Raw genomic sequence first — 56869 nt, 5'->3', positions numbered from 1 at the left:
GCGGATCATCCGCGGCTCAAGCGCCGGCCGACACTCGCGCAGTTCTGTAAGCTCGACCATGTGATCGTGTCGCCGGTGGGCGGCGGCTTTGTCGGCGTCACCGACGAAGTGCTCGCGAAAGCGGGACTCACCCGCAAGGTGGCGCTGTCGGTGCCGCACTTCCTGTTCATGCTGTCGGTGCTGGCGAGCACCGACCTCGTCGGCATGCTGCCCGAGCGGCTCGCGCGCGACTGGGGCGCGGTGCGCATGGTCGAGCCGCCCGTCGACGTGCCGGGCTACGAGATGGCGATGCTCTGGCATGAGCGCTCACATCGCGACCCGGCACATCAATGGTTGCGGGAGCACATCGCCGGGTCGGTGTGACGACGCCCCGCCGTGATTCGACGCGCTCAGCCTAGCCACGCCAAAGCAATCGCACTTAGCCTTTTGCGCTGCCGATTGCGTTCAGCTGGTTGAGTACGTCACCGCTCAGGCTCAAATGCGCCGCCGCCAGGTTCTCGTGCAAATGTCCAGGCGAGGACGTACCGGGGATTAGCAGAATGTTAGGTGCCCGACGCAATAGCCACGCGAGCGCCACCTGCATCGGCGTCGCGCCGAGCGTCTGCGCGATATCCGATAGCGCCGACGACTGGATCGGCGTAAATCCGCCGAGCGGAAAGAACGGCACGTAGGCGATGCCCTTGTCGGCGAGGTCGTCGATCAAGGCGTCGTCCTCGCGATGCACGAGGTTGTAGTGGTTCTGCACGCAGACCACCTGCGCAATGCGCCGCGCCTCGTCGATTTGCGCGGCGGTCACATTGCTCAAGCCGATATGACGCACGAGCCCCCGCTGTTGAAGCCCGGCGAGCGCCGTCACCTGCTTTTCGATCGAGCCTTCGGAGGGCGCGTGCACGCTGCCCATGATGCGCATGTTGACGACTTCCAGCACGTCGAGGCCGAGGTTGCGCAGGTTGTCGTGCACGCCGCGTTCGATATCCGCCGGTTCAGGCGCCGGCAGCCACGCGCCATCGTCGCCACGCGTCGCGCCCACTTTCGTGACGATCACGAGATCGTCCGGGTACGGATGCAGCGCTTCGCGAATCAGCTGGTTGGTGATGTGCGGTCCGTAAAAGTCGCTCGTATCGATGTGGTTCACACCCGAGGCCACCGCCTCGCGCAGCACCGCGAGCGCCGCGGCGCGGTCTTTCGGCGGCCCGAACACGCCGGGGCCGGCAAGCTGCATCGCCCCATAGCCCATGCGCCGCACCGTGCGGCCGGCAAGCGAAAAGGTCTCCCTGAAACTGACATTCGACATGACACGCTCCTTGGTAAGTGGATAAGCGGCAGTATCGCCGGGATTGCGTTGTTGAATAAACGGGTCTAACGTGTACGGGTTGTTTAAAAAGATGAACAATCACGATGGAATTGAACGACCTTGCCGCCTTCGTCTCCGTCGCCCGCGCGGGCGGCTTTCGCGACGCGGCGCGCAGCGGCGGCGTGTCCGCATCGAGTCTGAGCATCGCCGTGCGGCGCCTGGAGAGCAAACTCGGGCTACGTCTGTTGAACCGCACCACGCGCAGCGTCGCGCCGACGGAGGCCGGGCTGCGTCTGATCGAAAAGCTGACGCCGCTGTTCGGCGAAATGGAAGCGGCGCTGGATGTCCTCAATGGCTTCAGGGACACGCCGACCGGCACGCTCAAACTGAACGTGCCGTCGAGCACGGCGCGCATCGTCCTGCCGAACGTCATCGCGTCCTTCCTCAAGCAGTACCCGGATATCCGCGTCGAAGTGGTGGTCGAGGACGGCTTCGTCGACGTGCTGTCGATCGGCTGCGACGCCGGCATTCGCTATGACGAGCGCCTCGAACAGGACATGGTCGCGATCCCGATCGGGCCACGCGTGCAGCGCTTCGCGACGGCCGCGGCCCCAGCCTATCTCGACGCCCACGGACGCCCCGAGCATCCGCGCGAACTACTGTCGCACGCATGCTTGCGCGGCCAATTCGCCGGCGGCGCCACACCGACCTGGTATTTCGAGCGCGATGGCGAAGTGCTGCAATTGAATCCTTCTGGACCATTGATCGTGCGGCCAGGCGCTGCGATCGACCTTGCGGTCAGTTGTGCGGCGGCAGGCGTCGGCGTGATCCATCTATTCGAAGACATGCTGCGTGCGCAACTCGACAGCGGCGCGCTGGAGCCCATTCTGGAGCCGTGGTGGCAACGCTTTTCGGGGCCCTTTCTCTACTATCCCGGCGGCCGCCACATGCCGGCGCCGTTGCGCGCGTTCGTCGATTTCGTGAAGGCGGCCAATGCCGGTGGCTCGGGGAATTGAGTCGCGCGCCCAGCATCTCAATGCGTGCGCTTGCACAGTTGCGCGACCATCGCCAGAAAGCGCTCCGCGCCGACCGGCTTGCGCACGCACACGTCCCAGTTCTTCCCATCGGCTTCGAGCGGCGGGACCGCGGTATGAACGACGATGGGTACATCGGCGAATCCCGGCAGCGCCCGCAGACGCCGGCACAATTCCGCACCGTCCATGATCGGCATCATCCAGTCGGTGATAATCAGGTCGGGAACGTGCGCTGCCGCGCGCGCCATCGCCTCGGCGCCGTTGCTCGCGCAACCCACCTCATAACCTTCACGTTCGAGAATCAGGCGCCACGCCGCAAGGATTTCCGGCTCGTCGTCCACCAACAGAATTGAGTGCATCAGGGTTCGCCGTTGATTGTCTTGCCCGTTTCTGGTGGCGCCGCAACAAATGTTCCACTCATGGAGAATGCGGTGATAATGAACGGGTTGATCGGCTTGAACGGCGCGTTTCAAATGCACGTGAGCGGAGCGCCTGCTGGTTGGGTCTCCCCATCACTGCCACAGACAGCTTGTTTCTCTCGAGTGCGGATAGGGCTTCGCGACCGATATGTGCACCGTGGTTGAGCCTTTGCACTTTGTTGAAACTTCACCCTGCGTCTCACTTATGACCGACACCCGTGTGAGCCCGCTGCGCAATTTCGCCGACTTCGTCCGCTCAGAGCGACTCCGGCTCACCGAACAATGGATGAACGCCGTCGCGAGCGACCTCGATCTCGTCGAAGCCGACAAGCTCACGTACCAGCAACTCGCCGATCATCTGCCGGAGATTCTGGAAGGACTCTGCGCGGCGCTCGATAGCGAAGATCTGGAGCGCGTCGAAACGTCGATCGAACGCAACGCGAAAAAGCACGGCAACGTGCGGTGGCGCCAGGGCTATCGGATCGAGGAACTCGTGCGCGAACTCGACCTCTTCCATCAGGTGCTCGGCGAAGCGCTCGACGCGTTCGCGCAGCAGGACAGCACCTTCACGCGCCGTCATGAAAGCCGCGCGCGGCGGCTGATCGCCGAAGCGTTCAGCATGGTGTCGTACACGTCGATCAAGGAAGTGGTCAGCGAGCGCGACCGCAAGATCGACGAGTACACCGGTCAACTCGAACGCGCGAACCACGAGTTGATCCTGAAACAGCGGCTGGTGAGCGAGCTGCACGAATCGCGCATGCAGATCACACGCAGCGTGGTGCACGACCTGCGTAATTTCCTCAATGCGTTTTCCATCGCACTGCAACTGATCGGGCGAGCGCCGTCGAAGGCCGATACCGCGTTGGCGCTTGCGAACCGGCAGACCGCCGACATGAAGCTGCTCGTCGACCAGATGGTCGAGTATGCGGTCATGCTCGGCGACGGCGCCCCGCTCGCACTCGAACAGGTTGAATTGCGCGAGCTTTATGACGAACTGGTCACGTCGACGCGTCCGTTGATCAACGCCAAAGGGCTGAGCTTGCGCGCATCGTGCGACCCGGCATTGAAGACGGTCACATCCAATCGTCTGAAGCTCAAACAGATCGCGGTCAATCTGCTGTCCAACGCGACCAAGTACACGAAGTCAGGCCAGGTCGAACTGCAGTTCGCCATGGCCGGCACAGAGCATTGGACGATACGCGTGTCCGATACCGGCGTGGGCATTTCGGCTTCGGACGCGGAGCGCGTGTTCGACGAGTTCGAGCGCGCCGCGGGCGAGGATATTCCGGGCACAGGTCTGGGTCTCTCGATCGTCAAGGAGTTGTGCCGCATTTTGAATGGGCACATCGATTTCATGTCCCGCGAGGGTGTGGGGACGACGTTCCACATCCGCTTCCCGGTAGTGCTCGAAGAAACGCAATAAGGCCTGCGCGGTGGCGACATCGCACTGCACACGTTCCGTTAAACTGCTCGCATTCAAAGCGCAGCAAGCCTGCGCCACGTCGAAACAGCCCACCACAACGCGCGAATGATCCACATCCAGACCGCCCGCTTCCCGGAACAGCTCGACGCCGTCCGGGCCATCTTTCGTGAATACGCCGAAAGTCTGGGCATCGATCTCGGCTTCCAGAATTTCGATTCCGAACTCGCCGACCTGCCCGGCAAATTCGCTGCGCCTCGCGGCCGTGTGCTGCTCGCTTATCACGAAGCGGATATCGTCGGCTGCGTCGCGGTGCGCCCGCTCGATGACACGACCTGCGAGATGAAACGTCTTTACGTCCGTCCATCGGGTCGCGGTTTGCAGGCCGGCAAGCAACTGGCGACGCGCATTTGCGCGGTAGCAAGAGAATCGGGCTATCACCGCATCCGCCTCGACACGCTGCCGACCATGCACGCGGCACTGCGGCTATATGCGTCGCTGGGTTTCGAAGCCATTCCGGCTTACGTGTTCAATCCGATCCCCGGCGCGATATTTCTGGAGTGCGATCTGACTCGCCATCGCCAGGAAGACCCGGTGGGTTAGTCGTGCCGCGCCGTGCGGCGAGCGCGGGCACACGGTGCTTTTATTGCGGCACGGGTTCGCTGCGGCTTGCCGGCAGACAGGCGCTCATCGCGCCGGCGTGCCCGCTCAGCCCCCGCACGACGATCTCAGACGATTTGCCGTCGCGCCGCGCCAGTTCGGCGAGGTCGAGCAATGCGGCGTATCGCGCGGAACAGTCTTGCGATGCTTCGGGCGGATCGTTCGCGCGAAGGCCGTGAGCGTCTGCGATGAACTCGCTCGCAGCCGCCGTCAGACCTAGCGCGACAATGAGCGCTGCGAGCAGGCCTTTGAAGACAGCCGGTGTCGATAACACTTCGGCACGCGAGCGGCGCGCCACACTCCTAGGCTGTTCATCGATCGCGTCATGACGGACTCGCATCGCCGCGCTCCTCACGCCCAATGCGCCGGCACCCAGACTCGCCCGACCCAGTGGCCCGGCACCCACACTGCCGGGCGCGGCGCCGGCGCGACGTACACGACGCGCGGCGCGACATACACGGCCGGCGGCGGCGGTGCATACACCACCGGCGGCGGCGCAACATAAGCAACTGGCGGCGCGACCACGACCGGCTTCGGCGCAATGTAGACGACCGGCGGCGGAGGCGGCGGCACGTACACCACCGGCTTCGGCGCGACCACGACCGTCGTACCGCCGGTCGCGACGACACCACTCGTCACCACCGTGCCGCTCGTCGTCACCGTGTTGCTGTGCGTGCCGGTCACGCTCGTCGACGTCGTTACGACGCCCGGCGCGACGCGCGTCGCCGTGCCGGAGTGATAGACGCTCCCGCCGTCCGAGCCCGTCACCGTGCCCGAGCGCGAGCAGGTCGACCCGGCGCAATGGGTCGATGCCGAATGATCGACCGTGTTGCCGTTCGAGCCGGTGATCGACCCCGACGACGAATATTGTCCCGGCGCGGTCTTCGTCACGTCGCCGGAGGTGGTGGCCGTTTTGCCGTCCGGGCCGGTCAGCGTGCCGGTGTGCGAACAACTGCCGCCAGCGCAACTGGTGTCGCCGGCATGCTGGACGGAGTTGCCGTAACGCCCGGTCGCCGTGCCCGAATTCGAGAACTGGCCCGGCGCATTGCGCGTCACGGTGCCGGTGTTGCTGGCAAAGCCGCCATAAGGGCCCGCGACGCCGCCAGCGTGCGAACAACTGCCGCCGCCACACGAGCCGTAGTGGGCGCCATTGTAGGTGCCGCGCGATGTGTACGCCGTGCCGTGCTGCGACCACGCGAACGCCGACGCGCTGCCAAGCGCGAGCACGGCGGCGGTGGCGCCGAGCACGAGCTTGCGCAACGCACTGCGTGAGAGTGAAGAGACTGCCGATGACGCAACACAAGCGGTGCTGACCGGAACGACGAACGAATGATTTTTCACGGTATGTCCTTGCTGGGTTCGGGCCACTTGTGTCACTGCGGTGTGGCGACAAACGGACTATAGAAGGACGAGCCGGGTAAATCAGCAACGCAGATATGTCGCCTCGTTTCACCGTGAAGGAAGCCTGCTGGGCAAGGGTTCGCGGGCGTTTTGCGGCCGTTGTGACATATCGCGACATAGAGTGTCACGGCGGACGGGCGCGGCGCCCGGAGCGTGGCCGCGCGCTCGCCGCATGCGCGATTGCGAATACAGATGCGAAATGCGAACTCAGAACGGTCCGCGGCTCGCGAGGCGCGCGTACTCGTCCTTCAGCGTACCGATGCGCCGACGATATGCGGCGAGCAGACACGCGTGATCGCGGCCACATGCCTGCCTCGACTTCAGCCATGCCTGTTGTTCGTCCTGCATGTTGCCGCGCGTGCCCATCGCGACAAGGCCGGTCAACATCTGATAGCGAACCGACATCTCGACATCCAGCTCGCTCAGTTGCCGGGAAGCGCAGATCGTCTTCTCGTCGGGCAAACGCGCCCGATTACAGTCGAAGCTCGCGGCGCAAGCGGGACCGGCAGAGAGGGCGGCCAGCATGAACAGCGCAGATTGCAGACGCCGTTTGATGCTGCGGTTACGGTTTCTCGTCATCGTCGTTCCGGAGTGGATGCGGTGAAATGAATCTGCCTGCATGGAAGCACGCATGTCAATCCGCGTGATGCGTGCATCAAGCAGCACATTTTGATTGACAAGCCCTGCGGCAAAACGGCACACTCGATTCCATGCTGACGCACCTCTCCATCGCCATTGCGATTAACCACCCGAAGCGAGCCATCACTGGCTGGCCATTGGGAGCATGTGTGCGCTAGTAGTCTGAATCTGCAAACAAGACCCCCAAGGCCCCGCCGGTAACGGAAGGGGCCTTTTGTTTTGTGGGCGCCTCCGTCAGCCGGCTCGATGACGGAGAACGAAGATGGATCAGGCAAGCCCGCAGTGCATGGACGATGACTCGAGTCTGGTGTCGTATCGACATCGGCCCGACGAGTGTCTGCCGAAAGTGGTAGTGCATTTTTCCGTGTTGCCCGGCGCGACGCTGACCTGGCGCGTCGATGCCAACAGCACGCTCGCGGTGCAAGGCGCGCGCGTCTGGCTCACACGCGTCAGTTCACCTTACGATCACTGGCTCGCGCCCGGCGACGAGTTCCGCCTGCAACGCGGCGAGCGCGTGTGGCTCAGCACGGAAGGCGAAGCTGCCGCGCGTGTGTCGTTGAGCAGCTTGCTGCCGGCCAGACGCGGGGTGATCGCGCGTTGGCTGGGAAGGCTTGCGTGGTTGAGCATCGGCACACCTACAGCGCGTTAGCGAAGCCGTTCGATGCGCAATGTAGCGATCGCGTGATGGCTGGACGGTGCACATGCGTTAGAAGAAATGTAGCGGCTCCCCCTGATGTGAGGGGGTATGTGCTTCGCCGGTATTGGTAGTCGTCAGCGCGCCACGTGCATCACGCTCACTGCCCCACCGGCGTGATCTGCACAGCCGCGGCCGATACGAATACCGCATGAATCGTATCGCCCGCCTTCACGTCTTTGAGATCGACGCCGGGACCGGCTTCGAGCGTTTGCGCCCGATATGGGCCACGCAGGGTGACGAGCCGCTTCTTGTGGTCGATCTTCTCGACGGTGGCAACCACTTCAGTCTGACGCGCCGATTCGAAACCACCGGAAGCCGGCGTGTATGTCTGCTTGTCGACGCGCTTGCGAATCCCCTTCTCCGCCCCGACGACCTTCTCGGCCTTCACGAGCAGCGCGTTTTTATAAAGCACGTCTACCCGATCGCCCACCTTCAGTTGATCGAAGGTAGCGACCTGTTGGCCTACCAGCACGAGCATTTCATTGCCGCCAGGCCCCTTCAGCGTGAGCGAGCGGCTGCCCGCATCGATGCCGACGATTTCCGCCTTCATGTGCACCGGCTGCACTGCGCCGATCACGCCTTGCGCAGCGCTCGCCATGTCGTCTTGCGCCCACGCCGGTTGCGCCGTGGCGAATGTCGCGACCATCAATGCTGTGCCAATCGTCATTGCCTTCATTTGCCCGCTCCTTGCGACAGTGTTCGATCCGGCCTGGCGGTAGTCCGAAGTACAGGACACACGCGTTCGACGCCAGACATAACCACATCTTCAGGACAACCGCTTCCAAACGATTCTACTTACCTGGTAGCACACAGCGGGCCCGCACACATCCACCGCGCATTAAGACAAGCTACGACGCACAAAACAAACAGCCCCATCGCACGAGCGATGGGGCTGTTCACGATGCCTTGCAAAGCGCAGACGCGTGCCGAAAACCGACACGCCCCACGTCAAACCATTACACGCGCTCGATCGCGATCGCGATGCCCTGGCCGACGCCGATACACATCGTGCACAACGCAAAGCGGCCTTGCGTGCGCTGCAGCTGATACATCGCGGTCGTCACCAGACGCGCGCCGCTCATGCCGAGCGGGTGGCCGAGCGCGATCGCGCCGCCGTTCGGATTCACGCGCGCGTCGTCGTCGGCAACACCGAGTGCGCGCAAGACCGCGATACCTTGCGAAGCAAACGCCTCGTTCAGTTCGATCACGTCGAACTGATCGATGGTCATGTTCAGACGCGCGAGCAGCTTTTGCGTGGCGGGCGCCGGGCCGATGCCCATCACACGCGGCGCGACACCGGCCGTGGCGATACCCAGCACGCGAGCACGCGGCGTGAGGCCGAAGCGCTTCGCCGTTGCTTCGTTGGCGAGCAGCAGAGCCGCCGCGCCGTCGTTCACGCCAGACGCGTTGCCCGCCGTGACCGTGCCGTCCGGACGCACCACGCCCTTGAGCTTGGCGAGCGTTTCGAGGCTGGTTTCACGCGGGTGTTCGTCTTGCGAGACCGTGATCGGATCGCCCTTCTTCTGCGCAATCGTCACGCCGACGATTTCCTGCGCCAGCGTGCCGTCGCGTTGCGCGCGAGCGGCTTTCTGCTGGCTGCGCAGCGCGAAAGCGTCCTGATCGGCGCGGCTGATGTTGTAGTCGGTCGCGACGTTTTCGCCGGTCTCCGGCATCGAGTCGACGCCGTACAGCTTCTTCATCAGCGGGTTGACGAAACGCCAGCCGATGGTCGTGTCGTAAATCTCGGCCTGGCGCGCAAACGCGCTGCTTGCCTTGGGCATCACGAACGGTGCGCGGCTCATGCTTTCGACGCCGCCCGCCACCATCAGCGCGGCCTCGCCCGACTTGATCGCGCGCGCCGCGATGCCGACCGCGTCCATGCCCGAGCCGCACAGACGGTTCACCGTCGAGCCCGGCACGCCTTGCGGCAAGCCTGCGAGCAGCAACGACATGCGCGCGACATTGCGGTTATCGTCACCGGCCTGGTTCGCGCAGCCGTAAATCACGTCGTCGATCGCGTCCCAGTCGACGCTCTTGTTGCGCTCCATCAGCGCCTTGAGCGGCACCGCGCCCAGATCGTCGGCGCGCACCGACGACAGCGAACCCGCATAGCGGCCAATGGGGGTGCGAATCGCGTCGCACAGGAATGCTTCGGTCATGTGATGTCTCCAGTTGATGTGCTGCGTGCGCTGTGCCGTAGTCGGCCGCGCTGGCGCTGGCGCCAATGTGGACGGGATGCGCTGAGGCATCGGCCCGGCGAGCGCAACGGGAAGCGGTGACGCGGCAGCCGCCACGTCAAGCCAGCTTAGCGCAGGATGGTGAACGACGGTTTCGAAATTGCCATTTGTTCTTTATACGAACACACGGTCATATGTCGAACAACGAGACTCGATAATAGGCGCGGGCGTGAAACCATGTCAAGCGCGACCAGGCCCGCACCAGGGAATACGTGCAGGCCAGGGGACTGATGGCGCAGTGCCCGTCATGCGTCGGAGGAATAGCGGTGAATCGCGAGGCCGTTGAGGGGCGCGGCCCCGCTGGGGTGCAACTCGTGGCTGTTGGCAAGGAACTGAAGCTGAGGGCGCAGCCAGCTCCGTGCACCCGCTCTGGCGAACGGGCCGTCGGCGTGCAACTGCTAGCCTGGCCCGGAGCTAAGGCTAAAACTGAAGCCGCAGCCGAACTGAAACTGAAATGAAGTCGAGCCCAAAGCCCCTCATCGAACCTCGATCCCCTCATCCGCGATATACGCGCGAATCACGTCCGCGAAGCTGCGATCGCCGCTCAGCCCCAGCCCTTCGGCGCGCGACGTGTTCCACTGCCCCGGCCAGCTGCCAACGATCTTCTCCACGCGCGCATCCGGCTCACGCACGATCCGCTGGGCGACCGCGTCGCCGGCGACCTCGCGCAGCGCGGCGATCATCTCGTCGACGCTCACCGAAATCCCGGGCAGATTCAACACGCGCTGGTTGCCGAGCGCGGCCGCGTCGATCTCAAGCCCGGCGATCAGACTCTCGATCGCCTTGCGGGGCGACAGCAGCCACAGGCGCGTCGAGCCCGCGACCGGGCACGTCGCCGATTCGCCGTTCAGCGGCTCGCGGATGATGCCGCTCGCGAACGATGACGCCGCCGCATTCGGCCGCCCCGGCCGCACGCTGATGGTAGGCAGCCGCAACACGCGGCCATCGACGAAACCGCGCCGCGCGTAATCGTTGAGCAACAATTCCGCGATCGCCTTCTGTGCGCCATACGACGACTGCGGATTCAACGCGGTGTCGTTCTGCACGATCTCGGGCAGATCGCCGCCATAGACCGCGACCGAACTCGTGAACACCACGCGCGGCCGATGCCCGCGCTGCCGGCAAACTTCCAGCAGCAAACGGGACGCATCCAGATTGATGCGCATGCCGAGATCGAAATCCGCCTCGGCTTGGCCGCTCACGATCGCGGCCAGATGGAAGATCGCCGAAGTTTCACCGTCGATCACGCGTTCCAGCACACTGCGCTCCGCGATATCGCCCACTTCCGTGCGCACGCGGCTGTCGCCGACATCGCCCGCACGCACCACGTCGAGCAGCACCAGTTCGGTAATCGCTTGCGGCGCGCCTTGCTGGTCTTTCAGGGAACCGCGCGAGAGCAGTTCACGCGCGAGACGCTGGCCGAGAAAACCCGCGCCGCCGGTAATCAGTACTTTCATGATGGGTCGTGTTTCGTTTGATGAGGGTTAGCGGGCGGCGGGCAGATAGGGCTTCAACCAGCCGAGGCCGGTGGAAGTGCCCGCGCGCGGCCGGTATTCGCAACCGATGTAGCCGTCGTAGCCGAGCGAATCGATCAGTTCCAGCAGATACGGATAGTTCAGTTCGCCGAGGTCGGGCTCGTGCCGCTCCGGCACGCCCGCGATCTGGATATGGCCGATGCCGGCCATATCGCGTTTGAGTTTCACTGCCAGATCGCCTTCGACGATCTGGCAGTGATAGCAGTCGAACTGCACCTTCAGATTCGGCGCGCCGACTTCCGCGCAAATCGCCTGGGCGTCGTCCTGACGGTTCAGGAAAAAGCCCGGCATGTCGCGCGTGTTGATCGGCTCGATCACGACCATGATGTTTTCGGCTTGCGCGGTCTGTGCAGCATGCGCGAGATTCTTCAGATACACCTCGCGATGTTTCGCGCGCGGCTGATCCGCGCCGATCAGGCCGGCCATCACGTGCACCTTGCGGTTGCCGAGCACGCGCGCGTACTCGAGCGCAGTGTCGAAGCCGCGCCGGAACTCGTCCTCGCGGCCCGGCAGCGAAGCGATGCCGCGCTCGCCGCCGGCCCAGTCGCCGGGCGGCGCATTGAAGAGCGCCTGCGTGAGTCCGTTCGCGTCGAGCCGCGCCTTTAGTTCGCCAGCGCGGAAATCATACGGAAACAGATACTCGACCGCTTCGAAGCCGTCTTTCGCGGCGGCGGCGAAGCGGTCTGGAAAAGCGTGCTCGTTGTACATCATCGTCAGGTTGGCGGCGAAACGAGGCATGGCGACAACTCCTGGAAAACGGTGTGAGCAAACGCGCGGCGCAAGCAATGAACGGGCGCGCCGCGCCCATGTCGATTTAGCGATTGACCAGCTTCGCCGGCGTGAGCCACGTGGCCACCGCGCCGATCACCAGCATGCCGGCCAGCACGTACATGCCGGTCTGCGTGCTGTGCGTGAGGTCTTTCAGATAGCCAATCATGTACGGACTCGCGAAGCCCGCGAGATTGCCGATCGAATTGATGATCGCGATGCCGGCAGCCGCACTGGCGCCCGACATGAACGCGGTCGGCAATGACCAGAAGAGCGGCGCGCAGGTCAGCACGCCGGCGGCGGCCAACGACAGGAACGCGATAGACACCACCGTGTTGTCCGCGAACGAAGCGGCCACCGCGAAGCCGACCGCGCCGAATAGCGCCGGCACGATCAGATGCCAGCGGCGCTCGCGGCGTTTGTCGGCGCTATGGCCCATCACGTTCATCACGACGATCGCGCAGAGAAACGGAATCGCGCTCAGCAAACCAATGTTGAACGCGCCGCTCACGCCCGTCGATTTGACGAGCGTCGGCATCCAGAACGTCAGGCCGTATTGACCGGTGACGAACGCGAAGTAGATCAGCGACATCCACCACGTGCGCGGATCGCGAAACACCGCGCCGAGCGAGTGCTTCTGGTTTGTCTCCTGCGGCTGCGCAGCGGCGATTTCGTCGGTGAGCAGGCGCTTTTCTCGCTCGCTCAGCCATTTCGCGCTGGCGATGCCGTTGTCGAGATAGAGGATCGTCGCAATACCGATCGCCACCGCGGGAATCGCTTCGATCAGGAACATCCACTGCCAGCCCGCGAAACCCGAGCTGTTATGGAACGCCTGCATGATCCAGCCGGACAGCGGGTTGCCGAAAATCCCCGACACCGGAATCGCCGACATGAACACCGCGATGATCTTCGCGCGCCGATGCGACGGAAACCAGTAGGTCAGATACAGGATCACGCCCGGATAGAAACCGGCCTCGGCGAGACCCAGCAGAAAGCGCAGCAGATAGAACTGCATCGGCGTCTTCACGAACACGAACAGCGCCGACAGCAAGCCCCACGTGATCATGATCCGCGCGATCCAGATCTTCGCGCCGATCCTGTGCATCAGGATGTTGCTCGGCAACTCGAACAGGAAGTACCCGATGAAAAACACACCGGCGCCGAGGCCGAACACCGTTTCGCTGAACGCGAGGTCCTGCGACATCTGCAGCTTCGCGAAGCCGACGTTCACGCGATCCAGATAAGCGACCACGTAGCACAGCATCAGAAACGGCACGATGCGCCAGAACACCTTCTTATAGGTGCGTTCAACTTCGGCAGCGCCGGGCTGTGCCGCGCTGGCGGCGATGGGACGGCTTGCTGCGGCCTGATACGAACTCATGCATTGTCTCCTTCCATGAATAGCCTCGTGCGCCGCTTTGGGCGGCAGGGCTTTGTTGTGCCGATTTTCTTTACCAGCTTGCGCCGAACACCGCACGCAGTTCTTCGAGTGCGGCTTCGTCGAGCGGCGCGGGCCGCGGATTCGTCATCAGCCACAGGCGCGCGGTCTCCTCGAGTTCTTCGAGCGCATACGACGCCTGCGCGACGGAGCGCTCCCACACCACCGGCCCGAGCCGCTCCAGCAGCACCGCGCGAACCGTACCGGCGAGCGCGGCGATTTGCGCGGCCACTTGCGGATCGCCGGGACGCTGATAGCGAATCAGCGGGACGTGGCCCACTTTCATCACGTAGTACGGTGTGAGCGGCGGCAGCACGTCCGCCTCGCTCCAAACACCCGCGAGCGTCAGCGCGACCAGGTGCGTCGAATGCGTATGGACGATGCCGCGCGCCGCGCTGTTACGCGCATAGATGCCGCGATGCAGCGCCAGCGTTTTCGAAGGCTTGCCGCCCGACACGGCGTTGCCGTCGAAATCGACCTTGGCGATATCGGCGGGATCGAGCCGGCCGAGGCACGCGTCGGTCGGCGTGATCAGCCAGCCGTCGTCGAGCCGCGCGCTGATGTTGCCGGCGGTGCCCACCGTATAGCCGCGTTGATAGAGACTCGCGCCGCTCACGCAGATTTCCTCGCGCATGCGCGCTTCGTTGCTCGTATGGAGTGCGGGTGTGCCGGTCATTGCGCGGCTCCGTCGAGATGATGCAGAGCCTTCTCGAAGAAATCAGTCGTGCCGAAGTTGCCGGATTTCAGCGCGAGCGCGAGCGGTTCGGCGCCGGTCGTCGCGGTAGCCGGCACGCCCGGATCGATCTGCGCGCCGATGCGCAGCGTGCGCACGTCGAGTGCCTGCACGACCGCGCCCGATGTTTCGCCGCCCGCCACCACGAACTTGCGCACGCCGCGTTCGTGCAAGCCGCGCGCGATCGACGCGAGCGTCGCTTCGACCAGATGCCCCGCTTCGTTGACGCCTAGCTCACGTTGTACGGCTTTGACTTCGTCGGGTGTGGCGCTCGCATAGATGAGCATGGGCTCGCCACGTTGGAGATGCGTCTGCGCGAAGGCCAGCGCCTGCTCGACGACGGCTTCGCCGCGCGCCGCCGCTAGTGGATCAATGCGAAACGCGGGCCGGTTCGCGCGCCATGCCGCCACCTGCGCGTTAGTCGCCTTCGACGCGCTGCCGGCCAGCACCGCGGACAGACCTTCGACACGCGGCAGTTGCGCAGCGTCGTTCTGCTCCGCGAGCAAGCCCGCGCGGCGGAAGTTCGCGGGCAGGCCCAGCGCAACGCCGGAGCCACCGGTGATCAGCGTCAGGTCCGCGCAGGCTTCGCCGAGCACGTGGAGATCGGCGTCGGACACCGCGTCCGCGATCGCCATGCGCACACCGTCCTCACGCAGCGCATCGAATGCCGCGCGCACGCTCGACACGCCTTTGGCCACCGCGTCGTAACGCACGAGGCCGACCTTCGATTGCGTCTGACGTTGCAGCACGCGCACGAGGTTCGCATCGCGCATTGGTGTCAGCGGATGGTTTTCCATCCCCGACTCGTTGAGCAGCACATCGCCGACGAACAGGTGGCCGCGAAAGATCGTGCGGCCGTTCTCGGGAAACGCCGGGCAAGCGATCGTCAACGCGCTCGCGCCGCCGTCGGCGCTCAGCGCATCGAGCAGCGCATCGGTCACCTGGCCGATGTTGCCCGCGTCGGTCGAATCGAACGTCGAGCAGTACTTGAAGAAAAATTGCCGGCAGCCTTGCGCGCGCAGCCAGTCGAGTGCGGCAAGCGATTGCGCAACCGCATCGGCGGCGGGAATGGTGCGCGACTTCAGCGCGACCACCAGCGCGTCGGCCTCGATCGTTTGGTTCGATGCGGGCACGCCGATCGTCTGCACCGTGCGCATGCCACCGCGCACCAGCATGTTGGCGAGATCGGTCGCGCCGGTGAAGTCGTCGGCGATGCAGCCGAGCAGCGCGCGTTTCGTAGTTGCCGTCATGGATAGCTCTCCTGCTTACTTCGCCGCCGGCACGTCGATGCCGGGGAAAATCTTGATCACCGCGGAATCGTCTTCACCACCGTGGCCGGCCGTGGACGCCATCATGAACATCTGATGCGCGGCCGCCGACAGCGGCAACGGGAATTTCGAGCGGCGCGCGGTATCGAGCACGAGGCCCAGGTCCTTGACGAAAATATCGACTGCCGACAACGGCGTGTAGTCGCCCGCGAGAATGTGCGGCACGCGGTTCTCGAACATCCACGAATTGCCCGCGCTGTGCGTGATCACCTCATACAGCGCGTCGGGATCGACGCCTTCGCGCAGGCCGAGCGCCATCGCCTCGGCGGCCACCGCGATATGCACGCCGGCCAGCAACTGGTTGATGACTTTCACCTTCGATCCCGCGCCGTGCGCCGCACCAAGGCGGTACACCTTGCCGGCCATCGCGGCCAGCACGTCCTCGCACGCGGCATAGGCGGTGGCCGGGCCGGACGTCATCATCGTCATCTCGCCGGATGCGGCGCGTGCCGCGCCCCCCGAAACCGGCGCATCGAGCATTTGCAATCCGGCGGCCTCGACCCGCTTGCCGAGTTCGATCGCGAAGTCCGGCGCGACGGTCGCACTCGCGATCACGACGCCGCCCAGCTTCATCGCGGCAACCGCGCCCTGCTCGCCGAACAGCACGGCTTCGGTCTGAGCCGCATTCACGACCAGCGTGACGACCACTTCGCACTGCGCACCGAGTTCGGCAGGCGCCGCGCAACCGACGCCGCCTTCGTCGACGAACGCCTGCAGCACCTCGCTGCGCAGATCGCACGCGTGGACCCGAAAGCCCGCGCGCAACAACGAGCGCGCGACACCCAGGCCCATTGCACCAAGACCGATGACACCGACATTTCTGGACATGCTTGACCTCTATGAATTCGTTCTGCGTCGTCGCGCCCGATGAGCGCATGCGTTCATCGGCGCGCTCGCTGCGCCATTGGCTGAAACCTCAGCAAATCCCCGCTTCCGCGAGCCGCCGTGCGGCGTTGTACATATGCGTGCGCGCCGCGTTGCGCGCCGCCATCGGATCACCCGCGCGAATCGCATCCGCAATCGCCGCATGCTCTTCGCGCACCTGGCGCGAAAAGTCCTCGCGCAAAGCCTCGTTGCGACGCGTGACTACGGTGCCCGCCTCCAGGTATTGATTCAGGAACGCGAGTGTCTTGAGGAAATAGGGATTGCCGGTGGCCGCCGCGATCGCACGATGGAACGCGACGTCTTCCGCGACACCCTCCTCGCCTTCGGCCACCGCCTGATCGATGCGGGCGAGCGCCGCGTCGATCGCCGCCATGTCGGCATCGCTGCGGCGCATCGCGGCTTCCGACGCGACTTCCGCTTCGATCGCACGACGCAGCGCGAGGATCTGCACGACCGAGCCGGGTTCGGCCGCTTCGGCCGAATCGATTCGCAACGGCCGGACCGAGCCGTGCGCTGCGACGAACACGCCGCTGCCCTGGCGCGGTTCGACCACCCCCTCGTTCTTCAGCCGCGAGATCGCCTCGCGGATCACCGTGCGGCTCACGCCGAATTGCTGTGCCAGCACGGCCTCGGTCGGCAGCTTGCCGCCGCGCTCGAAAGTGCCCTTGTCGATCTGCTTCAGAAGCTGCTGGGCGACCGTATCGCTCAACGCCCGCGCAGGAATCTTGTCGAACATCGATGCCTCGATTGATCATGTTATCGGGTCATCATACAAATTTAGACTGCAGCCTGCATCCGCGCAAACCCTGGTATTGTTGGGCAAATCAGTGTCCAGTTGGCGAATCACAAAGGCTTAAGCTATCGTCACGCCTTTGCGCCAGCGCGCGCCGCGTGAACCGGTGCGGCGTCGCGCGCACTTTCCTCGAACGCATTTCACAAGGCCCATGAGCAAAGCCCTGCCGCCGTCTTCCGCCGTGCCCGCCAGCGCCGAACCGGCCCCGGACAAACCGGGCGACTCGTATGTGCAGTCGTTCGCGCGGGGCCTCGCGGTCATCCGCGCGTTCGACGCGACGCGCCCCGAACAGACACTCACCGATGTGGCCGCCGCGACCGGCCTGACGCGCGCCGGCGCGCGCCGCATTCTGCTGACCCTGCAGACGCTCGGCTACGTGGAAGCCGAAGGCCGCCTGTTCCGCCTCACGCCGAAGATTCTCGACCTCGGGTTCGCGTACCTGACGTCGATGCCGTTCTGGAATCTCGCCGAGCCGGTGATGGAAAGCCTGTCGGCGCAGGTCCACGAGAGCTGCTCGGCGGCCGTGCTCGATCGCACCGAGATCGTCTACGTGCTGCGCGTGCCGACGCACAAGATCATGACCATCAATCTGTCGATCGGCAGCCGCTTGCCCGCCTATTGCACGTCGATGGGCCGCGTGCTGCTGTCCGCGCTCGACGACGAAACGCTCGACGCGACGCTCAGTTCGACGCCGCTCTATGCGCATACGCCGCGCACCGTGACCGACAAGGAAGAGCTGAAGAGACTGATCGCGCAGGTGCGCCGCCAGGGATGGGCGATCGTCGATCAGGAACTGGAAGGCGGCCTGATTTCGCTGTCCGCGCCGATCCGCAATCGCCAGGGGCGCGTAATCGCGGCGATGAACATCAGCGGTAACGCACAGCGCAATTCGGCGAAGCAGATGGTGAAGGCGTTTCTGGAGCCGTTGCAGCAGGCCGCGCAGACCGTGTCGGAGATGGTGGCGCGGCGCGGTTGAAGGCGGTTCGCCTGACTACGAAGTGAGCGCGGGCGGGTTGCCCGCGCGCTGCCTGCATGGCTACGGGAAAAGGCGCCATTGGAGGCGCCGCGATCACTCAATGCATCGGTTCGTTCGCGGTCTCTCTGAGCATCGAGACCGCGACCAGCGACACCACCACGCACGCCGCTACATAACCGGCCGGCGCCAGCTTGCTGCCGGTCACCCGGATCAGCCACGTCGCGACCAGTTGCGCGGTCCCGCCGAACACGCACACGCTCACCGCATACGCGATCGAAATGCCGGTAGCACGCACGCGCCGCGGAAACGACTCGCACATCAGCGCGAATTCCGACGCCGAGCCCATCGAATAGAACACCAGCATCAGCGCGGTCAGCGACATCACCACCGATAGCTGCGGAAAGCGGTTCATCAGCATGAAAGCCGGAAACAGCAGCACGACCAGCACGCCACGGCCAAACAGGATCGGCCGCTTGCGGCTGCCGATACGGTCGGACACGAGACCGAACAGCGGGCACGTGATCAGCATCACGAGGCCCGACGCGACGCCGACCAGCATCGACAGCGACATCGGCAGGCCGAGCGTATGGATCGCGTAGGTCGGCATGTAGAACGTGAGGATGTAGGTCGAGACCGTGCCACCCATCACCGTCAGCGTGATCAGCACGAGCGGACGCAGATGCGCGGTGAAGAGTTCATGCAGCACGCCGCGCTCGATCCCGTGGCCGTGCGCGCTGGACGTGTCGTCGGCGAGACGGCGGCGCAGGTAGATGCCGACCGGCGCGATCAGCACGCCGAGCAGAAACGGTACGCGCCAACCCCAGCTTTCCAGCGCTTCTTTCGACAACGCCGCCGATAGCGCGGCCGCAATGCCCGCGCCCATCAGCGCCGCGCCGCCTTGCGTCGCCAGTTGCCAGCTGGCGCGAAAACCGCGCCGCCTGCCGCCGCCCTGTTCGAGCAGCGTGGAGGTGGCCGCGCCGAACTCGCCGCCTTGCGAGAAGCCTTGCACGAGACGCGCGAACACGATCAGCAACGGCGCGGCAACACCGATCCGGGTGTAGGTTGGCGTGAGCGCGATCAGGCCGGTGCTCGCCGCCATCAGCATGATGGTCAGGTTGAGCGCGGCCTTGCGCCCCTTGCGGTCCGCGTATACGCCGAGCATCACGCTGCCGAGCGGCCGTGTGATGAAACCCGCGGCGAAGGTCGCCACTGACAGCAGCAACGAAGTAGTCGGGTCCGTCGACGGAAAAAACAGCCTGCCGATGATCACGGCGAAAAAGCCGTACACGGTGAAGTCGAAGAATTCGAGCCAGTTGCCGATCACCGCGGCGGCGACCGCGCCGCGGCTGGAGATCCGGTTCGTGCCTGCGGCGTCGAGGGTGCGCCTCGCGTCGGTGGTGGTGTTCATCGTGTGGTCTCTTTCGTCGTTATGTCGGCTGGTAGCGCAGCGTCAGGGTTCACTGCCCCAGATAGCGCTCCACCAGCCGCGTCCAGAATGCCGCGCCGACTGGCAGACTGCGATCGTTGAAATCATAGTGCGGGTTGTGCACCATGCAGGCGTCCTCGCCCACGCCGTTGCCGATTCGCAGGAACGTGCCCGGCCGTTTTTGCAGCATGAAGGCGAAGTCCTCGCTGCCCATCAGGATGTCGGTGTTCGCGACCACTTTGTCGTCGCCGACCAGTTCACGCGCGACCTGCACCGCGAAATCCGTTTCGGCATCCGAATTAACCACTACCGGATAGCCCTCGATGTACTCGACCACCGCCTTGCCGCCATAACTCGCCGCCTGGGTTTCGGCGAGTTCGGTAATGCGCTTCTTCAGCAGGGCGCGCACCTCGGGGCTGAACGAACGCACGCTCAGCTCCAGTTTCGCGCTGCTCGAAATCACGTTGTTGGCGGTGCCCGCATGCATCGAGCCGACTGTCACCACCGCCGGCTGCGACGGATCGACGTTGCGCGCGACGATCGTCTGCAACGCCATCACGATGCTCGCCGCAACCACGACCGGATCGACCGTCAGATGCGGACGCGCGGCATGCCCGCCGACGCCTTCGATCGTGATGATCGCCTTGTCGCCCGCCGACATGAACGGCCCCTTGCGAAACAGCAGCGTGCCGGGTTCCGCGCCCGGATGGTTGTGCACGCCGAACACGGCGTCGCACGGAAAGCGCTCGAACAGGCCGTCGTTGATCATCTTCAGCGCGCCGCTGTCGATGCCGCTCTCTTCCGCCGGTTGAAAATACAGATGCACCGTGCCCGAGAAATTGCGCGTGGCCGCAAGATGCTGCGCGGCGCCGAGCAGCATCGTCGTGTGACCGTCGTGGCCGCAGGCGTGCATCTTGCCGTGGGTGCCGCTCGCATACGGCAGGCCGGTTTGCTCGATGATCGGCAACGCGTCCATGTCCGCGCGAATGCCGATGCTGCGGTGGCCGTCGCCCACCTTCAGTGTGCCTACCACGCCGGTTTTGCCAACTCCGCGCGTCACCTGCCAGCCCCACTGCTCCAGCTTCTGCGCGACCAGCGCGCCGGTTTGCAGCTCCTCGTAGGCCAGTTCCGGGTGGTGATGGATGTGATGGCGAATCTCGCGCAGGCCCTGCGCAGCGGGCTCCAGATCGGACACTTCGGTAAAACGCACGGCTTCTTTCATCTCGATGGCTCCGTGAACACACGCCGCGCAAACACGCGGCAAACAGCTCGCCACTATAGCCACGCCGTTTTGTTCGAATAAGATGCTATTTTTTTCACCCTGATTAACAAGTCTTATATAGAGGATTACCCTCATGAAGCTGCAGCAGTTGCAGGCTTTCGTCGCGGCCGCGCATCACCGCAGCTTGCGCGCCGCCGCGCGTGAACTCGGCGTGACGCAACCGGCCGTCACCCATACGATCCGCGAGCTCGAAAGCGCGCTGAACGCGGAACTGATGGTGCGCAGCGTACGCGGCATCGAGCTGACGGCGTGCGGGCTCGCGCTGCTGCCGCGCGCCGAGCAATTGCTGGGCGACATGCGGCGCACGGTCGAAGCCGTCGAACAGGTGAAAGGAGAATTGGCTGGCAAGGTCAGCGTCGGGACCATGCCGTCGATCGCGCTCACGGCGCTGCCGCATGCGGTGTCGAGCTTTCGCCAGAAGATGCCGCTGGTGAATCTGCATCTGGAGGAAGTGACGATTCCCGACGCGCTCGCGCGTTTGCGTAATGGCGCGCTCGACATCGCGGCGCTTCATCATGTGCAGGCACTCGACAGCGATCTGGTGCAGGCGCCGCTCTACTCGACGCAGTTTGTGGTCGCGCTGCGCGCCGGGCATCCGCTTGCGAACGTTACCCGGCTGCACGAGTTGCTCGACGCGGAGTGGATCGCAACGGTCGGCGCCGATCACTTTCCGCACAGCGTGATGATGGCGATGTTCAACGCGCACGGCTTGCCGGTGCCGAAACGGCTGGTGCGGGCGCCATCGTCGTTTGCGGTGACGTTGGGGCTGGTGTCGCAAACCGACGTGATCGGCTGCTTCACGCGACCGCTCGCGCAGATGGTCGCGCCGCTCGGCATCCGCGTCGCGCAGATCGAAGACGCGCTGCCGAACTACGATCTCAGCATCATTTCGCGGCGCGATCTGCTGCCCACGCCGGCGGTTCAGCAGTTCGTCCTGTGTTTGCAGCAGGCGACGCGGGAGCGGATGGCGGCCGGTGATTAGTTCGCTTCAGTGAACGCCGGCGCGCGCCATGAGAATCTCGATCAACGCCTGCCCCGCGTCTTCGAGACGGCCGGAATTGTCGATCGTCGTACAGCGCACGCCCGCTGGCAATGAGAACGGCGCGCGCCGTGCGAGCCGGGCCGCGACCTGCTCCGCGGACTCGCGCGCCCGCGCGCCGAGACGCGCTTCGAGAATATGCGGCGCGGCATCCACGTGCACGATTTCCGCGTGCGGATAGCGCGCCAGCGTGTGCGGCACATGCTGCCGCGAGCCGTTGACGACCACCGTGCAGCCGCGCGCCAACCACGTGTCGAGTTCGATGCCGATGCCATAGCGCAGTGCATGACTCGACCATTCGAGCGCGAACAGACCGAGCACCGACCGCGCAGCGAATTCTTCGACGCTCAGCGCCACATGCACTTCGCCGTTGCCGCTCGGCCGCGTGATGTAGCGGTGCGCGAACAGGATCGGCTCGCCTGCGAGGCGCTGGCGCGCGAACACCAGCAACGCGTCTTTGCCCGCGCCGGACGGCCCCATTACATAGATCAAACGCCCTGCCATGGTCATGCCACCTCGCCAGTGCGGAACGGCAAACGCTGCCACAGCACGAACGGCTCGCCGGGCGCCGGTTCAACGAAGAGCGCGGCCTGATCGACGCTCAACGGCCCGAGCACGGGCGAGCGCTGCCGCCACCAGGCGACCAGCGCCGCGCGTTCCTGCACGTCGGCGAGCGAACCGGACAGCGTCATATGAAAGCGGAATTCGTCGAACACGTATGGATAGCCCCAATCGATTAACAACGCGCGCTGCCGATCGCTCAGCGGCGCTTCGAGCCGGCGCGCGAGATCGGCAGCGGACGGCCGCGCACGCAATGGGTGGAGCGTTTGCAGGGCGCTACTCGCCAGCGCGCAAATGGCGGCGTCGCCCCGCTGATCCGCCGGACGCAGTGCGACGAAATCGCCGAGCGTCGCGGCTTCCACCGGCAACATGAACGCGTGCTGCGTGAGCGCCCATGTACGCGCCGCGGCCAGCAGCTCGTCCTGCGTGACGCCGGCCGCGAGATGAAACGGCGCGACCAGCGTGCCGTGCCAACCATAACGGCGCGGCGCTTCGGTCAACTCCGTCAGCGCGCGCGTCAAACCTTCCGGTTGAGGCGGCACGTGGCGCTCGCCACTTTGCGCATCGCGGCCGAGCCACTCCGAACCCGCCCGCCACCACGCGGACTCACCCGATGGCGCGTAATACACGGCAAAGCGTGCGCCGGCGCTCCATGCAGCGTCGTTCACAGGTCGTGCTCCACCAACAGTTGCACACGATCCGCCGCGAAATGCGTGAAGCCGTATTTGACCGGCGTGCCTTGCAAGTCGACATCGACGTTTTCGACCCACAGCACCGGCTGCTGCCGGTTGATGTTCAAACGCCTCGCCACTTCCGGCTCGGGCAGCACGCTTCCGATACGGCTCCACTTGCGCAGATAGTCGTCGACGCCGAACTCGGCCATCGACTTCGTGACGCTGCCGGTGCGCTCCAGTACCTCGGGCAGGCCCGCGAACCGCGTGGCGGGATACCAGCTGCGCGCGAACGTGAGCGGCACGCCGTCGGACTCGTGCAGCGATTCGATCCGGTAGACCGCGGCGCCCGCCCGCAGACTCAACGCCTTCGCGACACTGGGCTCAGCCTTCACGCGCGCCGCCGACAACATCGTGCCCGCCGCCGTGTGATGCTGCTGGCGCAAGTTCTCGGTGAAGCGCGTGCGGCGGCCGATCGAATAGTCGATCGCGCCGGGTTGCACGAAGGTGCCGCGCCCCTGCTCCACGCTGACGAGGCCCGACGCGGCCAGCCCCAGCATCGCGCGACGCACGGTATGCCGGTTCACGTCGAAGCGTTTGGCGAGTTCGCCCTCGCTCGGCAAGCGCCCTTCTTCGCCGAAGCCGCTGGCAGCGATCTCGGCCGCCAGAATCTGCTCGATCTGCCGCCACACGGCAACGCCCGCGCCGCGTTCGAGCGTCATGCCCGGCATCGCGTTGTCGATCGATGTCATGGTGCTGTCATTCCCCCAGGGTCAAATATTCGGCATGGGGTGCATTGTAGTGCGCAAGCCGTGATGAAAGTGTGAAAACAGTGACACACATGCCGATGCGCGACAAGGGTACCTCTAAACGTCTAGACGTTTAGACGAATAGATGGTTAAATGTCCATTCGCTGGCTCAACAGGAAATCCAATGAGCGCTACTACCGCGTCGCCTCCGCCCGCTCCCGCGTCGTCCGAGCGGCGCGCCTGGATGGCCGTGCTGGCCCGCACACCTCGCGCCGATCTCGAAGCCGCCATGGAGCGCGCGCTGCACGGCCTGCCCGCGCCGGCTTACGACTGGCTGCGCCCGCCCGAAATCGGCCTTGCGATGGTGCGCGGTCGCGTCGGCGGCAGCGGCGATCCATTCAATCTCGGCGAAGCCACCGTTACGCGCGCAACCTTGCGCCTGCGCGCACCGGACGATGCACCAGCGACAGTAGGCATCGCATGTCACCTGGGCCGCGACCGCCGCCGCGCGGAACTCGCCGCACTGGCGGACGCGCTGCTGCAAATGCCCGAGCATCGCGCGGCATTGCATCGGCAACTGGTCGAGCCGTTGGCGGCGCAACAGGCTGCTCGCCGCGCCGGGCAGCAACGGGACGCCGCGGCCACGCGCGTCGAATTCTTCACGATGGTGCGAGGCGAATGATGGAATACGCGCAGATTGCCTTGTCCACACTGACGCCGGGTTTCGCGGACCCGGTCCACGATACGCAAGCGGTATTCCGCACGCTGCTTGATGCGTTGTCGCGGCCGGGCACGATCGGTGAGGTCGGCAACGTGCTGCCCGACGTGCGGACCGCACGCGCCGCGTTCGCCGCACTGCTCGCGCTGTGCGACTACGCGACGCCCGTGTGGCTCGCGCAGCCGGACACCGCGCTCGGCTCGGCGCTGCGTTTTCACACCGGCGCGCCGCTCGTCGACGAACCCGGCGCAGCCGCGTTTGCATACGTTCATGATGCGAGTGCATTGCCGCCGATCGAGAGCTTTACGCTCGGCACCGCTGAATCGCCCGAGCAGGCGGTGACGCTGCTGATTCGCGTCGAAGCACTCACAGGTGGCGTGCCGGTCGTCCTCAGTGGCCCCGGCATTCTGGATACCGAAACGATTTCGCCGGTCGGTCTGCCGGAGCATTTCTGGCGCGAACGCGCCGCGCTCGCGCCGCTGTTTCCGTGCGGCGTCGACTGCTATCTCGTCAGCGGTGCTCGCCTGATCGGCCTGCCGCGCACAACTCTAGCAAAGGTGAACTGATGTACGTTGCCGTCAAAGGTGGCGAGCGCGCGATCGAAGCTTCGTGGCGTCTGCTCGACCAGGCGCGCCGTGGCGACACGCGGCTCGCCGAACTCGGCGTCGCGCAGATTCGCGAGCAGTTGCGCCTCGCCGTCGCGCGCGTGATGACCGAAGGCTCGGTATTCGACGAGGAACTCGCCGCGCTCGCGATCAAACAGGCCGCCGGCGATCTGGTCGAAGCGATCTTCCTGCTGCGCGCGTATCGCACCACGTTGCCGCGTTTCGGCTACACGCAGCCGATCGACACCGAAGCGATGCAGGTCGAGCGCCGCATTTCGGCGACCTTCAAGGACGTTCCCGGCGGACAGTTGCTCGGCGCGACTTACGATTACACGCAGCGTCTGCTCGATTTCGCGTTGCTTGCCGAAGGTGAAGGCGAAGAAGCAAGCACAAGCGCACGCAATGACAGCGGCACAGCCGCAGCACATGCCGAGTCGCTCGCAAGCGCGGCGGCAACGAGCGCCATGCCGCGCGTCGTCGCCCTGCTCGACAACGAAGGCCTGATCGAACAGGAGCGGCCGACGCCGAACGCGCCGCCCCCCGGCGATCTTTCGCGCGAACCGCTCGCTTTTCCGGCCAACCGCGCGACACGCCTGCAGAATCTCGCTCGCGGCGACGAGGGCTTTCTGCTCGCGATGGGTTACGCGACGCAACGCGGCTACGCGCACTCGCATCCGTTCGCGGGCGAGATCCGCTTCGGCACGATTGCCGTCGAAATGGAACTCGACGAACTGGGCGAAGCCGTCGAGATCGGCGACATCGACATCACCGAATGCCAGATGATCAACCAGTTCGCCGGCAGTGGCGCCGTGCCGCCCACCTTCACGCAGGGCTACGGTCTCGCGTTCGGCCATGCGGAGCGCAAGGCGATGGCGATGGCGTTGGTGGATCGCGCGTTGCGCGCCGAGGAACTCGGCGAAGCGGTCGCATCGCCAACCCAGGACATCGAATTCATGCTGTCGCATAGCGATAACGTCGAAGCGTCGGGCTTCGTTCAGCACCTGAAGCTGCCCCACTACGTCGACTTTCAGGCCGAACTCGAACTCGTACGACGCTTGCGGGCACAGCATGGCGCGCAGACGCAGAATCAAAGCGCGCAACAATGCAGCGATCAGACGGAGCAGGCAGCATGAACGCGCCCGACGCATCTCAAGCCACCGCCTCGTACGACAGCGCCGCGGACGGCTACAACTTCGCCTACCTCGACGAGCAGACGAAGCGCATGCTGCGGCGCGCGTTGCTCAAGGCCGTGGCGGTGCCGGGCTACCAGGTGCCGTTCGCGTCGCGGGAAATGCCGTTGCCGTTCGGCTGGGGCACCGGCGGTATTCAGGTCACCGCGGCGATCATCGGTAAGCAGGACACGTTGAAAGTCATCGATCAGGGCTCCGACGAAACCACCAATGCGGTCAACATCCGCCGTTTCTTCGCGCGCACCACGGGCGTCGCGACCACGCGCCGCACCGCCGAAGCGACGATCATCCAGACACGTCACCGGATTCCCGAAACGCCGCTGACGGACAGGCAGATTCTGGTGTACCAGGTACCGATGCCCGAGCCGCTATATCGGCTCGAACCGCGCGTCGCCGAATCCAAAAAGCTGCATGCGCTCGCCGACTACGGATTGATCAGCGTGAAGCTCTACGAGGACATCGTGCATCACGGCAGCATCGCCACCACGTATGACTACCCGGTGATCGTCAACCACCGCTATCTGAGTTCGCCGTCGCCGATCCCGAAGTTCGACAACCCGAAGATGCACATGAACCCCGCGCTGCAACTGTTTGGGGCCGGCCGCGAACGGCGCATTCACGCGATTCCACCCTACACGTCCGTGCGCAGTCTCGACTTCGACGACCATCCGTTCGACGTGCAGAAATGGCAGCATGCGTGCGCGCTGTGCGGATCGACTGAGAGCTTCCTCGATGAAATGATCGTCGACGACGCGGGCAAGCGCATGTTCGTCTGCTCGGATAGCGACTACTGCCACGAACGCCGTGGCGATGCGCACGAGGCTCCGGCAGCGCCGAACGCACGCGACGGAGAATCCGCATGACGTCACAGCCACTCTTGAGCGCTCGTGATCTGACCAGACAATACGGTGGCCGCAACGGTTGCAGGAACGTCAGCTTCGATCTGTATCCAGGCGAAGTGATGTGCATCGTCGGCGAATCGGGCTCGGGCAAGACCACGCTGCTCAATACGCTCGCGCTGAAAACCACGGCCGACAGCGGCTCGCTCCACTACACCGCCACGCGGGGCGAGCGGCTCGATCTGCTCGCGCTGTCCGAACCGCGCCGACGCCTGCTGATGCGCACCGAGTGGGGCTTCGTGCAGCAGAATCCGCGCGACGGACTGCGCAGCGGCGTCTCCGCCGGCGCGAATATCGGCGAGCCGTTGATGGCGGTCGGCGCGCGCCACTATGGCGAGATCCGTCACTCGGCCACGCAATGGATGGAACGCGTCGAACTCGACGCTTCGCGCATCGACGAATTTCCCAGCGCGTTTTCCGGCGGCATGCAGCAGCGCCTGCAGATCGCGCGCAATCTCGTGACCGGTCCGCGGCTCGTCTTCATGGACGAACCCACGGCCGGGCTCGACGTGTCGGTGCAGGCGCGCCTGCTCGATCTGCTGCGCACGCTGACGTCCACGTTGCATCTGTCGGTGCTGATCGTCACGCACGATATCGGCGTCGCGCGTTTGCTCGCGCATCGACTGATGGTCATGCAGGGCGGCGAAGTCGTCGAGTCGGGTCTGACCGATCAGGTGCTCGACGATCCGCAGCATCCCTATACGCAAACGCTGGTTTCCTCGGTTCTGCCGGTTTGAGGCTCACGATGCGATCCATTGAAGCAGACAGTCGCACAGTTCATGACGCGGGCGCGGCCGGGCGCGCGTTCTTCAGCAACACGGCATTGATGCTGCGCGCGGCCGGCGTCGGCAAGACCTTCACGCTGCATGGCCAGGGCGGCGTGCGGATCGACGCGCTCGCGGACGTCTCGCTCGAAGTCGCGCGCGGCGAATGCGTGGTGCTGGTCGGGCCGTCGGGCGCGGGCAAGAGCACGCTGCTGCGCTGTCTGTACGGCAACTATCTCGCCAGCACGGGGTCGATCGAGATTCGCGACACAGCGGATCATGGCCAACCCGTGTCGATCACCGGTGCCGAACCGCGCGACGTGCTGCGCCTGCGCCGCAATGTGGTCGGCTACGTGAGCCAGTTTCTGCGCGTGATCCCGCGCGTGCCGACGCTCACGCTCGTCGCCGAACCGCTGCTCTCGCGCGGCGTGGCCGAAGACGAAGCCCGCGCGCGCGCCGCCGCGCTGCTCGCGAGGCTCAACGTGCCGCAGCGGCTGTGGACACTCGCGCCCGCCACCTTCTCGGGCGGCGAGCAGCAGCGCGTGAACATCGCGCGAGGTTTGATCGCCGGGCATCCGCTGCTGCTGCTCGACGAACCCACCGCTTCGCTCGACGCGGAGAACCGCGACGTGGTCGCCGAATTGATCGTCGAAGCGCGCGAGCGCGGCGCGGCGATTGTCGGTATCTTTCATGACGAAGAGACGCGCAGCAAGGTCGCAACCCGCCGTCTCGCCTTGCAGCCGCCACGGCGTCACTGAACGATTGATCGACGGGCGCGAAAACGGCACTAGAATGGACCAGCGGACGGCGATGAGAGACTTACCGCATACGGCAACAACACCCGGGTTCGATAAAAACGGAGCAAGTCGATGTTGATCAGGAACGCACGCATCGTGACGCGAGACGAAGCATTCACCGGCGTGGTGCGCGTCGAGGACGGCGTGATCCGCGAGGTCGCGCGCGGCACGACCGCGGCGCGCGAAGCTGAAGACTGGGACGGCGATTATCTGCTGCCCGGTCTGATCGAGTTGCATACGGACAATCTCGAGAAACACCTCGCGCCGCGCCCGGGCGTGCAATGGAATACCGACGCCGCGTTCGTGATCCACGACGCCCAGGTGGCGGCCGCGGGCATCACCACCGTGTTCGACGCGCTCGCGATCGGCTCGCGCTCGAACGTCGGACTGCGTGGCCGCGATGTGCAAACGCAATGCGCCGATTCCCTGCTGCGCTTTTCCGCACGCAAACTGCTGCGCGCCGAGCACTTTCTGCATCTGCGCTGCGAGATCGCCACCGCCGACGTGATCGAGGTGTTCGATTCGCTGTGCACGCATCCGCTGTTGCGGCTCGCGTCGGTGATGGATCACACGCCCGGTCAGCGTCAATGGCACGACCGCGAGCAATGGCGCCGCTTCCAGGAGCGCGAAGGCAAGCTGAGCGACGAACATGTCGCGGCCGCGCTGGCCGAACTGTCGGTCGAACAGGAACGTTATGCCGATGCGCACCGCCGCGAGATCGTCGCGCGTTGCCAGCGGCTCGGCATTCCGGTGGCGAGCCACGACGACACGCTGATCGAACACGTCGAACAGGCGAAGGCCGAAGGCATCGTGCTCGCCGAATTCCCGACCACCCGCATTGCCGCCGAAGCCGCGCGCGCGCACGGCATCTCGACCATCATGGGTGCGCCGAATATCGTGCGCGGCGGCTCGCATTCGGGCAACGTGTCGGCGCTCGAACTCGCGAAGGTGGATCTGCTCGACATCCTTTCGTCGGACTACGTGCCGTCGAGCCTGCTGACGGCCGTGTTCGACCTCGTCGACAAAGCCGGCTGGACGCTGCCGCGCGCAATGGCGACGGTCTCCGCCGAACCGGCGCGCACCGCCGGTCTGCACGATCGCGGCGCAATCGAAACGGGTTTGCGTGCAGACTTCGTGCGCGTGACGATGCTCGACACGCTGCCGGTGCCGCGCGCGACTTACCGCAGCGGGACACGGATCGTTTGATGAGGTGACTGGAAAGCGCGCCGCGCAACGCGAGCTATCCGCAAGCGCCACATATCGAACGCGTGCTCGCGCCGCGTCCTGCCTCACGTCGACAACGGCACGCGCTCCGGCTCGTCCGCTTCGAACCACGCGGGGTGACGTTCGGCGATCGGTCCGAGCGACATCAGAATCTCGCGCAGATGGCTGCGCATCGCGTCTTCGGCGGCGCTCGGGTCGTGCGCGCGCAAGCCGGCCAGAATCCTGGCGTGCTGCCTGATCAGCAGATCGAGCGGCGACACGTCGGGCAGGCTCAGATAGCGCACCCGGTCCATTTGCGCCTTGATGTCCTGAATCGTTTCCCACGCAGCCGTGCAGTCGATCGCCTGGGCAATCGCATAATGAAACGCCTCGTCGAGCGCGAGAAACGCAGCCGTGTCGTTCGACTTCGCCGCCAGCTTCTGCTCGCGCAGATTATCGGCGAGCGCCTGCAATTGCTCGTCGGTGATCGAGACCGCCGCCTTGCGCACCACCGCGGTTTCGATCGCTTCGCGAATGAAGCGCCCTTCGCGTACCTGGCGCGGCGAAATCCGCTTCACGAACGTGCCCCGCTGCGGCAACACCTGCAATACGCCAGCTTCGACCAGTTTGATGAACGCCTCCCGCACGGGCTGCCGCGACACCTGAAACATGTCGGACACTTCCTTCTCCGAGAGCGGTGTGCCCGGCACCATCTGTCCGACGAAAATCGCCTCACGCAATGCGCGGAAAATCTGCTTGCCGATCGGCTCATGCGAATCGAACGAGACGTTCGCGGTCAGATCAGGCAGTTGGGCAGACGCCCCACCCTGCGCGCTCGCGCGGCGTCGCGTGCGGCGCGCGACGAGCGCCGTATCGGCGGAGAGAGACAATTCGTTGGTGAGCAGGTTCTTGGTCGGCATCGGGCAGAGCAGCGGATAACAGCGAATCGATCGCGAAAGAGCGCGGATATCAGGCACGCGCGCGACAAGCCAGCGACTCCTGCCGCGCACCGCACCATACTACCATGCACGTTTCATCGCCAACGGCCTCGCATGCGGCTCGCGAATCCACACCAGCGAACACACCGCGCCGAGCACGGCGACCGCGCCCGCCAGCACGAAGGCGCTGCCGTACGCACCGTGCGTCGCCTCGACGATAAAGCCGGTCACCGCCGGCCCGATGACGCCGGCCAGATTCGCCAGCAGATGCACGAAACCGCCCACGCCGCCGACGTGTTCGCGCGGCACGGTGTCCTGGATCACTGCCCAGTACACCGCGCCCGTCACGTACAGGAAGAAGATCGACACCGACATCAGCGCGACCGCGCCCTGTGTGCTGGCCACACGCCCGGCCAATGCGACGCACACCGCGGCGGCGCCGAGACAGGTGCCGAGCACGATCTTGCGCGACAGCAGCGGTTTGCCGGTCAGCCGCAGGATCAGGTCGGAGATGAAGCCGCCGGCCGCGAGCCCGACGCTACCGAGCAGCCATGGAATCATCGTCGCGAAACTCATGTCGCGCAGGCTCAGGTGATGCGCCTCGGTCAGATAGGTCGGGAACCACGACAGGAAGAAAAACAGCACGTAGTTGTATGAGAAGAACGCGAAGGCGGTCGCGAGGATGATCGGCTTGCGCAGAAAGTGGCCGAGGCCGAGCTTGCCGCCATCGGCCGAATGCGAGATTGCATGCTCGTCCGCCTGGCCCGCCCGGATCAGGTCCAGCTCGTGAGATGTGACGCGCGCATTCTCGTGCGGATGTTCGGTCGTCGTGATCGACCACAACACGAGCCACGCGAGCCCGAACAGCATGATCGCGACGAACGCCCAGCGCCAGCCGAACTGCACCGCCATGAAGCCGACCACCGGCCCGGCCAGCGCGCCGCCGAGCGGCGTGCCCGAACTGATGACGCCGATGGCGCTCGCCACTTCCTTGCGCGGAAACCAGTTGTTGACCATTTTGCTGTTGGACGAACTGAACGGGCCCTCGCCCATGCCGAACAACACGCGCAGCACGATCAGCGAGCCGATGCCGCTCGCCAGCGCGGTCGCGCCGCAGAATACCGACCACACGCCCATCGCGGTGCCGAACACGCGCTTTGCGCCGACTTTGTCCGACAGCACGCCGCCGACAAAGTTAAACAACGCATAGCCGATAAAAAAGCTGCTGAACACCACGCCCATTTGTGCATGCGAGAAGTTCAGGTCTTTCTGGATCAGGGGTGCGGTGATCGACAGCGCCGCGCGATCCAGATAATTGATCACGCCTGCCAGAAACAGCAGCGCGACGACAAACCAGCGTTGACTCTTGATCATCAGGCGTCTCCTATGTCGGCTGGAGTTAGCGCTTTAGCGCTTACTCCAGCCCCATGCAAAGCTGTCGGCTCGAGTTAGCGCTTTAGCGCTTACTCCGGCCCCATGCAAAGCTGTCGGCTGGAGTTAGCGCTTCAGCGCTTACTCCAGCCCCTCCTGGGATGGATCCTCGATCCGCCTCTTCGCGGGCGTTCGGACCACCTTATAAGTTCGATTCACCGCATCGAGCATCGGGCATCGGACATCGCGCGTGCGAAGCCCCATCAAGCAGCGCGGCTCAGTCGAAATTCAGATGAACCTTCATCGACTGCGAGCGGTCCAGCGCCACTTCGAACGCGTGGTTCGCGTCGCTCATCGCGAACGCATGCGTCATCAGCGGGCGCAAGTCGAGTTTGCCGGAGGCGATTTCGTCGGCGGCAATCGCGTATTCGGTCGTAAAGCGGAACGAGCCTTGATAGCGGATTTCCTTCGCCATCACCAGGTTCGCGGCCACCGGCGATTGACCGGCCGGCAGGTTGCCCACCTGAATTACCGTGCCGCCCGCGCGCGCCGAACGCAGCGCCGTGTCGAGACCCGCGGGACTGCCGGAGGCTTCGATGACCACGTCGAAGGTGCCGCGCTGCGCGGACCACTGCTCGATCGCGGCGGAGTCGGCGGCGTTCACGGTCTGGTCCGCGCCGAGTTGCTGCGCGACCCGCAATGCCACGTCGGACAGATCCAGCGCCACCACACGATGCGCGCCCGCGCGACGCGCGACACTCAGCAGAATGCAGCCGATCGGCCCGCAGCCGATCAGCAGCACGCTCGCGCCCACCAGCGAGCCGGCCTGCTTCACTGCGTGCAGCGCGACGGCGAGCGGCTCGGCCATCGACGCCTGCGCAAAGTCGACGCCATCCGGCACCGGCACGCATTGCCGCGCCGCCACGACAATGTACTGGCGGAACATGCCCTGCGTATGCGGAAAGGTCGACGCGCTGCCCATGAAGCGCATGTTCAGGCAATGATTCGGCATGCCGCCAACGCAAAAGCGGCATGTTCCACACGCGAGGCCGGGATTAACCGCGACGCGTTGACCCCGTGCGAGAGGCAGCAGTTCGCCGCTCACGCCTTCGCCGAGTGAATCGATTTCGCCGGCCACCTCGTGACCGAGCACGAACGGCTCGCGCACCACGAAGTCGCCACTCTTGCCTTTGAAATAGTACGAAAGATCGGAGCCGCAGATGCCGCCGGCTCGCACCCGCACGCGCACCTGGCCCGGGCCGGGCTCGGGCGGATCGACCTCGTCGATACGGATCAGTTTGGGTTCGTGAAGCACTGCTGCCAGCATGATGGACTCCGGTAGGGCAAAGCTTGCGCGCTCAATGCTGCGCGACAGAAGAAGACGGGGATGAAGACGCGAAGGCTTGCGCGGCGCCATGCGCGTCGGTAGAACCGGCGCCGCCCCAATCGTGAAGGTCGCCGTGACGGCGCAGCGGCGCGGTTTCCGGCAACGCGAACAGCGACGCGGCCGACACGATGCCGAGCACGGCCACGTAGGCGATCAGCGCGAGCGAACTGCCGTGTGTGGCCTGAATCAGCTTGACGGCGAGCAGCCCCAGCACGCCGCTGCCAAGCAGCGAGCCGATCTGCCAGATCAGCGCGATACCGCTGCAACGCACGCGCGCTGGGAACAGCTCGGGGAACAGCGCAGCTTGTGGCGCATAGCAAAGGCTGTGGCCGACGCTGATCGCGAGGATCATCACGAGCTGCACCGCGCCGCGATTGCCACTGTCGATCGCGAAGAAGAACGGCACCACGAGCGCGACATGCAGCAAGGCGCCCGCGATGAACGTCGGACGGCGGCCGATGCGGTCGGACAACGCGCCCGCCAGCGGTATCGTCAGGAGTTCGAGCGCCACGGCGACAATCACCGTCTGCAGCAACATGCTTTGCGCGATACCGTGCGCCTTGCCATACGCGAGCACGATCATCGTGTACATCGCGAACGTGCAGGCCTCGATCAGTTTCGCACCGACGCCCTTGACGATGGTCGGGCCGAACTGCCGCACCACTTCCACCACCGGCCGCGACGCCACGGCCTTGGTGCGCTGGATCGTCGCGAAGATCGGCGACTCTTCGGTGCGCAGGCGGATATACAGGCCGAGCGCAACCAGCAGCGCGCTGGCGAGAAACGGAATGCGCCAGCCCCAGTCGAGCAGTTGCGCGGGCGTCAGCGTGGCGGAAAGTAGCGCGAACAGGCCGGACGGAATCAGGAAGCCGGCAGGCGCGCCCAACTGCACGAGACTCGCGAAAAAGCCACGCCGCGCGGGCGGTGCGTATTCCGCGGTGAGCAACACGGCACCCGCCTGCTCGCCGCCCACCCCGAAGCCTTGCAGCACGCGAATCAGGATCAGCGCGACTGGCGCCCAGATACCGATCGACTGATAGTCCGGCAGCAAGCCGATCGCGAATGTGCCAAGCCCCACGATCAGGATCGTGACGATCAACGCCTTCTTGCGGCCGACGCGGTCGCCGAAGTGGCCGAACACGATGCCGCCCAGAGGCCGGGCCAGGAAGCCGACCGCATAGGTGGCGAACGCGGCGAGCGTGCCAATCAGCGGGTCGGCGGCGGGGAAAAATTTCTGGCCGAACACCAGCACGGCGGCGGTGCCGTAGACGAAGAAATCGTAGTACTCGGCCGCGGTGCCGATGGTCGACGCGAAGGCCACGCGCCGCAGCATGGCGCTGCTGGCCGGCGCGGCGCCTGTTGGGCGGGCTGGTTTCAAACGTGTCTCCATGATCTTTTCGTTAGTTAGTTGAGCGGATCGAATCGATCGGGCTCACCGGTTCACCAGTTCCACAGCGTGCCGTCTTCGAGACGCGCCACCGGCAGGTAGGCCGGGTCGTACGGATAACGCGCGGCCGCCGCTTCGTCGATGTCGACACCGTGGCCCGGCGCTTCGCCGGGATGCATCATGCCTTTGTCGAAGCGCCATGCATGCGGGAATACATCGAGCGCTTCCTCGGGAAAACCCATGTATTCCTGCACACCGAAGTTCGGCACCCACAGGTCGAAATGCAGCGCCGCGCCCATACAGACCGGCGACAGATCCGACGGCCCGTGGCAACCCGTACGCACCTGGTATAACGAAGCGAAATCCGCGATGCGCCGCAAGTGGGTGATGCCGCCCGCGTGCGTCAGCGTCGCGCGGATGTAGTCGATCAACTGCTCCTCGATCAGCTGCTTGCAATCCCAGATGCTGTTGAAAACCTCGCCGACCGCGATCGGCGTGACCGTATGCTCGCGAATCAACCGGAAGCCGGCCTGGTTTTCCGCGGGCGTGGGATCTTCCATCCAGAACAGACGATACGGCTCGACCGACTTGCCGAGGCGCGCGGCTTCGATCGGCGTCAAACGGTGGTGCACGTCATGCAGCAGATGCGTGTCGAAGCCGAACTTGTCGCGCACCGCTTCGAACAGCTTCGGCACGAAGTCGAGATACTTTTCCGACGACCAGCTCTGCTCTTCCACCGCACCCTTGGTGGCCGGCTCGTACATGCCGCTGCCTTTCGACACGCCATACACCGAGCGCATGTTCGGTACGCCGCATTGAATGCGGATCGCCTGATAACCGGCCTCGATATGTTCGGCGTAACGGTCGAGCGCTTCGGGAATGTCGCGTCCGGTGGCATGGCCGTACACCATCACGCCTTCACGCGACGCGCCGCCGAGCAGCCTGTACAAAGGCATGCCCGTGACCTTGCCGAGGATGTCCCACAGCGCCATGTCCACCGCGGCGATCGCCGTCATCGTGACGGGACCGCGCCGCCAGTACGCCCCTTTGTACAGGAACTGCCAGGTGTCTTCGATACGGCCGGCATCGCGGCCGATCAGCAGCGGGCACACGTGATCCTTCAGATACGACGCGACCGCCAGTTCGCGACCGTTCAGCGTTGCGTCGCCGATGCCGTGCACGCCCTCGTCGGTGACGATTTTCAGCGTGACGAAATTGCGGCCGGGGCACGTGACGATCACGTCGGCGCGAACGATCTTCATGACTTCTTCCTTGCAAAGACGATTGGCGAGCCGCGCGCATGGCGAACATGCATGACGCAGGTGGCTCGCGATTTTCATGTCGTTGACGAACGCTGGCGAGAACTCTGACTGAGTCGAAAATCAGACTCACCCGACTGTCTCAAACCGTTTGAACGATGCTACCATACAAGTATAGCGAGTCGTCAAATCAGGGTTTTCCCGCTGAACGGTGTCGTTCCGAAGCCGTCTTATGCCCCAACCGAGCCACCTGGATTTCATTACATGAGTTCCGCCGCCCCACTGTCTCCCTTGCCGCGTCTGTCCCGCGACGCGCTGCCCGCACTGTCCACGCATCTGCTGTCGCCACCATGGCGCGAGCCGCGCATCGGTATCGTTCATCTCGGCATCGGCAACTTTCATCGCGCGCACCAGGCGCTGTATACGGAAGAAGCCATGCTCGCCGAAGGCGGTGACTGGGGCATTTGCGGCGTGACGCTGCAAGGCGACGTCGGCAAGCGCGACGCGTTGATGGAACAGCAGGGTCTCTACAGTCTGGTCGAACGCGGCCCGGCGGCCGTGAAGGTCACCGTGCTGCGTGCGCTGCGCGAAGTGCTCGCAATGCCCGTCGATCGGACCACGCTGTTCGCGCGCCTCGCGGATCCGGCGGTGCGAATTGTCTCGCTGACCGTCACGGAAAAGGGTTACTGCCGCGATCCGAAAACCGGCGAGGTCGCGCTAGACGATCCCGCCATCGCGCACGACCTGACCCACCCGCTCGCGCCGCGCACGGTGCCCGGCATTCTCGTCGCGGGATTGCGCGCGCGGCGCGACGCCGCGAACGGCAAACCGTTTACCGTGCTGTCGTGCGATAATCTCGCGCACAACGGCGCCGCGCTGCGCCAGGTGGTCTGTTCGTTTGCGCGGCAACTCGATGCCGCGCTGGCCGACTGGATCGCCGCCGAAGTGCCGTTCCCTGCCACGATGGTCGACCGCATCGTGCCGGCCACCACCGACGCCGAGCGCGCCACCGCCGCCGGACAACTCGGCTATCGGGACGCCGCGCCCGTGCCTTGCGAGCCGTTCCGGCAATGGGTCATCGAAGATCGTTTTCCGCACGGACGTCCCGCGTGGGATGCGGTTGGCGCGCAACTCGTCGACGACGTCACGCCGTTCGAGCTAGCCAAACTGCGCATGCTGAACGGCACGCACTCGACGCTGGCCTATCTGTCGATGCTCGGCGGCTTCGCCACCATCGACGCAGCGATCGGCGACACCGCGATGCGCGCTTTCATCCACGCGATGATGACGGAAGAAATCGCGCCGACGCTGAGCATGCCGGCATCGTTCGATCTCGCCGGCTATCGCGACGCTCTGCTCGAGCGTTACGCGAACCCGGCGCTGAAGCACCGCTGCGCGCAGATCGCGATGGACGGCAGCCAGAAGCTGCCGCCGCGCCTGCTCGCGACGATCGCGGCGCGCATCGAAGCGGGCCAGCCTTATCGACGGCTCGCGCTTGCGGTCGCGGCATGGATGATGTTCCTGCGCGCTCAGGCCGACGACGGCACGCGTTACGAGATCAGTGATCCACTCGCTGACAGATTGACGGCGCTCGCGGCGTCGGCGCATGGGGAACCCCGGGCGTTGATGGACGCGCTGCTCGCGGTGCGGGAAGTGTTTCCGGCGGATCTCGCCGGTCATGTGGAGTTCAGGGCGACGCTTTATCGCGCGCTGCAATTGCTGAAGGAAACCGGCGCACGGGCGGCAATCGCGGCGTTGCAATGAATCGTTGGATCGAGTAGCGGCGAAGGCGTGAACCGCTACGGCAGGCGCTTCAGTGCATCACGCTTGTCAGCCGCCTCAAGCGGTCGGCTCGGACTCGCGCCCTTGCGTCGCGCCTTCGCTAGCCCGCGCTCGCGCGAGCGCAGCCCGCTCGACTTCCTCGGCCTGTTCGCGCCGGCGTGCTTCGAGCACATCCTGATAGCGCAGATACGCACACCGTCCGCCGGATTTGGCCGCGTACATCGCCGCATCGGCATTGAGCAGCAGTTCCTCGGCCGTGCCGCTGTCGTCCGGAAACTGGCTGATGCCGATGCTCGCGCCCACCGTCATACGGTGCCCGTCCATCAGCAGCGTTTCGTTCAACGCGTCCATCATGCGCGCGGCGATGCCGGGCGCGGCCTGGGCGACCCGCGGCCCTTCGATCAGCACGATGAACTCGTCGCCACCGAGCCGCGCCACCACGTCCGCGGCACAGAGCACCTGCTTCAGGCGCCGCGCCACTGCAACGAGGACCTTGTCACCGACCGAGTGACCGAACTGGTCGTTGATCTGCTTGAAACGGTCGAGGTCGACGAATAGCACGGCAAGCCCTGCGTCGTGCAGCTTCGCCTCTTCGATCGCGCTTTCGAGCTTCTGCATGAACAGCATGCGATTCGGCAATCCGGTCAGCACGTCGTGCGTGGCGAGATGCACGAGCTCGCGCTGTTTCGCGTGCAGCGCGTCCATTTGCGCCCTGATCTCGCGGCGCAGACGATCGAAGCAACGCGCGAGCACGCCGATCTCGTCGGTGCGTTTGAGCGGCAGCGTGTTCATCGCGTGTTCGGCGAACAGGTGCGTCGCCGCGTGCGCGAGCAGTTGTAGAGGCTTGGTCACGGCGCGCGCGAACAGAATGGCCAGCAGCACCGCGAGGCCGCTGAAGATCAGCACCATGCGGATGATCTGGTTGCCGAGCAGATGCGCGCCCGACAACACGTCGTCGAGCGGCTTGGCCAGGCCCAGCACTATGAAGCGGCTGCCCTCGGAGCCGCCGAACGGCCTGCGCACGAATGCGAGCACCTGGCCGGCCGCCTGCCTCGGCCGCGCAAGGCCGTTCACCAGCACTTCGTTGTGCGCCTGCTCGAAGAGCGGCCTCGTCACCGGGAAGCTGTCCTGCATCAGCACGCGCCGCCCGCGATCGAAGCCGAACGTTTTCGACGCGTCGGGATGAACCAGGAAGTCGCCCCATTCGTTGGCGAGATAGACCTGATAGTCGCTCGGCAAATCGCTCTGCAAGCGCTTGAGCATACCGGCGAGATCGACATCGATCACGACCACGCCGACCACGTTGCCATTGGCGTCCGCGATCGGCGTGCCGAGCCGCAGCGTCGGCTTGCCCTCGGCGGCATGCGTGCCGTACTCGTGATTGACCGAAATCGGCGACGTGTAAATGCGGCCGGGCGCAAACGCCAGCGTCTCGAACACGTATGCGAACTGGCCTTTTTCCTGCAACTTGCTGCCTTCCACTCGCACGAGGCCGTCCGCGTCGCGATCGAAGCGGATCAGTTCGAGCCCGTAATGCTGCCGAGTGATCAACCGGATTTGCAGGTATTCGTGGTGATGCAGCATGAAGCTCGAATAGACCTGCGCGAGCCGCTCGCGTCCACCGTTCGCGTGGAAGCCGTCGTCGCTTTGCGCGACGCTCGCCGACGATGGCATGGTCGCGAGCACCAGCGCGTCGGCGCCGACATCGTCGATCGACGCGGCAAAGCGCTGCCCCAGCAGTTCCGTCGACGTCAGCAGACTGCGCTCGGCTTCGTTGACCAGCATCGTGCGATTCGCGTGGTACGCGTAATAGCCGGTCGCGCCGGACGCGAGCACGCCGATGCACGCAAGGAGCACCGATAGCTTGGAGGTCAAGCCGGGCCGTAACATCAGAAGCGCTCCGACCGGTCGCCGGATACGATGCGGGTCCACAGCTCCTCGCGCCGCTGAATGTCTTCCACCGGGCCGATCCAGACGATGTGCCCGGTGCCGCTGTGCTCCGCGGGCGCCGTCAGCGTGTTGGCCAAGCCCTGGCGTTGCGTGAGCAGCGCGCTCACGTCCGGTTCGAGCATGTAGTTGATCCATGCGAGCGCGAGCGGCCGGTCGCTCGCCGCGCGCGTCATCGACCAGCAATCGAGCCACGCGAGCGCGCCCTCGTCGGGAATCACGTAGCCGACGTCCGCGCCCGCGCGGCGCAGCAATTCGACCTGCTGCGTGCCGTAATTGCCGAACATCAACGCAACCCTGTGGTGGATGAAGAATGCGGTCGCTTCTTCGGGCAACGTGTAATAGGTCAACAGATTGCGGCGCAAATCGACGAGCTTGTGGGCGATCGTGCGCATTTGCGCGGCGTCGAGCTGAAACGGATGCGGATAGCCGAGCGCCAGCGCCGTGAACGAGAAGTTGTGCTGGGCGCTGTTGAAGTCGAGCACCTTGCCGCGGTACTGCGGATTCCAGAGCTCGCGCATCGAGTGCGGCGCGACCGGAATCTGCTTGCGGTCGTAGATGAGCCCCATCGACGAATACGTGAACGGGATCGCGTAGACCTTGCCCGCCGAGGTCAGTCCTTCAAACGAGCCCAGCGCCTGAAAACGCGGCAACTGTTTTTTTGTGTTCGGCAGGCTTGCCAGATCGAGCGGCGCCAGCAGATTCGCCTGCGTATAGCGGCGGATTTCGGCGGTATTGGCGGCGAGCACGTCGAAAGGCGGCGCGCCTTTTGCATGCATCTGGGCCCACAGCGCCTCGTCGGAGTCGACCAGTGTGACTTCGACCTTCGCCTCGTAGCGCTGCTCGAACGCCCTCACCACGTCGGCATCGGCGTAACCCGGCCATGCGAGGACGCGCAGTACTTTCTCCGCGGCGTGAGCGGGTGCGGGCAGCCAGAAGCCCGCACCGCACGCGACGCCGAGCACAAGCGTCAATGCGCCGCGTAAAACGCCACGATGTAGTAAATGCGCGCGTGCCAAGGCAGAAGCGGCTGCAGTTTGCCGTTGAAAGAACTGTTTTAAACAGCGCATTTCGCCCGCCATTAACATCATATGCATATACAACACCGTTTAGCAGAAGGCCGTTGGACGAGCGCAAAAAACGCGTGGCATCTGGCCCGCGACCGGTGCTCGGTGACTTTCTCCAGACAGATACGCCTGCCATGCCGCTCTCGCCGGCGAACGCAGGGAGCACCGATGATAGCGCCAAAGCAATATTTTTTTGCCGCTGAACGGGCCCGGCGTCGAAAAAGAGCCCGTCAGTGGCAACGCGGCCAATCCGCTTATTAACGTTTAACGACAATTCGGTGCGCAATCTTTAATCCGCGCCTATCGATTTTTAAAGATTCGGGCGATAACGGTAATCACCCGTTAACGAGGCGTGGTAAATAACGCCGCCCGAATTCGCCAATACAGCGCGACGAATAGTGGCGAGCGCGCCACATCTAAAGAAGCGCGGCGCCGATGCCGATAACCATGACTTGTCCCAATGCGCCGCCGGCGGTCGCCGTGCGGGCCGCCGGCCGGGTAGCCGATGAGCCGAACAGAAACAGACGATGCGCGTGAGAAAAACCGAGTGGATGGGAGTGGCCGTCGTGGCCGGATCGATAGCCTGCTTCGGCGGCTGGCTGCAAAGCGAAATGACCCTTGCGGCGCTGGCGCGCATGCAGCGCGACACGCCGGACGCGCACGGCGCCTGCGCGGGTATGAGCGCGCGGGAAACTGAAATGATGGGCAAGGGCGAGCTGTGGTGCGGCACGATCGGGCGGGACGGGGGGACGCATTAGGGAAAACGTTGAGCGATCGAGTGAGCTGGCGGACTGCGGGGGCGGCGACGCTTACCATACGGACCGCACCAGCAACCCCAGCCACACCCATAATTAGCCAACTTCATTACTACGTCATTACGCAGCAACCCAACCGCGGCGAGCCCCGAATCACAACCCCGGCAATCCCGCCCGCGCCCCCATCCCCACCATATTAGCGCTTTAGAAGCTACCCTCTCGCGCCATCCGGTGTTTTACTAACTACCCAATCTTTTTGAACTGATAAGCTTGGCGCGCGCTGCTGACCGCCCCGGCCGGCAGCTTCAACCCAAGCCCGCCGTAAGTCACGGACGGGTATCCCGCAGCGCTACAACCGCGCGCGGGAGCATTTGAACTACACCGAGGAGTTAAATAGTGAAAAAACTGCTAGCGGCTTTGACGGTTGCTCTGCTTGCCACCGTCTCGATTGGCGCACACGCTAAAGATTGGTCCACGATCCGTTTTGGCGTTGATGCCAGCTACCCCCCGTTCGAGTCCAAGGGCGCGGATGGCAAGCTCGTTGGCTTCGATATCGACCTCGGCAATGAAATCTGCAAGCGCCTGGATGCCAAGTGCGTGTGGGTCGAAAACGACTTCGACGGCATGATTCCCGCGCTGAAGGCGAAGAAGTTCGACGGCGTGCTGTCGTCGATGTCGATGACGCCGCAACGCGCCGAACAGATCGCGTTCTCGTCGAAGCTGTTCAACACGCCGACGCGTCTGGTCGCGAAGAAGGGTTCGGGCATCCTGCCGACGGCCGAGTCGCTCAAGGGCAAGTCGGTCGGCGTCGAACAGGGCACGATCCAGGAAACCTACGCGAAGACGTACTGGGAACCGAAGGGCGCGAAGGTCGTGCCGTATCAGAACCAGGATCAGGTCTATGCCGACCTGCTCTCGGGCCGTCTGGATGCAGCGCTGCAAGACGCGGTGCAGGCTGAAATCGGCTTCCTGAAGACGCCGCGCGGCGCGGGCTTCCAGTTCGTCGGCAAGGACCTCGTGGATCCGAAGATCCTCGGCAACGGCGCGGGCATCGGCATGCGCAAGGAAGACACCGATCTGAAGGCGAAGGTCGACAAGGCGATCGCCGACATCATCAAGGACGGTACGTACAAGAAGCTCGAGAAGAAGTATTTCGACTTCGACGTGTACGGCAGCTAAATCAGCGGCTGAGTCCGTCACGCGCGTCCGATGACGCGCTGTCCGGCTGGCAGAAACGGGCTCCGCACAGCGGAGCCCGTTTCGTTTGCGCCGCCGCATAAAACCACATCACGCGTCACATCGGCTAAGATCGTGCGGTCGCGGCGCCGCGAAGCGGCCCGCCTTGGCCCCGCCACGAAGCACGCTTTCATACTGTAATCAACGACATAGCGCGGCGCGCCCGATTGGGCCGCGGCTTTCGGAAACCATGCAAACCCAAACCCATCCGCTGATTGCGCCGACGCTCGGCACCGCCCGCAACCTGACGAGTTTTCACTACGGTCCCGGCGGCGGGCAGAAGATTTACATCCAGTCCTCGCTGCACGCCGACGAATTGCCCGGCATGCTGGTGTCGTGGGAACTGCGCCGCAAGCTTGCCGCGCTAGAAGCCGCCGGCAAGCTGCGCGGCGAAGTCGTGGTCGTGCCGGTGGCCAATCCGATCGGCCTGAACCAGCACTTTCTCGGCCATCTGACCGGCCGTTTCGAAACCAACACCGCGCAGAACTTCAACCGCAATTTCCACGATCTGTCGGCACTGGTGCAACCGGTCATCGAGTCGCGCCTGACCGACAACGTCGACGCGAACCGCACCGCGATCCGCGCGGCGATGCGCGAAGCGCTCGACGCACAGCAGCCGACCACCGAACTCGCGTCGCAACGTCTCGCGCTGCAAAAGCTCTCATACGACGCGGACGTAGTGCTCGATCTGCATTGCGACTGGGAAGCCGCGATGCACCTGTACACGAACCCGGACCTGTGGGCCGAAGTCGAGCCGCTCGCGTGCTACCTCGACGCGAAGGCGTCGCTGCTCGCGCTCAACTCGGTGGGCAATCCGTTCGACGAAATCCACAGCTTCTGCTGGTCCGATCTGCGCGGCCGTTACGGCGACCGCTTCCCGATTCCGAACGGCTCGATCTCGGTCACCGTCGAACTGCGCGGCCAGCGCGAGGTGTCGTACGAGTACGCTGAAAAAGACGCGCAGGCGATCATCGACTACCTGACCTCGCGTGGCGTGATCGACGGCAAGGCCGCCCCGCTGCCACCGCTTGAATTCGCCGCCACGCCGCTTGCGGGCGCCGAGCCGCTCGTCGCGCCACAAAGCGGCGTGCTGGTGTATCGCTGCGAAGTGGGCACGTGGGTGGACGTCGGCCATGAAATCGCGGATATCGTCGATCCGTTGACGGACCGCGTGGTCACGGTGAAGAGCAGCGTGGCCGGCGTGCTCTACGCGCGGCACACCACACGCTTTGCGACGGCCGGGCTGGAATTCGCGCGGATTGCCGGCGCGAAGGCGTTCAGGAGCGGTTCGTTGTTGAGCAATTGAGCGTCACTGCGGCGCGGCTGATGTTGCACCAGCCGCTCGCCGCTACGCGTTGCGGTCTCTGTCCGAACGTCGAGCAGCAAAGCAGATCGCCCGCTATTTCAGTGGGCGATCCGCGTTTGCGCAGCGTGCCAGGTACCGCTCAGAACGCCGGAATGATCGCGCCTTTGAACTGCGTGTCGATGTACTTGCGCACCTCGTCGGACTCGTATGCCGCGACGAGTTTCTTCACCCACGGCTGATTGCGATCCTGCACGCGCACCGCGATCAGATTCGCGTACGGACCTTTGATGTCCTCGATGGCGATGGCGTCTTTCGTCGGCTGCAGGCCGGCTTTGACCGCGTAGTCGGTATTGATCGACGCCGCATCCAGATCGTCGAGCGCGCGCGGCAGTTGCGCGGCGTCGAGTTCGACCAGCTTGAGCTTCTTCGGATTCTCGACCACGTCGAGGCAAATTCGACGAAAGGCTGAATGAAGCCGCATCGTCGCACGCCGCCACGGCGCCGGAAAACCAATCGTTTTTCACACGCATATATCCGCGCTTCGAGCAAAGCTTATACAGGCGCTGCCTCGCGCGATTTCACCTTGCGAAGCCATGCCTGTGTCGCGCCGACACGACAGATCAAAAAAATAACGGCAGTGTCACATACCTTACTCAGCGTTCCCTTAAATTTCGGGCCAGCGCATGACCTGACCCAAGAGCCGGGCATCGCGATCGCCTAATTTTTAATCGGAGAAAGTCTTGAACAAGAAAGTATTGACCGCCGCTACGCTCGCCGTCTTCGCTACCGCCGCTCACGCGCAAAGCAGCGTCACACTGTACGGGTTGATCGACGCAGGTATCAGCTATGTGAACAACTCGAAGTCGGGCACCGGCAGCGACAAGCTCTTCAAGTACGACGACGGCGTGGCGCAAGGCAGCCGTTGGGGCCTGCGCGGCACGGAAGATCTTGGTGGCGGCCTGAAGGCGCTGTTCGTGTTGGAAAACGGCTTTAACAGCGGCAACGGCACGCTCGGCCAGGGCGGCGCGATGTTCGGCCGTCAGGCTTATGTCGGTCTGTCGCAGAACAACGTCGGCTCGCTGACGTTCGGTCGCCAGTACTCGTTTTCCACCGACTACCTCGGCGGCAACTACTCGACCGGCGGCCAGACCGTCGCGGGTAACTACGCTTATCACATCAACGACGTCGACCAGTTGACGTCGAGCCGTATCAACAACTCGGTCAAGTTCAGCAGCGCGAACTTCTCGGGCCTGACGTTCGGCGCGATGTACGGCTTCTCGAACCAGGCTGGCGGCTTCGCCGGCTCGCCGGCCACGGGCACGGCCGGTGCAACGGTTGCAGGTTCGTCGCGCGCTTACAGCTTCGGCGCGAACTACGCCAACGGCCCGTTCGGTCTGGGCGTTGCGTACACGGACATCCGCTACCCGGGCCAGGCATCGCCGGCCTTCTCGACTTCGCTGGCTAACGTGACGTTCCCGACGCTCGGCAGCGGTCAGATCCAGGACCTGCGCACCGTCGGCGTTGGCGGCCGTTACGCGATCGGCGCAGCGACGCTGTGGGCGTTGTATACGAACACGCGTCTCGCACCGATCTCCGGTGAGTCGACCACGTTCGCCGCGTACGAAGCAGGCGCGAAGTACGCGTTCACGCCGGCTATCACGGCAGGCGCTGGCTACACGTACATGCACCTGAGCGGCGCGAACACGGGTCACTGGAACCAGGTGAACCTGAGCGCCGACTACGCGCTCTCCAAGCGCACGGACGTGTACGCACTGGGTATCTATCAGATCGCGTCGGGCCACAACGGCACGCAGGATCTGCAAGCGCAGATTGGTTCGAGCACGAGCTACTTCAACACGTCGGGCACGGGCGCGGACAACCAGCTGGCATTCCGTGTCGGTATCCGTCACAAGTTCTAAGCGGGTCTTTGACGGCGGGGACCGCATGCGTTCCTTGCCGTGCGGATTCGGAGCTTCTGGAAAACGCCCTGCGGGGCGTTTTTCTTTTTGCGTTTGCCGTCGCCCACGATGCGGGCTCGCGCAGCGCTCACCCGCTCAATCCAGAAGCGCGGGGTTATCGATCGCCCCGGTCAACAGCTCGACAAACGCCTGCACCACACGCGGCAGAACGCGGCCCGCCATCGTCTGAATCTGCAGCGAGCGCTGGTGCAGTTCAGGATTGCTGATCGGTATCGCGGCGAGCCCATCCACTTCCAGCCGGCTGCGCACGGTCAGAAAACCCGTCACCGTGACGGCATCGGTCTGCAGCACGAAGCTTTGCAGCGCCGCATGATAGTTGCTGACGAACACCGGATCGAACACGAGGCCTTCCAGGCTGCACGAAATGTCGAACAGCTGGCGGATCGTCACGCCCTGGTTGTCGATCGCGAGCGGCCACGGCAGCAGGTCCGCGAGCGAAACGGACTCGCGCGCCGCGAGCGGATGATCACGCCGCACCAGCGCGAAAATCGGCGCGCGCTGCGAGTACACCACGTTGATGTCCGGCTCCGGCGCAATGCTGAAACACACCGCGATATCGGTAGTGCCGTCGCGCACGCGCTGCGTCGCCAGCGACGGCGCGGACACCTCGAGTTGAAAATGCGTGGCCGGGTGCGTCTTCAGAAAACGCGCGAAAACCTGCGGCAGGAAATGCGGCGCGACGCCCTCTGAACTCGCGACGCGAATCGTCGCGCGGCCCCCATTGCTCAGCCCGCGAATTTCCTCGGTGACGCGCTCCGCGTCGAGCAGGCTGCGCCGTGCGTGCTCGGCGAGCAGACGCCCGGCGTCGCTCAACACCATGCCGCGCGGGCGTCGCTCGAACAGCGCCGTGCCGACGTCCTCCTCGAGCTTTGCGATCTGTCTGCTGAGCGCCGACACGGCGACGTACAGACGCCCCGACGCTTTGCTCAGCGAACCGCTGCGCGCCACCTCCAGAAAGTAGCGCAGCGCGGTGTTGTCCAACTGGCTCATGGCTTTTCCGCTTTGCCGTTTCGGCAACGATATCTGCCAAATATTGTAATTGTCCACAAATATCGTCCACCCCAAGATCGCGACATCGCTTCGAATCCAGCGCTCGCGCTCGCGCCGCGCCCCACCGGAGAACAACGTTGACCCGTGACTCGGCTATTCAACATGCGACGGAGCAGTACGATTCCGGCCGCTTTCTCGATGACCTCCAGCGCCGCGTCGCTTTCCGCACGGAAAGCCAGGAAGCCGACAGCGGCGAACGCCTGCGCGCCTATCTGAGCGATGAAATCACGCCGACGCTGACGCAATGGGGCTTCACATGCCGCATCGCCGAGAATCCGGTGGCGGGCGCGGGGCCGTTTCTGATCGCCCACCGCCACGAAGACGACGCGCTGCCGACCGTGCTGTCGTACGGCCACGGCGACGTGGTGCGCGGCTACGACGCGCAATGGCGCGAAGGCCTTGCGCCGTGGCGTGTCACCGTCGACGGCGAGCGCTGGTACGGGCGCGGCACGGCGGACAACAAAGGCCAGCACAGCATCAACCTGGCCGCCCTGAAAGCGGTGCTCGATACCCGCGACGGCAAGCTTGGTTTCAACCTGAAGCTGCTGTTCGAAACCGGCGAGGAAGTGGGCTCGCCGGGTCTTCACGAACTGTGCGCGCAGTTGCGCGAGGAACTCGCCGCCGACGTGCTGATCGCGTCCGACGGCCCGCGCCTAGCCGCGCGCCGCCCCACTGTCTTTCTCGGCTCGCGCGGCCTCGTGAACTTCCGGCTCGACGTGAAGCTGCGCGATGGCGGCCATCATTCCGGCAACTGGGGCGGCCTGTTGCGCAATCCCGGCGTAGTGCTCGCCAATGCGATCGCGTCGATGGTGGATACCAACGGCCGCGTGATGATCGAAGGACTGCGCCCGCCGCCGATGCCCGATGCGGTGCGCCGTGCGCTCGCCGGCCTCACGGTCGGCGGCAATCCAGGCGAGCCGACGGTGGATGCGGACTACGGCGAACCGGGCCTCACGCCGGCCGAGCGCGTGTTCGGCTGGAACAGCCTCGAAGTGCTCGCGTTTCGCACCGGCAATCCCGAGAAGCCGGTCAACGCGATTCCGCCGCACGCGTTCGCGCACCTGCAGATCCGTTTCGTGGTCGGCACCGACTGGCTGAATCTCGAACAGATCGTGCGCCGCCATCTCGACGAGCACGGCTTCGGCATGGTCGAGATCGACGTCGAGCGCGGCGTGCCCGCGACCCGCGTCGATCCCGACAACCCATGGGTGCAGTGGGCATTGCGCTCGCTGCAGCAAACCACCGGTAAGGAACCCGTGCTTTTACCGAACCTCGGCGGCACGCTGCCCAACGACGTGTTCGCCGACGTGCTCGGCATGCCGACCCTGTGGGTGCCGCACTCGTACCCCGGTTGCTCGCAGCATGCGCCGGACGAGCACCTGCTCGGCCCGGTGGTGCGCGAAGGATTGCGCATCATGTCAGGCCTCTTCTGGGACCTCGGCGTGCGCGATGCCGATGCCCCCAATAGCGCAGCCGCGCTTCCCACGCAACGCCGCCAGGGAGTTCCGTCATGAGCATCGATTCCGCCACCGTCGACGGCACGATCGCCGAACCCAAAGCGCGCTCGGGCGTATCGCGTCTGATCCTCGCGACGTCGATCGGCAACGCGCTCGAGTTCTACGACCTGATCGTGTACGGCTACTTCGCCACCACGTTGTCGCGGACCTTCTTCCCGGTCCACGACAAAACCGTGTCGCTGCTGCTCACGCTCGGCACCTTCGCGCTCTCTTATCTGGCGCGGCCGATCGGCGCGCTCGCGCTCGGCTCGTTCAGCGACCGCAAAGGCCGCAAGGCGTCACTCACGCTGTCGATCGGGTTGATGACGCTCGGCACCAGCATGGTCGCGCTAATGCCCTCGTATGCCGCAATCGGCCTGCTCGCGCCGATCGGCATTTTCGCTTCACGGTTATTGCAAGGCTTTTCGGCCGGTGGCGAGTTCGGCAGCTCGACGGCGTTTCTGATCGAGCATGCGCCGGCTCGCAAAGGCTTCATGGCGAGCTGGCAGTTCTCCAGCCAGGGCGCGAGCACACTGATCGCGTCCGCGTTCGGCGCGGTGCTGACCGGCGCGCTCACGCAATCGCAACTCGACGACTGGGGCTGGCGCATTCCGTTCCTGTTCGGCATGCTGATCGGGCCGGTCGGGCTCTACATTCGCCGCCGGATCGACGAAACGCCGGAGTTCGAACGCGCTGAGAAATCCGCCTCGCCGGTGCGCGAATTGCTGGCGACGCAAAAGGAACGTGTACTGGTCTCGATCGGCTCGCTCGTGCTCACGACCACGGCCAACTACATGCTGCTATACATGCCGACGTATGCGGCCCGGCAACTCGGTCTTGCGCCGTCGTCCGGCTTCATCGCGACACTGCTGGCCGGCTGCATCATGATGGTGTTGACGCCGATCGTCGGCCACTGGTCGGACAAGGTGGGCCGCATTCGCATCATGCTGGGCGCCGGCGTGCTGTTCTTCCTGACGGTCTATCCGGCGTTCATGTTCATGAACGCGCACCCGTCGCTGCCGACGCTGCTCGCCGCGGTCGTGTGGGTCGCCCTCCTGAAGGCCACCTACTTCGCGCCGATTCCCGCGTTGATGTCCGAACTCTTTCCGACCCGCACGCGTACCACCGGCATGGCGCTCGGCTATAACATCGGCACGACTGTATTCGGCGGCTTCACGCCGCTCGCCGTCGCGGCGCTGATCGCGGCGACCGGCAACAATCTCGCGCCCGGGCTTTATCTGATGCTCGCGGCCGTGATCAGCCTTTTCACTATCGTATGGGCCCGCGTTCGTCTGAATGCGCGTTGAACCGACAGGACTCTATTCATGCAAGAAGATTTGCAACAGGCAGTGCAGTTCGCAGTGGAACATGAATCGCTTTGGGACCGTCACGTCGACGGCGCGTGGGGTGTGCATGTGAACGATCCGCCGCCGTGGAACCGGCTGCTCGGTCCGGTGCATGATCGCGGCCCCGTGTCGGGCACGATCGCGGTGGACGGCCGCGTGTTGACCTCATGGGGCGAGCCCGATCGCGCCGATCTGACCTTCAGCGTCGCGAAGATGTACCTCGCGCTGCTCGCCGGCGTCGCGCACGATCGCGGTTTGCTGCCGGATGTGGACGAACCGGTGCGCGTGCGGGTGCCCGGCATCGGCTTCGACGACGACCACAACGCGGCCGTGACCTGGGCGCACCTCCTGCAGCAGACGAGCGAATGGCAAGGCACGTATTTCGGCCTGTCGGATCAGGCGGACCACTATCGCGCCGTCAATTTCGCTGCGCCGCCGGATGGCAAAAAGGGCGAGCTGCGTCCGCTGCAACGCCCCGGCACCTACTGGGAATACAACGACGTGCGCATCAACCAGCTTTCGCTGGCGCTGCTGCACCTGTTCCGGCAACCGCTGCCCGAGGTGTTCCGCGAAGCGATCATGCGCCCGGCCGGCGCGAGCGAAAACTGGCAATGGGTCGGCTACGACCATGCGTGGGTCGAGATCGACGGACGGCGCATGCAGTCCGTTCCGGGCGGCACGCACTGGGGCGGCGGCATGTCGGTCAGCGCGAACGATCAGTTGAAGGTCGCGCAGATGCTGCTGAACGACGGCGTGGTGAACGGCCGGCGGATTCTGTCCAGCGAGTGGATCGCGCGGATGCGTACGCCGTGCGCGATCGCGCCGTTTTACGGCTATCTGGTGTGGCTCAATACCGATCGCAAGGTTTTCCCGAGCGTGCCGGCGTCGAGCTATTTCGGTGTGGGCGCGGGCAGTTCATTTACGTGGATCGAGCCCGAGCGCGGGATGACGGTAATCGTGCGCTGGTTGAATCCGGCTGCGGCTAACGAGTTCTTCGGGCTCGTGCTCGATGCGGTGGATGCGATCTGTATCGAATGAGGTGACGGGTCTGCAATTTCACGCCGGCCGCGAAAAACCGCGGCCCGCGTGCCTGACTGGCAGCGGATAGAGAGCGGTCGCAGCCGGCCTTTCGTGAACACTGCGAAACGAGCACGCTTCGCGCTGCTGCCACGCCAACTCATTCGCGGCGCAATGCCGGCAAACCGTGCCGTATCCCGCATGCGTGCATTTCAATCAGCGTCTTTAGGCCTGATCGTGTACCTCAACATCCTCTCGCGCGACGCCGCGAGCAAGCGCGTCATCGCCTCCGACGCCGCCTCCGGTTGCCGCGCAACGATCCCGCTGCGCACCGCATCGTGCAGTTCGATATCTTCGCTGGGCCGCGCCGCCTGCCGCAACAGCATCTCGGACGACACGCGCAACGCCGCCTTGATCGCGCTGCCGATCGTAATGAACATGCCGTTCTGCGACATCGCGATGATCGCCATGTGAAACTCCAGCACCGCTTCACCCACCGCGCGCACGTCCGACTGCGCCGCGGGCGACGCATACGCATTCGCCAGCTCGCGGTAGCGGCGTTCGATCAACTGCAGATCTTCGTCGCTGCCATGGCGCGCCGCCAGAAAGCTCGCGCGCGGCTCGAAGCACAGCCGCATCTCGAAGATGTCCTCGACGATCTTCGAATCGAACTGCGCATTCAATCGCCACGCGAGCACGTCGCGGTCGAGCAGATTCCAGTCGGAGAACGGCAGCACACGAGTGCCAATTTTCGGCGTCACGTCGATCAGGCGCTTGCCGGTGAGCTGTTTGATCGCCTCACGAACAGTGGTACGACTCACGCGGTACTCGCTGCACAACTCGCTTTCGACGGGAAGCAGATCGCCCGGACTGAATTCGCCCGAGACGATCCGCATGCCGACGATTCTCGCGACCTGTGCCGTCATCGTACCGACGACGGGCTCACGCTCGAACATCACCCCTCCTTCGTAGACGCCCGCTTCGACCAACCTAGCCGCGCTTTGCCGCGGTCGTGACGATCACGTTCCACGAGCCCGGCTTCAGACGCGCGGTAATCTTCTCGCCATCGACGACCACGCGGGCGTTGGTCTCGGGTACGACCGTCAACGGCGCTTCGCGCGTGTTCACCGCTTTCATGTTCGCGTGATGAAGTTCGAGCGCGTGATCGAGCGTGCGTTCGGCGCCGAGGCCGCGCAACTCGATGTTCAGGTCCATCTCATCGGTCAGGTGCCGGTTCAATGCGAAGATCGTCGTGGTGCCGCTCGCCCGGTCGTCAACCACGGCCGCGCACAGGTAGGCGATCTCGGGGAAAGTCTCTGCCTCGTACGACGGCGACTCGATCACCGGCTTGAGCACGCGGCCGTGACCGAACTTCGACGCCTGCGCGAACGGATAGAAAATCGTCTGCCGCCACGCCGCACCGCCCGGCTCGGTCATGATCGGGCCGATCACGTTGACGAGTTGCGCCAGACAGGCGGTCTTCACGCGGTCGGCATTGTTCATCATCGTGATCAGCGCGCCGCCGACCAGCAGCGCGTCCTCGGCGTTGTAGACCTCCTCGATCAGGCGCGGCGCGCTCGGCCAGCCCGGCTTGCGCAGATCGTTGATCGAGCGCGCCTTGTACCAGACGTTCCATTCGTCGAACGACAGCATGATGCGTTTGGTCGAATGCTTGCGCGCGGCCACGCTGTCCGCCACGGCGACGATCTCCTTGATGAACAGGTCCATCACGTCGATGTTGCCGAAGAACTCCGCAGTGGAGTCGTGACGGTTTTCGAAGTACGTATGCAGCGAAATGAAGTCGACCTGATCGAAGCAGTGTTCGAGCACGCGGTCTTCCCACGCGCCGTAGGTCGCCATTTCATGGGTCGAGGATCCGCACGCCGCAAGCTGGATGGTGGGATCGACCGCGCGCATCAGCTTGGCTGTTTCGAGTGCGACGCGGCCGTATTCGTCGGCGGTCTTGCGGCCGATTTGCCACGGTCCGTCCATCTCGTTGCCGAGGCACCAGAACTTGATGTCGTGCGGCTTTTCGTAACCATGCTCGTGACGCAGATCCGAAAGCGCGGTGCCACCGGGATGATTGCAGTACTCGACGAAATGCCGCGCTTCGTCCGGTCCGCGTGTGCCAAGGTTGACCCCGTACATCGGCTCGATGTCGAGCTCGCGGCACCAGTCGATGAATTCATTGGTGCCGAACTGGTTGGTTTCGACCGAATACCAGGCGAGGTCGAGGCGCTTCGGCCGCTTCTCTTTCGGACCGACGCCGTCTTCCCAGTTGTAGCCCGACAGGAAGTTGCCGCCGGGATAGCGCACGATCGTGGGTCCGAGTTCGCGCGTCAGCTCCATCACGTCTTTGCGATAGCCACGCTCATCGGCTTCAGGGTGGCCCGGTTCGTAGATGCCGGTGTATACGCAGCGGCCCATATGTTCGACGAAGGTGCCGAACACGCGCCGGTCAAGATCCGAGACGACGAAATCGCGGTCGACGACGAGGCGGGAAGAGATCATGGTGAGAGGTCCTGTTGTGAGTGCGACGAGGCGCGCCGCCCGATGCGGCGCGCTGGCTGACATGTTCGGGTGCCGTGCGGCAACTACCTGGACAACAGCTTGTTGACGCGGTCTTGCGCGTCCTTCTGAACTGCGGGAATCGGCTTGCCGGAGGTCAGCATGTTGCTGACCTCGCTGCCGACAATCTCCTGAATCGCGAACTGGCGCGGCACCGTGTTCGGCAGCGAATAGCCCGTCGACGAGATTTCCTTGATCGACGAACGATGCGGCAGCGCATTGAATGCCGCGCTATCGATGACGGACTCGCGCGCCGGCAGATGCCCGGTGCGCGCCCAGTCGGCGTCGTGGTCGTAGAGGAACTTGAGGAACACGAACGCGGCGTGGCGGGTCTTGTCGTCCTTTGCGCCGCCCTTGAGCATGACCCACGAATGGCCGTCGGCCCACACCGCCTTCTTCTGGAACAGGTTTGGGAACGGCACGACGTCGTAGCCATTGTTGGCGAGCGGCGAATCCGACTTCTTCGACAGGTTGGTCAGGTCTTCGATCACCCAGGTCCCGCAGATCAGCACGCCGGCCTTGCCGTTCATGAACGCCTGGTTCGATGCGCCGTAGTCGAGATTCGGCGTGATATCACCCGCCTTCATCAGACCGTCGAGCAGTTGCAGTGCGTTCGTCACGGGCTTGCCCTGCAGATCGATCTTCGTCGGTCCGGACGGAAACAGCGTGCCGTTCTGCTGATACACCATCGTGTACAGCGAACGCGTCTGCGCGGCGCTCTCGTTCGCAATCGGCATCGTGATGTACGGCAGGCCGGTCTTGTCCTTGAACTGCTTCGCCTGTTTGAGCAGTTCTTCGGGCGTGGTCGGCAGGATCGGCTTGCCGCTCGCGTCGACCAGGCCCGCTTTCTTGAACAGATTGACGTTGATGTGCCAGAGCCATGAATGCGTGTCGAACGGCAACGCATAGGTCTTATCGCCGAACGTGACGCCACGCTGCGCGTGCCCCGTGAAGTCCTTCGTATCGACACCGACGGATTTGAAACCGTCGTCGAGCGGCTCGACGAGCTTGCGCTTCACGTAATCGCCGAGCACGGCTTCGTGCATCACCGAAATGGTCGGCACATCACGGCTCAGAATGCGCGCGTCGATCTGCGTATAGTAAGGATTCCATTCGATGATCTGCGGCTTGACGACGATGTCTTCCTTGTTCGTCGCATTGAACTGGTTGACCAGCGTCGTGATGATGCCGCACTCGCCCGCTGCTTTGCTCACGTCGTTCACATTGCCGTATTCAGCGTCGCAGGCGCCAAAGAAACGCGATAGCGTAATTTCGGTTTTGGCCTGTGCCGGCGCCGTCAGGCAGGCCGTTAGACTCAGCAAGGCGAGCGAAAGCGCACCGCGCACGAGCGATCTTTTCATCGTTGTCTCCTATGTCGATATTGAGCCGCGTCTTTTCCGAACGACTGCGCGGCTGCCGGGTGGTCAATGGCGTGACAGGTTGTGTTTCGCCAAGCTCGACTAACGCACCGTGGTGCCCGCCACCGCCGCCACGATGTACTTCTGGAAGAACAGATACAGCACGAAGATCGGCAGACCGGCGAACACCGCTTGCGCCATCAGATAACCAATCCCCTCGGACTGCGCGAAATTGCCCTGTGTCGATGCGAGGCCAATGGTCAGCGTGTACATCTCCGGCTTCGATGCCGACACGAGCGGCCACAGGTAGTCGTTCCACGCGCTGAGAAACGTGAAGATCGCGAGCGTCGCCTGCGCCGGAATCGACAGCGGCAGCACGATGCGCCAGAACACCTTGAAGCGCGACGCGTTGTCGAGCAACGCCGCTTCCTCGATATCGATGGGCACCGCCTTGAAGTACTGCGTCATCAGATACACGCCGAACGGCGACGCGAGGCGCGGCAGAATCAGCGCGCCATAGGTGTTGTGCCAGTCGAGCGACGCGAAGATGCTGTGCAGCGGAATCACGAGCGCCTGTTCGGGAACCGCGAGTCCGGCGAGGCAGATCACATACAGCCAGCGCTTGCCCGGAAAGTTCGTGCGCGCGAAGCCGTAACCCGCGAGCGAAGCGATGACGAGCGTCAGGAACGTCTGGCCCAGCGCGACGATCACGCTATTGATCAACCAGCCGCCCACCGCCGACGTGCCGATGATGCTCGTATAGTTCTGCAGCGTGAACGGCGGCGAGAACAGCACATCCGTATGTTGCTGAAGGAACGCGTTCGGCTTGAATGAAAGCGCGAACACCCATACGAGCGGCGCGATCCAGACGAGCGCGAGCAGCACGACGGCGCCGAGCATCACACGCTCGCCGAAATGGCCCGCGAGCGAACCGCGCGAGCGTTGTTCGGCAGAAGGACTCGGGGCGGACTTGAGTGCGGTGGTGCTCATGCGGAATCCTTTCTGCGAACGATCCATGCCTGCGCGGCGATGCCCAGCAGCATCAATGCGAACAGCACCTGAGCCGCGGCAGCCGAGTAGCCGAACAGCCATTGACGGAAGCCGGATTCGTAGATGAACTGCACCAGCGGACGCGATGCGTTGTTCGGACCGCCGTCGGTCAGCAGTTGCGCCTGACCGAATAGCTGGAACTGGAACACCGCTTCGATCACCGCGACCAGCGCGACGGTGCGCCGGATCGACGGCAGCGTGATCGACGCGAAGGTGCGCCAGCGCGTTGCGCTATCGAGCGCGGCCGCTTCGTACAGCTCCTGCGGAATCTGTTGAAGCGCGGCGAGAAACAGCATCATCGGCAGGCCGACGATCCACCATACGGTGACGATCGCGATCATCGGCAGCGCGGTGGCTTCGTGCACGAGCGGCACGTACTCGGGAAGGTTCAGCGCGTGGCTCACATCGG

54 protein-coding genes and 1 pseudogene (2 of these 55 cut by a window edge) are annotated in these 56869 nt (G+C 64.5%); 22 read left to right on the top strand and 33 right to left on the bottom strand.

The features are described from left to right. Positions 1–363, top strand: the final stretch of a protein-coding gene (locus B0G69_RS22620) for a LysR family transcriptional regulator (protein WP_121321181.1). The gene continues 546 nt to the left of window position 1, outside the view; the window shows 363 of its 909 coding nt (coding positions 547–909); its start codon lies off the left edge, out of view; its stop codon occupies positions 361–363. A gap of 55 nt (positions 364–418) precedes the next feature. Here the strand turns inward: B0G69_RS22620 and B0G69_RS22615 are convergent, their stop codons facing one another. After that, positions 419–1294 carry an aldo/keto reductase family oxidoreductase gene (locus tag B0G69_RS22615; protein WP_121321179.1) on the bottom strand — a complete coding sequence of 292 codons (876 nt, stop codon included), beginning with the start codon at positions 1292–1294 and terminating at the stop codon, positions 419–421. A gap of 104 nt (positions 1295–1398) precedes the next feature. On the opposite strand from B0G69_RS22615, the gene B0G69_RS22610 reads away from it, so the two are divergent. Continuing rightward, on the top strand, positions 1399–2310 hold the full coding sequence (locus tag B0G69_RS22610; protein WP_121321177.1) for a LysR family transcriptional regulator: 912 nt from the start codon (positions 1399–1401) through the stop codon (positions 2308–2310). Positions 2311–2327: 17 nt separating this feature from the next. Here the strand turns inward: B0G69_RS22610 and B0G69_RS22605 are convergent, their stop codons facing one another. Then, on the bottom strand, positions 2328–2687 hold the full coding sequence (locus B0G69_RS22605; RefSeq protein WP_241991437.1) for a response regulator: 360 nt from the start codon (positions 2685–2687) through the stop codon (positions 2328–2330). Between the two features lie 265 nt (positions 2688–2952). Between B0G69_RS22605 and B0G69_RS22600 the strand changes: the two genes are divergently transcribed. Then, the gene (locus B0G69_RS22600) at positions 2953–4170 is read left to right on the top strand and encodes a sensor histidine kinase (protein WP_121321175.1); all 1218 of its coding nucleotides are present in this window, start codon (positions 2953–2955) and stop codon (positions 4168–4170) included. A 105-nt stretch (positions 4171–4275) separates the two neighbouring features. Then, on the top strand, positions 4276–4770 hold the full coding sequence (locus B0G69_RS22595; RefSeq protein WP_121321173.1) for a GNAT family N-acetyltransferase: 495 nt from the start codon (positions 4276–4278) through the stop codon (positions 4768–4770). 40 nt (positions 4771–4810) lie between these two features. On the opposite strand, the gene B0G69_RS22590 is transcribed toward B0G69_RS22595, so the two are convergent. The 3 genes from B0G69_RS22590 to B0G69_RS22580 form a co-directional block, all read right to left on the bottom strand. Further along, positions 4811–5167, bottom strand: coding sequence for a hypothetical protein (locus B0G69_RS22590; protein ID WP_121321171.1), 357 nt, complete (start codon positions 5165–5167; stop codon positions 4811–4813). A gap of 11 nt (positions 5168–5178) precedes the next feature. Next, entirely contained in the window at positions 5179–6168 is a 990-nt protein-coding gene (locus B0G69_RS22585) for a hypothetical protein (protein ID WP_121321169.1), read from the bottom strand. 267 nt (positions 6169–6435) lie between these two features. After that, positions 6436–6807 (bottom strand): lysozyme inhibitor LprI family protein, encoded by a 372-nt coding sequence (locus B0G69_RS22580; RefSeq protein WP_121323827.1) that lies wholly within the window; start codon positions 6805–6807, stop codon positions 6436–6438. Positions 6808–7129: 322 nt separating this feature from the next. Here B0G69_RS22580 and B0G69_RS22575 point away from each other — a divergent pair, with 322 nt between their 5' ends. Then, positions 7130–7516: a DUF2917 domain-containing protein gene (locus B0G69_RS22575; protein WP_121321166.1), complete on the top strand. Its 387-nt coding sequence runs from the start codon at positions 7130–7132 to the stop codon at positions 7514–7516. A gap of 145 nt (positions 7517–7661) precedes the next feature. Here the strand turns inward: B0G69_RS22575 and B0G69_RS22570 are convergent, their stop codons facing one another. The 9 genes from B0G69_RS22570 to B0G69_RS22530 form a co-directional block, all read right to left on the bottom strand. Beyond that, the gene (locus tag B0G69_RS22570) at positions 7662–8240 is read right to left on the bottom strand and encodes a hypothetical protein (RefSeq protein ID WP_121321164.1); all 579 of its coding nucleotides are present in this window, start codon (positions 8238–8240) and stop codon (positions 7662–7664) included. A 280-nt stretch (positions 8241–8520) separates the two neighbouring features. Then, the gene (gene pcaF, locus B0G69_RS22565; protein ID WP_121321162.1) at positions 8521–9723 is read right to left on the bottom strand and encodes a 3-oxoadipyl-CoA thiolase; all 1203 of its coding nucleotides are present in this window, start codon (positions 9721–9723) and stop codon (positions 8521–8523) included. Positions 9724–10277: 554 nt separating this feature from the next. Further along, entirely contained in the window at positions 10278–11258 is a 981-nt protein-coding gene (denD, locus tag B0G69_RS22560) for a D-erythronate dehydrogenase (RefSeq protein WP_121321160.1), read from the bottom strand. Between the two features lie 27 nt (positions 11259–11285). After that, positions 11286–12074 carry a 2-oxo-tetronate isomerase gene (gene otnI / locus B0G69_RS22555; RefSeq protein WP_121321158.1) on the bottom strand — a complete coding sequence of 263 codons (789 nt, stop codon included), beginning with the start codon at positions 12072–12074 and terminating at the stop codon, positions 11286–11288. A gap of 76 nt (positions 12075–12150) precedes the next feature. Further along, positions 12151–13485 carry an MFS transporter gene (locus B0G69_RS22550; protein ID WP_121321156.1) on the bottom strand — a complete coding sequence of 445 codons (1335 nt, stop codon included), beginning with the start codon at positions 13483–13485 and terminating at the stop codon, positions 12151–12153. 70 nt (positions 13486–13555) lie between these two features. Continuing rightward, complete coding sequence (locus tag B0G69_RS22545) at positions 13556–14218, bottom strand: aldolase (protein WP_121321154.1); 663 nt, start codon at positions 14216–14218, stop codon at positions 13556–13558. Then, positions 14215–15525, bottom strand: coding sequence for a 3-oxo-tetronate kinase (otnK, locus tag B0G69_RS22540; protein ID WP_121321152.1), 1311 nt, complete (start codon positions 15523–15525; stop codon positions 14215–14217). Before otnK ends, B0G69_RS22545 begins: the two co-directional genes overlap by 4 nt. A 15-nt stretch (positions 15526–15540) precedes the next feature. Further along, positions 15541–16431, bottom strand: coding sequence for an L-threonate dehydrogenase (gene ltnD / locus B0G69_RS22535; RefSeq protein WP_121321150.1), 891 nt, complete (start codon positions 16429–16431; stop codon positions 15541–15543). Between the two features lie 88 nt (positions 16432–16519). Then, positions 16520–17224, bottom strand: a complete 705-nt coding sequence (locus B0G69_RS22530) for a FadR/GntR family transcriptional regulator (RefSeq protein ID WP_121321149.1) — start codon at positions 17222–17224, stop codon at positions 16520–16522. Positions 17225–17432: 208 nt separating this feature from the next. Here B0G69_RS22530 and B0G69_RS22525 point away from each other — a divergent pair, with 208 nt between their 5' ends. Further along, on the top strand, positions 17433–18257 hold the full coding sequence (locus B0G69_RS22525) for an IclR family transcriptional regulator (RefSeq protein WP_121321147.1): 825 nt from the start codon (positions 17433–17435) through the stop codon (positions 18255–18257). A 97-nt stretch (positions 18258–18354) separates the two neighbouring features. Here B0G69_RS22525 and B0G69_RS22520 read toward each other — a convergent pair whose 3' ends face one another. Together B0G69_RS22520 and B0G69_RS22515 are read right to left on the bottom strand one after the other, a co-directional pair. After that, a complete protein-coding gene (locus tag B0G69_RS22520; RefSeq protein WP_121321145.1) occupies positions 18355–19665 on the bottom strand; it encodes an MFS transporter in 1311 nt (436 codons plus the stop codon). 49 nt (positions 19666–19714) lie between these two features. Further along, positions 19715–20905, bottom strand: a complete 1191-nt coding sequence (locus B0G69_RS22515) for a M20 aminoacylase family protein (protein WP_121321143.1) — start codon at positions 20903–20905, stop codon at positions 19715–19717. 133 nt (positions 20906–21038) lie between these two features. On the opposite strand from B0G69_RS22515, the gene B0G69_RS22510 reads away from it, so the two are divergent. Further along, complete coding sequence (locus tag B0G69_RS22510) at positions 21039–21947, top strand: LysR substrate-binding domain-containing protein (RefSeq protein ID WP_121321141.1); 909 nt, start codon at positions 21039–21041, stop codon at positions 21945–21947. 6 nt (positions 21948–21953) lie between these two features. On the opposite strand, the gene phnN is transcribed toward B0G69_RS22510, so the two are convergent. Genes phnN through phnF form a run of 3 tightly spaced genes read right to left on the bottom strand, consistent with a single transcriptional unit; the run spans position 21954 to position 23988 of the window. Further along, positions 21954–22508, bottom strand: coding sequence for a phosphonate metabolism protein/1,5-bisphosphokinase (PRPP-forming) PhnN (phnN, locus tag B0G69_RS22505; RefSeq protein WP_121323826.1), 555 nt, complete (start codon positions 22506–22508; stop codon positions 21954–21956). Positions 22509–22510: 2 nt separating this feature from the next. Continuing rightward, a complete protein-coding gene (locus B0G69_RS22500) occupies positions 22511–23233 on the bottom strand; it encodes a DUF1045 domain-containing protein (protein WP_121321139.1) in 723 nt (240 codons plus the stop codon). Then, positions 23230–23988, bottom strand: coding sequence for a phosphonate metabolism transcriptional regulator PhnF (phnF, locus tag B0G69_RS22495; protein ID WP_121321137.1), 759 nt, complete (start codon positions 23986–23988; stop codon positions 23230–23232). Before phnF ends, B0G69_RS22500 begins: the two co-directional genes overlap by 4 nt. A 181-nt stretch (positions 23989–24169) precedes the next feature. Here phnF and phnG point away from each other — a divergent pair, with 181 nt between their 5' ends. The 7 genes from phnG to B0G69_RS22460 all read left to right on the top strand — a co-directional run bounded on the left by phnG (position 24170) and on the right by B0G69_RS22460 (position 30164). After that, entirely contained in the window at positions 24170–24667 is a 498-nt protein-coding gene (gene phnG, locus B0G69_RS22490) for a phosphonate C-P lyase system protein PhnG (protein ID WP_121321135.1), read from the top strand. Then, complete coding sequence (phnH, locus tag B0G69_RS22485; RefSeq protein ID WP_121321133.1) at positions 24667–25269, top strand: phosphonate C-P lyase system protein PhnH; 603 nt, start codon at positions 24667–24669, stop codon at positions 25267–25269. The genes phnG and phnH overlap by 1 nt, the downstream gene beginning before the upstream one ends. Beyond that, entirely contained in the window at positions 25269–26441 is a 1173-nt protein-coding gene (locus B0G69_RS22480) for a carbon-phosphorus lyase complex subunit PhnI (protein ID WP_121321131.1), read from the top strand. The genes phnH and B0G69_RS22480 overlap by 1 nt, the downstream gene beginning before the upstream one ends. Beyond that, the gene (locus B0G69_RS22475; RefSeq protein WP_121321129.1) at positions 26438–27361 is read left to right on the top strand and encodes an alpha-D-ribose 1-methylphosphonate 5-phosphate C-P-lyase PhnJ; all 924 of its coding nucleotides are present in this window, start codon (positions 26438–26440) and stop codon (positions 27359–27361) included. The genes B0G69_RS22480 and B0G69_RS22475 overlap by 4 nt, the downstream gene beginning before the upstream one ends. After that, positions 27358–28134 (top strand): phosphonate C-P lyase system protein PhnK, encoded by a 777-nt coding sequence (phnK, locus tag B0G69_RS22470; protein WP_121321127.1) that lies wholly within the window; start codon positions 27358–27360, stop codon positions 28132–28134. The genes B0G69_RS22475 and phnK overlap by 4 nt, the downstream gene beginning before the upstream one ends. An 8-nt stretch (positions 28135–28142) precedes the next feature. Next, the gene (phnL, locus tag B0G69_RS22465; protein WP_121321125.1) at positions 28143–28919 is read left to right on the top strand and encodes a phosphonate C-P lyase system protein PhnL; all 777 of its coding nucleotides are present in this window, start codon (positions 28143–28145) and stop codon (positions 28917–28919) included. Between the two features lie 111 nt (positions 28920–29030). Continuing rightward, positions 29031–30164 carry an alpha-D-ribose 1-methylphosphonate 5-triphosphate diphosphatase gene (locus tag B0G69_RS22460; protein WP_121321123.1) on the top strand — a complete coding sequence of 378 codons (1134 nt, stop codon included), beginning with the start codon at positions 29031–29033 and terminating at the stop codon, positions 30162–30164. A gap of 83 nt (positions 30165–30247) precedes the next feature. On the opposite strand, the gene B0G69_RS22455 is transcribed toward B0G69_RS22460, so the two are convergent. The 5 genes from B0G69_RS22455 to manD all read right to left on the bottom strand — a co-directional run bounded on the left by B0G69_RS22455 (position 30248) and on the right by manD (position 36506). Beyond that, on the bottom strand, positions 30248–31081 hold the full coding sequence (locus B0G69_RS22455) for a GntR family transcriptional regulator (protein WP_121321121.1): 834 nt from the start codon (positions 31079–31081) through the stop codon (positions 30248–30250). 99 nt (positions 31082–31180) lie between these two features. After that, the gene (locus tag B0G69_RS22450) at positions 31181–32473 is read right to left on the bottom strand and encodes an MFS transporter (RefSeq protein ID WP_121321119.1); all 1293 of its coding nucleotides are present in this window, start codon (positions 32471–32473) and stop codon (positions 31181–31183) included. 274 nt (positions 32474–32747) lie between these two features. After that, positions 32748–33797, bottom strand: a complete 1050-nt coding sequence (locus B0G69_RS22445; RefSeq protein ID WP_121321118.1) for an L-idonate 5-dehydrogenase — start codon at positions 33795–33797, stop codon at positions 32748–32750. A gap of 31 nt (positions 33798–33828) precedes the next feature. Continuing rightward, positions 33829–35235 carry an MFS transporter gene (locus B0G69_RS22440; protein WP_241991436.1) on the bottom strand — a complete coding sequence of 469 codons (1407 nt, stop codon included), beginning with the start codon at positions 35233–35235 and terminating at the stop codon, positions 33829–33831. A 62-nt stretch (positions 35236–35297) separates the two neighbouring features. Further along, positions 35298–36506: a D-mannonate dehydratase ManD gene (gene manD, locus B0G69_RS22435; RefSeq protein ID WP_121321113.1), complete on the bottom strand. Its 1209-nt coding sequence runs from the start codon at positions 36504–36506 to the stop codon at positions 35298–35300. A gap of 261 nt (positions 36507–36767) precedes the next feature. Between manD and B0G69_RS22430 the strand changes: the two genes are divergently transcribed. Beyond that, positions 36768–38267: a mannitol dehydrogenase family protein gene (locus B0G69_RS22430; protein WP_121321111.1), complete on the top strand. Its 1500-nt coding sequence runs from the start codon at positions 36768–36770 to the stop codon at positions 38265–38267. A 75-nt stretch (positions 38268–38342) separates the two neighbouring features. On the opposite strand, the gene B0G69_RS22425 is transcribed toward B0G69_RS22430, so the two are convergent. Both B0G69_RS22425 and B0G69_RS22420 read right to left on the bottom strand, forming a co-directional pair. Continuing rightward, complete coding sequence (locus B0G69_RS22425) at positions 38343–40175, bottom strand: sensor domain-containing diguanylate cyclase (protein ID WP_121321109.1); 1833 nt, start codon at positions 40173–40175, stop codon at positions 38343–38345. Next, positions 40175–41329 carry an extracellular solute-binding protein gene (locus B0G69_RS22420; RefSeq protein ID WP_121323825.1) on the bottom strand — a complete coding sequence of 385 codons (1155 nt, stop codon included), beginning with the start codon at positions 41327–41329 and terminating at the stop codon, positions 40175–40177. Before B0G69_RS22420 ends, B0G69_RS22425 begins: the two co-directional genes overlap by 1 nt. A gap of 497 nt (positions 41330–41826) precedes the next feature. Between B0G69_RS22420 and B0G69_RS22415 the strand changes: the two genes are divergently transcribed. From B0G69_RS22415 to B0G69_RS22405, 3 genes are all read left to right on the top strand, one after another. Beyond that, a complete protein-coding gene (locus B0G69_RS22415; RefSeq protein WP_121321107.1) occupies positions 41827–42057 on the top strand; it encodes a hypothetical protein in 231 nt (76 codons plus the stop codon). A 393-nt stretch (positions 42058–42450) separates the two neighbouring features. Then, entirely contained in the window at positions 42451–43233 is a 783-nt protein-coding gene (locus tag B0G69_RS22410) for an ABC transporter substrate-binding protein (RefSeq protein WP_121321105.1), read from the top strand. Positions 43234–43480: 247 nt separating this feature from the next. Then, a complete protein-coding gene (locus tag B0G69_RS22405) occupies positions 43481–44596 on the top strand; it encodes a succinylglutamate desuccinylase/aspartoacylase family protein (protein ID WP_121321103.1) in 1116 nt (371 codons plus the stop codon). A gap of 139 nt (positions 44597–44735) precedes the next feature. Here the strand turns inward: B0G69_RS22405 and B0G69_RS22400 are convergent. Then, positions 44736–45044: pseudogene (locus B0G69_RS22400) on the bottom strand (MetQ/NlpA family ABC transporter substrate-binding protein); the annotation flags it as partial. 292 nt (positions 45045–45336) lie between these two features. On the opposite strand from B0G69_RS22400, the gene B0G69_RS22395 reads away from it, so the two are divergent. Then, positions 45337–46515: a porin gene (locus B0G69_RS22395; protein WP_121321101.1), complete on the top strand. Its 1179-nt coding sequence runs from the start codon at positions 45337–45339 to the stop codon at positions 46513–46515. 135 nt (positions 46516–46650) lie between these two features. On the opposite strand, the gene B0G69_RS22390 is transcribed toward B0G69_RS22395, so the two are convergent. Continuing rightward, positions 46651–47556, bottom strand: a complete 906-nt coding sequence (locus B0G69_RS22390; RefSeq protein ID WP_121323824.1) for a LysR substrate-binding domain-containing protein — start codon at positions 47554–47556, stop codon at positions 46651–46653. 146 nt (positions 47557–47702) lie between these two features. Here B0G69_RS22390 and B0G69_RS22385 point away from each other — a divergent pair, with 146 nt between their 5' ends. From B0G69_RS22385 to B0G69_RS22375, 3 genes are read left to right on the top strand one after another with little or no spacing between them, the layout of a single operon-like run. Continuing rightward, positions 47703–49139, top strand: a complete 1437-nt coding sequence (locus B0G69_RS22385) for a M20 family metallopeptidase (RefSeq protein ID WP_121321099.1) — start codon at positions 47703–47705, stop codon at positions 49137–49139. Beyond that, positions 49136–50428 (top strand): MFS transporter, encoded by a 1293-nt coding sequence (locus B0G69_RS22380; protein WP_121321097.1) that lies wholly within the window; start codon positions 49136–49138, stop codon positions 50426–50428. Before B0G69_RS22385 ends, B0G69_RS22380 begins: the two co-directional genes overlap by 4 nt. A gap of 18 nt (positions 50429–50446) precedes the next feature. Further along, positions 50447–51505: a serine hydrolase gene (locus B0G69_RS22375; protein WP_121321095.1), complete on the top strand. Its 1059-nt coding sequence runs from the start codon at positions 50447–50449 to the stop codon at positions 51503–51505. A 191-nt stretch (positions 51506–51696) separates the two neighbouring features. Here B0G69_RS22375 and B0G69_RS22370 read toward each other — a convergent pair whose 3' ends face one another. From B0G69_RS22370 to B0G69_RS22350, 5 genes are all read right to left on the bottom strand, one after another. Beyond that, complete coding sequence (locus B0G69_RS22370; protein ID WP_121321093.1) at positions 51697–52440, bottom strand: FadR/GntR family transcriptional regulator; 744 nt, start codon at positions 52438–52440, stop codon at positions 51697–51699. Between the two features lie 34 nt (positions 52441–52474). Continuing rightward, positions 52475–53995: an alpha-N-arabinofuranosidase gene (locus B0G69_RS22365; protein ID WP_121321091.1), complete on the bottom strand. Its 1521-nt coding sequence runs from the start codon at positions 53993–53995 to the stop codon at positions 52475–52477. Positions 53996–54078: 83 nt separating this feature from the next. Continuing rightward, complete coding sequence (locus B0G69_RS22360; protein WP_121321089.1) at positions 54079–55413, bottom strand: extracellular solute-binding protein; 1335 nt, start codon at positions 55411–55413, stop codon at positions 54079–54081. A 99-nt stretch (positions 55414–55512) separates the two neighbouring features. Next, the gene (locus tag B0G69_RS22355) at positions 55513–56400 is read right to left on the bottom strand and encodes a carbohydrate ABC transporter permease (protein WP_121321087.1); all 888 of its coding nucleotides are present in this window, start codon (positions 56398–56400) and stop codon (positions 55513–55515) included. Continuing rightward, positions 56397–56869, bottom strand: partial view of a sugar ABC transporter permease gene (locus B0G69_RS22350; protein WP_121321085.1) — the 3' portion only. Its footprint extends 454 nt past the window's final position; the window shows 473 of its 927 coding nt (coding positions 455–927); its start codon lies off the right edge, out of view; the stop codon is at positions 56397–56399. The genes B0G69_RS22355 and B0G69_RS22350 overlap by 4 nt, the downstream gene beginning before the upstream one ends.

This window comes from Paraburkholderia sp. RAU2J (assembly GCF_003634845.1).
Classification (GTDB): domain Bacteria; phylum Pseudomonadota; class Gammaproteobacteria; order Burkholderiales; family Burkholderiaceae; genus Paraburkholderia; species Paraburkholderia fynbosensis.
This window is presented reverse-complemented; position numbering and strand designations above follow the sequence as displayed.

Coding starts and splice junctions, on each gene's coding strand:
- B0G69_RS22615 (WP_121321179.1), bottom strand. CDS start 1,294: ATGTCGAATGTCAGTTTCAGGGAGACCTTTTCGCTTGCCGGCCGCACG.
- B0G69_RS22610 (WP_121321177.1), top strand. CDS start 1,399: ATGGAATTGAACGACCTTGCCGCCTTCGTCTCCGTCGCCCGCGCGGGC.
- B0G69_RS22605 (WP_241991437.1), bottom strand. CDS start 2,687: ATGCACTCAATTCTGTTGGTGGACGACGAGCCGGAAATCCTTGCGGCG.
- B0G69_RS22600 (WP_121321175.1), top strand. CDS start 2,953: ATGACCGACACCCGTGTGAGCCCGCTGCGCAATTTCGCCGACTTCGTC.
- B0G69_RS22595 (WP_121321173.1), top strand. CDS start 4,276: ATGATCCACATCCAGACCGCCCGCTTCCCGGAACAGCTCGACGCCGTC.
- B0G69_RS22590 (WP_121321171.1), bottom strand. CDS start 5,167: ATGCGAGTCCGTCATGACGCGATCGATGAACAGCCTAGGAGTGTGGCG.
- B0G69_RS22580 (WP_121323827.1), bottom strand. CDS start 6,807: ATGACGAGAAACCGTAACCGCAGCATCAAACGGCGTCTGCAATCTGCG.
- B0G69_RS22575 (WP_121321166.1), top strand. CDS start 7,130: ATGGATCAGGCAAGCCCGCAGTGCATGGACGATGACTCGAGTCTGGTG.
- B0G69_RS22570 (WP_121321164.1), bottom strand. CDS start 8,240: ATGAAGGCAATGACGATTGGCACAGCATTGATGGTCGCGACATTCGCC.
- pcaF (WP_121321162.1), bottom strand. CDS start 9,723: ATGACCGAAGCATTCCTGTGCGACGCGATTCGCACCCCCATTGGCCGC.
- denD (WP_121321160.1), bottom strand. CDS start 11,258: ATGAAAGTACTGATTACCGGCGGCGCGGGTTTTCTCGGCCAGCGTCTC.
- otnI (WP_121321158.1), bottom strand. CDS start 12,074: ATGCCTCGTTTCGCCGCCAACCTGACGATGATGTACAACGAGCACGCT.
- B0G69_RS22550 (WP_121321156.1), bottom strand. CDS start 13,485: ATGAGTTCGTATCAGGCCGCAGCAAGCCGTCCCATCGCCGCCAGCGCG.
- B0G69_RS22545 (WP_121321154.1), bottom strand. CDS start 14,218: ATGACCGGCACACCCGCACTCCATACGAGCAACGAAGCGCGCATGCGC.
- otnK (WP_121321152.1), bottom strand. CDS start 15,525: ATGACGGCAACTACGAAACGCGCGCTGCTCGGCTGCATCGCCGACGAC.
- ltnD (WP_121321150.1), bottom strand. CDS start 16,431: ATGTCCAGAAATGTCGGTGTCATCGGTCTTGGTGCAATGGGCCTGGGT.
- B0G69_RS22530 (WP_121321149.1), bottom strand. CDS start 17,224: ATGTTCGACAAGATTCCTGCGCGGGCGTTGAGCGATACGGTCGCCCAG.
- B0G69_RS22525 (WP_121321147.1), top strand. CDS start 17,433: ATGAGCAAAGCCCTGCCGCCGTCTTCCGCCGTGCCCGCCAGCGCCGAA.
- B0G69_RS22520 (WP_121321145.1), bottom strand. CDS start 19,665: ATGAACACCACCACCGACGCGAGGCGCACCCTCGACGCCGCAGGCACG.
- B0G69_RS22515 (WP_121321143.1), bottom strand. CDS start 20,905: ATGAAAGAAGCCGTGCGTTTTACCGAAGTGTCCGATCTGGAGCCCGCT.
- B0G69_RS22510 (WP_121321141.1), top strand. CDS start 21,039: ATGAAGCTGCAGCAGTTGCAGGCTTTCGTCGCGGCCGCGCATCACCGC.
- phnN (WP_121323826.1), bottom strand. CDS start 22,508: ATGGCAGGGCGTTTGATCTATGTAATGGGGCCGTCCGGCGCGGGCAAA.
- phnF (WP_121321137.1), bottom strand. CDS start 23,988: ATGACATCGATCGACAACGCGATGCCGGGCATGACGCTCGAACGCGGC.
- phnG (WP_121321135.1), top strand. CDS start 24,170: ATGAGCGCTACTACCGCGTCGCCTCCGCCCGCTCCCGCGTCGTCCGAG.
- phnH (WP_121321133.1), top strand. CDS start 24,667: ATGGAATACGCGCAGATTGCCTTGTCCACACTGACGCCGGGTTTCGCG.
- B0G69_RS22480 (WP_121321131.1), top strand. CDS start 25,269: ATGTACGTTGCCGTCAAAGGTGGCGAGCGCGCGATCGAAGCTTCGTGG.
- B0G69_RS22475 (WP_121321129.1), top strand. CDS start 26,438: ATGAACGCGCCCGACGCATCTCAAGCCACCGCCTCGTACGACAGCGCC.
- phnK (WP_121321127.1), top strand. CDS start 27,358: ATGACGTCACAGCCACTCTTGAGCGCTCGTGATCTGACCAGACAATAC.
- phnL (WP_121321125.1), top strand. CDS start 28,143: ATGCGATCCATTGAAGCAGACAGTCGCACAGTTCATGACGCGGGCGCG.
- B0G69_RS22460 (WP_121321123.1), top strand. CDS start 29,031: ATGTTGATCAGGAACGCACGCATCGTGACGCGAGACGAAGCATTCACC.
- B0G69_RS22455 (WP_121321121.1), bottom strand. CDS start 31,081: ATGCCGACCAAGAACCTGCTCACCAACGAATTGTCTCTCTCCGCCGAT.
- B0G69_RS22450 (WP_121321119.1), bottom strand. CDS start 32,473: ATGATCAAGAGTCAACGCTGGTTTGTCGTCGCGCTGCTGTTTCTGGCA.
- B0G69_RS22445 (WP_121321118.1), bottom strand. CDS start 33,797: ATGCTGGCAGCAGTGCTTCACGAACCCAAACTGATCCGTATCGACGAG.
- manD (WP_121321113.1), bottom strand. CDS start 36,506: ATGAAGATCGTTCGCGCCGACGTGATCGTCACGTGCCCCGGCCGCAAT.
- B0G69_RS22430 (WP_121321111.1), top strand. CDS start 36,768: ATGAGTTCCGCCGCCCCACTGTCTCCCTTGCCGCGTCTGTCCCGCGAC.
- B0G69_RS22425 (WP_121321109.1), bottom strand. CDS start 40,175: ATGTTACGGCCCGGCTTGACCTCCAAGCTATCGGTGCTCCTTGCGTGC.
- B0G69_RS22420 (WP_121323825.1), bottom strand. CDS start 41,329: ATGCATATGATGTTAATGGCGGGCGAAATGCGCTGTTTAAAACAGTTC.
- B0G69_RS22415 (WP_121321107.1), top strand. CDS start 41,827: ATGCGCGTGAGAAAAACCGAGTGGATGGGAGTGGCCGTCGTGGCCGGA.
- B0G69_RS22405 (WP_121321103.1), top strand. CDS start 43,481: ATGCAAACCCAAACCCATCCGCTGATTGCGCCGACGCTCGGCACCGCC.
- B0G69_RS22380 (WP_121321097.1), top strand. CDS start 49,136: ATGAGCATCGATTCCGCCACCGTCGACGGCACGATCGCCGAACCCAAA.
- B0G69_RS22375 (WP_121321095.1), top strand. CDS start 50,447: ATGCAAGAAGATTTGCAACAGGCAGTGCAGTTCGCAGTGGAACATGAA.
- B0G69_RS22370 (WP_121321093.1), bottom strand. CDS start 52,440: ATGTTCGAGCGTGAGCCCGTCGTCGGTACGATGACGGCACAGGTCGCG.
- B0G69_RS22365 (WP_121321091.1), bottom strand. CDS start 53,995: ATGATCTCTTCCCGCCTCGTCGTCGACCGCGATTTCGTCGTCTCGGAT.
- B0G69_RS22360 (WP_121321089.1), bottom strand. CDS start 55,413: ATGAAAAGATCGCTCGTGCGCGGTGCGCTTTCGCTCGCCTTGCTGAGT.
- B0G69_RS22355 (WP_121321087.1), bottom strand. CDS start 56,400: ATGAGCACCACCGCACTCAAGTCCGCCCCGAGTCCTTCTGCCGAACAA.